The 57,671-nt window shown below is 42.0% G+C and carries 52 protein-coding genes and 2 pseudogenes (2 of these 54 cut by a window edge); 53 read left to right on the forward strand and 1 reads right to left on the reverse strand.

Features of this window, described 5'->3' with window-relative positions:
* The 16 genes from BM322_RS05740 to BM322_RS05815 form a co-directional block, all read left to right on the forward strand.
* A protein-coding gene (locus tag BM322_RS05740; RefSeq protein WP_075428952.1) for a glycosyltransferase family 2 protein crosses the window boundary here: on the forward strand, positions 1 to 1,393 show its 3' portion. 368 nt of this gene lie to the left of the window's left edge; 1,393 of the gene's 1,761 nt are visible here — the last part of the coding sequence; its start codon lies off the left edge, out of view; it ends in the stop codon at positions 1,391 to 1,393.
* 19 nt (positions 1,394 to 1,412) lie between these two features.
* Positions 1,413 to 2,303, forward strand: coding sequence for a phosphorylcholine transferase LicD (locus BM322_RS05745; RefSeq protein ID WP_075428953.1), 891 nt, complete (start codon positions 1,413 to 1,415; stop codon positions 2,301 to 2,303).
* 28 nt (positions 2,304 to 2,331) lie between these two features.
* Complete coding sequence (locus tag BM322_RS05750) at positions 2,332 to 3,360, forward strand: glycosyltransferase (RefSeq protein WP_075428954.1); 1,029 nt, start codon at positions 2,332 to 2,334, stop codon at positions 3,358 to 3,360.
* 1 nt (position 3,361) lies between these two features.
* The gene (locus tag BM322_RS05755) at positions 3,362 to 5,443 is read left to right on the forward strand and encodes a sulfatase-like hydrolase/transferase (RefSeq protein WP_075428955.1); all 2,082 of its coding nucleotides are present in this window, start codon (positions 3,362 to 3,364) and stop codon (positions 5,441 to 5,443) included.
* Between the two features lie 12 nt (positions 5,444 to 5,455).
* The gene (locus BM322_RS05760; RefSeq protein ID WP_075428956.1) at positions 5,456 to 7,132 is read left to right on the forward strand and encodes a phosphotransferase; all 1,677 of its coding nucleotides are present in this window, start codon (positions 5,456 to 5,458) and stop codon (positions 7,130 to 7,132) included.
* A 3-nt stretch (positions 7,133 to 7,135) separates the two neighbouring features.
* The gene (locus BM322_RS05765; protein ID WP_075428957.1) at positions 7,136 to 7,324 is read left to right on the forward strand and encodes a hypothetical protein; all 189 of its coding nucleotides are present in this window, start codon (positions 7,136 to 7,138) and stop codon (positions 7,322 to 7,324) included.
* Positions 7,321 to 8,700 carry a cytosine permease gene (locus tag BM322_RS05770; protein ID WP_075428958.1) on the forward strand — a complete coding sequence of 460 codons (1,380 nt, stop codon included), beginning with the start codon at positions 7,321 to 7,323 and terminating at the stop codon, positions 8,698 to 8,700. Before BM322_RS05765 ends, BM322_RS05770 begins: the two co-directional genes overlap by 4 nt.
* Before the next feature lie 104 nt (positions 8,701 to 8,804).
* Positions 8,805 to 11,333 (forward strand): hypothetical protein, encoded by a 2,529-nt coding sequence (locus BM322_RS05775; protein ID WP_075428959.1) that lies wholly within the window; start codon positions 8,805 to 8,807, stop codon positions 11,331 to 11,333.
* A 24-nt stretch (positions 11,334 to 11,357) separates the two neighbouring features.
* A complete protein-coding gene (locus tag BM322_RS05780) occupies positions 11,358 to 12,728 on the forward strand; it encodes a Gfo/Idh/MocA family oxidoreductase (protein WP_075428960.1) in 1,371 nt (456 codons plus the stop codon).
* The gene (locus BM322_RS05785) at positions 12,725 to 13,456 is read left to right on the forward strand and encodes a glycerophosphodiester phosphodiesterase family protein (RefSeq protein ID WP_075428961.1); all 732 of its coding nucleotides are present in this window, start codon (positions 12,725 to 12,727) and stop codon (positions 13,454 to 13,456) included. The genes BM322_RS05780 and BM322_RS05785 overlap by 4 nt, the downstream gene beginning before the upstream one ends.
* 146 nt (positions 13,457 to 13,602) lie before the next feature.
* Positions 13,603 to 14,079, forward strand: coding sequence for a CDP-glycerol glycerophosphotransferase family protein (locus tag BM322_RS05790; RefSeq protein WP_075428962.1), 477 nt, complete (start codon positions 13,603 to 13,605; stop codon positions 14,077 to 14,079).
* A 497-nt stretch (positions 14,080 to 14,576) separates the two neighbouring features.
* Positions 14,577 to 15,821, forward strand: a complete 1,245-nt coding sequence (locus BM322_RS05795; protein ID WP_075428963.1) for a CDP-glycerol glycerophosphotransferase family protein — start codon at positions 14,577 to 14,579, stop codon at positions 15,819 to 15,821.
* Positions 15,822 to 15,837: 16 nt separating this feature from the next.
* On the forward strand, positions 15,838 to 16,557 hold the full coding sequence (locus BM322_RS05800; RefSeq protein WP_075428964.1) for a 2-C-methyl-D-erythritol 4-phosphate cytidylyltransferase: 720 nt from the start codon (positions 15,838 to 15,840) through the stop codon (positions 16,555 to 16,557).
* 17 nt (positions 16,558 to 16,574) lie between these two features.
* Positions 16,575 to 17,624, forward strand: a complete 1,050-nt coding sequence (locus BM322_RS05805; RefSeq protein ID WP_075428965.1) for an NAD-dependent epimerase/dehydratase family protein — start codon at positions 16,575 to 16,577, stop codon at positions 17,622 to 17,624.
* Positions 17,625 to 17,635: 11 nt separating this feature from the next.
* On the forward strand, positions 17,636 to 18,688 hold the full coding sequence (locus BM322_RS05810) for an FkbM family methyltransferase (protein WP_075428966.1): 1,053 nt from the start codon (positions 17,636 to 17,638) through the stop codon (positions 18,686 to 18,688).
* A gap of 38 nt (positions 18,689 to 18,726) precedes the next feature.
* Positions 18,727 to 19,545 (forward strand): hypothetical protein, encoded by an 819-nt coding sequence (locus BM322_RS05815; RefSeq protein WP_075428967.1) that lies wholly within the window; start codon positions 18,727 to 18,729, stop codon positions 19,543 to 19,545.
* Between the two features lie 11 nt (positions 19,546 to 19,556).
* On the opposite strand, the gene BM322_RS05820 is transcribed toward BM322_RS05815, so the two are convergent.
* Positions 19,557 to 20,429: an IS30 family transposase gene (locus BM322_RS05820; RefSeq protein WP_318254549.1), complete on the reverse strand. Its 873-nt coding sequence runs from the start codon at positions 20,427 to 20,429 to the stop codon at positions 19,557 to 19,559.
* A 700-nt stretch (positions 20,430 to 21,129) separates the two neighbouring features.
* Here BM322_RS05820 and BM322_RS05830 point away from each other — a divergent pair.
* The 37 genes and pseudogenes from BM322_RS05830 to secA all read left to right on the forward strand — a co-directional run.
* Positions 21,130 to 22,713: a glycosyltransferase gene (locus tag BM322_RS05830; protein ID WP_075428969.1), complete on the forward strand. Its 1,584-nt coding sequence runs from the start codon at positions 21,130 to 21,132 to the stop codon at positions 22,711 to 22,713.
* A gap of 142 nt (positions 22,714 to 22,855) precedes the next feature.
* Positions 22,856 to 23,626 (forward strand): TylF/MycF/NovP-related O-methyltransferase, encoded by a 771-nt coding sequence (locus tag BM322_RS05835; RefSeq protein ID WP_075428970.1) that lies wholly within the window; start codon positions 22,856 to 22,858, stop codon positions 23,624 to 23,626.
* Positions 23,627 to 23,973: 347 nt separating this feature from the next.
* Positions 23,974 to 25,092: a glycosyltransferase family 32 protein gene (locus BM322_RS05840; protein ID WP_075428971.1), complete on the forward strand. Its 1,119-nt coding sequence runs from the start codon at positions 23,974 to 23,976 to the stop codon at positions 25,090 to 25,092.
* Positions 25,093 to 25,221: 129 nt separating this feature from the next.
* Positions 25,222 to 25,459, forward strand: a pseudogene (locus BM322_RS05845) (integrase core domain-containing protein); the annotation flags it as partial.
* Positions 25,460 to 25,780: 321 nt separating this feature from the next.
* Positions 25,781 to 26,080, forward strand: a pseudogene (locus tag BM322_RS05850) (glycosyltransferase); the annotation flags it as partial.
* 44 nt (positions 26,081 to 26,124) lie between these two features.
* Positions 26,125 to 27,177 (forward strand): PIG-L deacetylase family protein, encoded by a 1,053-nt coding sequence (locus tag BM322_RS05855; RefSeq protein ID WP_075428973.1) that lies wholly within the window; start codon positions 26,125 to 26,127, stop codon positions 27,175 to 27,177.
* A 64-nt stretch (positions 27,178 to 27,241) separates the two neighbouring features.
* Complete coding sequence (locus BM322_RS05860) at positions 27,242 to 28,351, forward strand: GNAT family N-acetyltransferase (RefSeq protein WP_075428974.1); 1,110 nt, start codon at positions 27,242 to 27,244, stop codon at positions 28,349 to 28,351.
* 4 nt (positions 28,352 to 28,355) lie between these two features.
* The gene (locus BM322_RS05865; protein WP_075428975.1) at positions 28,356 to 29,900 is read left to right on the forward strand and encodes a glycoside hydrolase family 99-like domain-containing protein; all 1,545 of its coding nucleotides are present in this window, start codon (positions 28,356 to 28,358) and stop codon (positions 29,898 to 29,900) included.
* Between the two features lie 103 nt (positions 29,901 to 30,003).
* The gene (locus BM322_RS05870) at positions 30,004 to 31,284 is read left to right on the forward strand and encodes a glycosyltransferase (RefSeq protein ID WP_082334399.1); all 1,281 of its coding nucleotides are present in this window, start codon (positions 30,004 to 30,006) and stop codon (positions 31,282 to 31,284) included.
* 72 nt (positions 31,285 to 31,356) lie between these two features.
* Positions 31,357 to 32,787 carry a glycosyltransferase family 9 protein gene (locus BM322_RS05875; RefSeq protein WP_075428977.1) on the forward strand — a complete coding sequence of 477 codons (1,431 nt, stop codon included), beginning with the start codon at positions 31,357 to 31,359 and terminating at the stop codon, positions 32,785 to 32,787.
* Positions 32,788 to 32,799: 12 nt separating this feature from the next.
* The gene (locus BM322_RS05880) at positions 32,800 to 34,545 is read left to right on the forward strand and encodes a hypothetical protein (protein WP_075428978.1); all 1,746 of its coding nucleotides are present in this window, start codon (positions 32,800 to 32,802) and stop codon (positions 34,543 to 34,545) included.
* 31 nt (positions 34,546 to 34,576) lie between these two features.
* The gene (locus tag BM322_RS05885; RefSeq protein WP_075428979.1) at positions 34,577 to 35,686 is read left to right on the forward strand and encodes an FkbM family methyltransferase; all 1,110 of its coding nucleotides are present in this window, start codon (positions 34,577 to 34,579) and stop codon (positions 35,684 to 35,686) included.
* Positions 35,687 to 35,712: 26 nt separating this feature from the next.
* Complete coding sequence (locus BM322_RS05890; RefSeq protein ID WP_075428980.1) at positions 35,713 to 37,197, forward strand: CDP-glycerol glycerophosphotransferase family protein; 1,485 nt, start codon at positions 35,713 to 35,715, stop codon at positions 37,195 to 37,197.
* Between the two features lie 18 nt (positions 37,198 to 37,215).
* Positions 37,216 to 38,571, forward strand: coding sequence for a glycosyltransferase (locus tag BM322_RS05895; RefSeq protein WP_075428981.1), 1,356 nt, complete (start codon positions 37,216 to 37,218; stop codon positions 38,569 to 38,571).
* The gene (locus BM322_RS05900; RefSeq protein ID WP_075428982.1) at positions 38,571 to 39,926 is read left to right on the forward strand and encodes a glycosyltransferase; all 1,356 of its coding nucleotides are present in this window, start codon (positions 38,571 to 38,573) and stop codon (positions 39,924 to 39,926) included. The genes BM322_RS05895 and BM322_RS05900 overlap by 1 nt, the downstream gene beginning before the upstream one ends.
* Positions 39,927 to 40,118: 192 nt before the next feature.
* A complete protein-coding gene (locus tag BM322_RS13685) occupies positions 40,119 to 42,356 on the forward strand; it encodes an adenylyltransferase/cytidyltransferase family protein (RefSeq protein WP_218154609.1) in 2,238 nt (745 codons plus the stop codon).
* An 87-nt stretch (positions 42,357 to 42,443) separates the two neighbouring features.
* Positions 42,444 to 42,614, forward strand: a complete 171-nt coding sequence (locus BM322_RS13560; RefSeq protein ID WP_177220826.1) for a hypothetical protein — start codon at positions 42,444 to 42,446, stop codon at positions 42,612 to 42,614.
* Complete coding sequence (locus BM322_RS05910; protein WP_075428983.1) at positions 42,611 to 43,018, forward strand: type II toxin-antitoxin system death-on-curing family toxin; 408 nt, start codon at positions 42,611 to 42,613, stop codon at positions 43,016 to 43,018. Before BM322_RS13560 ends, BM322_RS05910 begins: the two co-directional genes overlap by 4 nt.
* 99 nt (positions 43,019 to 43,117) lie before the next feature.
* Entirely contained in the window at positions 43,118 to 44,308 is a 1,191-nt protein-coding gene (locus tag BM322_RS05915) for a hypothetical protein (RefSeq protein ID WP_143102195.1), read from the forward strand.
* Positions 44,284 to 45,249 (forward strand): sugar phosphate isomerase/epimerase family protein, encoded by a 966-nt coding sequence (locus BM322_RS05920; RefSeq protein ID WP_218154610.1) that lies wholly within the window; start codon positions 44,284 to 44,286, stop codon positions 45,247 to 45,249. The genes BM322_RS05915 and BM322_RS05920 overlap by 25 nt, the downstream gene beginning before the upstream one ends.
* Before the next feature lie 77 nt (positions 45,250 to 45,326).
* Positions 45,327 to 45,911, forward strand: a complete 585-nt coding sequence (locus BM322_RS05925) for a hypothetical protein (protein WP_075428986.1) — start codon at positions 45,327 to 45,329, stop codon at positions 45,909 to 45,911.
* A gap of 4 nt (positions 45,912 to 45,915) precedes the next feature.
* Positions 45,916 to 46,785: a nucleotidyl transferase AbiEii/AbiGii toxin family protein gene (locus BM322_RS05930; RefSeq protein ID WP_218154611.1), complete on the forward strand. Its 870-nt coding sequence runs from the start codon at positions 45,916 to 45,918 to the stop codon at positions 46,783 to 46,785.
* A 16-nt stretch (positions 46,786 to 46,801) separates the two neighbouring features.
* The gene (locus BM322_RS05935; RefSeq protein WP_075428987.1) at positions 46,802 to 47,170 is read left to right on the forward strand and encodes a hypothetical protein; all 369 of its coding nucleotides are present in this window, start codon (positions 46,802 to 46,804) and stop codon (positions 47,168 to 47,170) included.
* Positions 47,155 to 47,331, forward strand: a complete 177-nt coding sequence (locus BM322_RS13565; RefSeq protein ID WP_177220827.1) for a hypothetical protein — start codon at positions 47,155 to 47,157, stop codon at positions 47,329 to 47,331. The genes BM322_RS05935 and BM322_RS13565 overlap by 16 nt, the downstream gene beginning before the upstream one ends.
* Positions 47,332 to 47,337: 6 nt before the next feature.
* A complete protein-coding gene (gene glf / locus BM322_RS05940) occupies positions 47,338 to 48,450 on the forward strand; it encodes a UDP-galactopyranose mutase (protein ID WP_075428988.1) in 1,113 nt (370 codons plus the stop codon).
* Positions 48,451 to 48,512: 62 nt separating this feature from the next.
* Positions 48,513 to 48,734 (forward strand): type II toxin-antitoxin system RelB family antitoxin, encoded by a 222-nt coding sequence (gene relB, locus BM322_RS05945; protein ID WP_075428989.1) that lies wholly within the window; start codon positions 48,513 to 48,515, stop codon positions 48,732 to 48,734.
* Entirely contained in the window at positions 48,731 to 49,000 is a 270-nt protein-coding gene (locus BM322_RS05950) for a type II toxin-antitoxin system RelE/ParE family toxin (RefSeq protein WP_075428990.1), read from the forward strand. The genes relB and BM322_RS05950 overlap by 4 nt, the downstream gene beginning before the upstream one ends.
* A 29-nt stretch (positions 49,001 to 49,029) precedes the next feature.
* Positions 49,030 to 49,974 (forward strand): hypothetical protein, encoded by a 945-nt coding sequence (locus BM322_RS05955; protein ID WP_075428991.1) that lies wholly within the window; start codon positions 49,030 to 49,032, stop codon positions 49,972 to 49,974.
* A gap of 10 nt (positions 49,975 to 49,984) precedes the next feature.
* Entirely contained in the window at positions 49,985 to 50,689 is a 705-nt protein-coding gene (locus BM322_RS05960) for a glycosyltransferase family protein (protein WP_075428992.1), read from the forward strand.
* Positions 50,690 to 50,789: 100 nt separating this feature from the next.
* Positions 50,790 to 52,508, forward strand: a complete 1,719-nt coding sequence (locus tag BM322_RS05965) for a hypothetical protein (RefSeq protein ID WP_075428993.1) — start codon at positions 50,790 to 50,792, stop codon at positions 52,506 to 52,508.
* A 138-nt stretch (positions 52,509 to 52,646) separates the two neighbouring features.
* Entirely contained in the window at positions 52,647 to 52,937 is a 291-nt protein-coding gene (locus BM322_RS05970; RefSeq protein WP_075428994.1) for a zinc-ribbon domain containing protein, read from the forward strand.
* A gap of 128 nt (positions 52,938 to 53,065) precedes the next feature.
* The gene (locus BM322_RS05975; RefSeq protein WP_075428995.1) at positions 53,066 to 53,851 is read left to right on the forward strand and encodes a basic amino acid ABC transporter substrate-binding protein; all 786 of its coding nucleotides are present in this window, start codon (positions 53,066 to 53,068) and stop codon (positions 53,849 to 53,851) included.
* Between the two features lie 177 nt (positions 53,852 to 54,028).
* Positions 54,029 to 54,694 carry an amino acid ABC transporter permease gene (locus BM322_RS05980; protein WP_075428996.1) on the forward strand — a complete coding sequence of 222 codons (666 nt, stop codon included), beginning with the start codon at positions 54,029 to 54,031 and terminating at the stop codon, positions 54,692 to 54,694.
* Entirely contained in the window at positions 54,681 to 55,400 is a 720-nt protein-coding gene (locus BM322_RS05985) for an amino acid ABC transporter ATP-binding protein (RefSeq protein ID WP_075428997.1), read from the forward strand. Before BM322_RS05980 ends, BM322_RS05985 begins: the two co-directional genes overlap by 14 nt.
* 132 nt (positions 55,401 to 55,532) lie before the next feature.
* Entirely contained in the window at positions 55,533 to 55,733 is a 201-nt protein-coding gene (locus BM322_RS05990; protein WP_075428998.1) for a cold shock domain-containing protein, read from the forward strand.
* 223 nt (positions 55,734 to 55,956) lie between these two features.
* Positions 55,957 to 56,505 carry a ribosome hibernation-promoting factor, HPF/YfiA family gene (hpf, locus tag BM322_RS05995; RefSeq protein ID WP_075428999.1) on the forward strand — a complete coding sequence of 183 codons (549 nt, stop codon included), beginning with the start codon at positions 55,957 to 55,959 and terminating at the stop codon, positions 56,503 to 56,505.
* 183 nt (positions 56,506 to 56,688) lie between these two features.
* Positions 56,689 to 57,671, forward strand: the start of a protein-coding gene (secA, locus tag BM322_RS06000; RefSeq protein ID WP_075429000.1) for a preprotein translocase subunit SecA. It continues 1,639 nt past the right edge of the window; 983 of the gene's 2,622 nt are visible here — the first part of the coding sequence; its start codon is at positions 56,689 to 56,691; the stop codon falls past the right edge of the window.

Consider the following 57,671-nt stretch of genomic DNA (forward strand, 5'->3'; position numbering starts at 1 on the left):
GCGCAGCTATGAGCCGTTGAAACAGCATGAGGATGAAGATAAGTTTACGCTGCTGCGTCCCTGCCAGCGCAGTCATGACTTTGCTCCAGGGCAGAAGACGATTGTAGGCGCTGAGATGGCTAAGCGTCCCGGGTTTCGTCTGGTTCAAGGGTGTCATTTTGCCTTTTGGGAAAACAATCCGAATCATCCCCAGATTGCCTGGACGGTTGCGCCTTATGTGCATACGGCACACTATCATTGGCGCAGTGATGAACAGTATATGGCTAAGATTGCAACCAGCTGGATCAATAATGTATCGAAGTATTCAGTCAATACGCCGACAGCCAGCTATCTGAAAGGATTTTATGAGAAGATTCGCCAGGGCGAGCGCATAGAGCCGGATAATCTGCTGAAAGATGGGGAGGTATTTGATCTGCGTCCCTATGTACAGGATATTTCTTTGCGGTATAGCCAGAATGTGCGGCCAGATGTACTGAAGAATCTGATGGCGGCAAGTGTTTTGGTGGCTGAGTCATACGTGGAGGAGAAAATCAAGGCACGTAAGAAAATTGTCACCGTGGTAATTCCGTATCTTGGTGACAGGCAGGCTTTACAGCAGACCTTGCACCTCGTAGAGGAACAGACGTATCCGTTCCTAGAGATATTTATCTGCAATCTGTCGGGAACTGAGGATATTGGTGTCAATCTGGCTGGTAATGCAGATGGTAATATCCATCTATTGAATGGGGAGAATCTCTTTGATACATTAGCTGCCAAGGCTGCTGGCGACTATGTGCAGTGGCTGTTGCCAGGGGATTCTATTCGCCCAGATAAGATTATGAAGATGGCAGTTTGCATGGAGACACAGGATTTTGACTATGCATTTACGATGGTAAATGGAGATGAGAGTTACGCAGATTGGTCGCCGTATACCGATATTCTCGTTGATGAGGAATTCTTGTCGGCAGATCGGGAAAGAGTGTGGAAAATTCTTTTGCGCGATGGCAAGAACCCGTCACGAGGGATTGCTGGAACATTGATCCGTCGGGGGATTATGGATAATTGCCATTGGTTCCGTGATTGTTTCCTGAGCAATCGTGTGTTGCAGATGACCATGTGGAAATTGCTCATGATGAGAAGACCTGAAGATGGACGTTATGGATTGGTCGGCATGATCCAGGAGAAGGAACTCTGCGCTGCGCCCGAGAAGAATATTGCGATTGAACGCTATGTCTGGCAGCAATTGGAGTGGGGAATCCTGCTTCTGCAGGAAGGCGATTCGCTGGGTGATGAAGGGAAAAGGATAGCCCAGCAGTCTATGAAGCGCAATCATGATATGGTTGCTGCACATAAGCAACAGGCTGATGAAGGGCTTTGGCAGCAATATGAGGCTATGCTGGCACAACTTCGTTAAGGACAGGATGTGACAGAGAATGGATTGGATTAAAGATATTGGCAAAGATGAAATACGGTCGGGCTTTTTAGTAACGACTGATCGCAAGAAAGTCTGGCAGGTAGAGATGAGTCTACTGGAAAAATTCCGGTCAATATGCAAAAAGCATGATCTTAAATGGTATGCGGGCTATGGAACTTTGCTCGGAGCAGTCCGCCACAAGGGCTTCATTCCCTGGGATGATGATATCGATGTATTGATGATGCGCCCCGATTATGAGCGCTTCAAAGCGATTGCTGCTCAGGAGCTGTCGGAACCGTTTTTTTTGCAGAATAGTTATACCGATAGCTTTTTGATGGCATTTTCCAAGATTCGCGACAGCAGGACGACAGGAATTGAGTTTATAGATGACCCCAATATGCATCAGGGAATATTCCTGGATATTTTCCCGTTAGATGACGTGCCGGATAAACAATCACAACGGCTGGACAGTATCAAACAAATCCAGTATGAGCTATGGGCTACAATTGTGTCTCCGCAACAGATTGATGCGTATGTAAGTGATGGTGGGAATTCCCGGGTAAGTGGGGAACTATTGCAGCGCCTTTGCCGGATGCCGGCAGCTGAGCGCATGGAACAGTTTGAAACATTTTGCAGCGATCACTTTGGCAAGTCAAGCCGGGTTAATTTCATCACGGAAGAATTGTTAGACATTACGCCGTCCTGGCAAAGAGATTGGTTTGCCGAAACCATGGAAGTCCCCTTTGAGCAGGGGAGCATTGTCATACCGAAGGAATACGATAAGATATTGACCGAAAGCTATGGCGATTATATGCAGTTCGTAAAAGGGAAAACAGATCATGAGGGGATAATCCTAAGCGCAGATATCCCCTATCGGCAGTATTTTCGGGAGGTACTCTTGAAACAGTAGATATCTTCTGTTAGAAAGGATTAGAGTTATGCCAATCGTATCGGTAATAGTACCGCTGTATAACAATAAACGCTTTGTGGGAGAGTGTATTACCAGTATATTGAATCAGACGCTGCAAGATATCGAGGTAATCCTGGTGGATGATGGCTCAACGGATGGAGGGCTGGCCTATTGCCAGCAACGATTCGGCCGAAATTCCAGAGTGCGGATGTATTCATTGGGAGAGAATCAAGGCCCCGGGCCAGCGCGTAACCGGGGCTTAGACTTGGCAACGGGCAAATACGTTGTGTTTGTTGATAGTGATGATCGGATCAAGCCAGATATGCTGGAGACTTTATACCACTTTGCTGAGACGAACAATGCGGATATCGTACATTCCAGGGGACGGTGGTTACTATCAGAAGATGGCGGCTATGAGGAGGCGTATATCGATGACAGTATAGTCATTGAGCAGCCACAGATGCTGACTGAATCACAGGAACAGCGGATGAGTCTGTTGGCATCCCGCGCCTTTTACGCGGCTTTGTGGACGAAATTGTTTTCCCTGCATTTCCTGCGGACGCATCATATCCGCTTTGAGGCAATTACCAATGATGAAGATTGGCTTTTCGTTTATCAATGTTTGAAATATGCTGAGCGGGTACTCCTTATCCCGCAAATATATTATGAGTATCGGGTCACTAATCATTCCATCTTGCGGGGAGATCATCCTAAAGCCAAGATTGCTGACTATATGCATACTTTGGCGGTACTGCTGAGTAAGGTTGGGGAAAAGGATGTCCGGACGATGTTTATTGCGGACATCCTGAAACTACTGCAGAATGGCAGTTGGGCAAAGACCGATATGAGCAAAGATGCGGATATTGTGCAGATGCTCGAGAGCGGAGGGGCATCGTTATCTGCACAAGATGCGTCTGCTGTGATATGTGTCTTGCTTTGCAAGCTGATTGAGCAGCGGCAAGATGTGGAGCGCCTCTGCCAAGCAGAGGCTGTAGGGAAACAGTTGTTGCTGGAAAATGAGAATATGAAAGCAGCTATCAGCGTGAGAAAGGTATAAGATGAGACAGAATGAGTTGTTTTATTCTTTGACAGAAGATGTAAAGGATAAGAAATTTGACGATGCGTATCTTTTAAAGTTGATAGAATTTTGGCAGGCTGATGATGATAAGACCGAGGGGAATATCTTTTATGCCAGCTATGCGCTAGCGCATGGAAATCATGAGGTGGCACTAGAGTATGCGGAAAAAGCATTGCAAAAGCGAAAAATCAATTTGCAGCTGTGGCGTATCTTACGCGATGCCTATTGGCAAAAGGGCGACAAGAAGAAAGCTATTTTTTTCGCTGGTCTGGCGTCGAAGTTTTACAATGAACCGGTCAATCTCCCCATACCGCGGGAAGAATTGCAGGCAATACTGGATGTCTTTTCTCTGGCAATGGGACATGGCGACTTTGCGCCAATAGCACAGGGGCGAATGCGTTTTACGCCAAATGGCATAGAGAAGAAACTGGCTATCTTCGCTGGTGAATATCTGCCGACGTTAAATGAGCAGAATGAATACCGGCTGTGGTCAGGCGCGTATACAGAGCAGGAGATGCTGGACTATAAGGGAAAATTGTTGGCAAAAATCAAAGATGATGAAGAAATAGCAGAAATCTGTGGTGCAGATTTTACCTTTGATTTGATGAAGGGAAAAACCATCAAGGAGAGTGAGACTATTCAGCTGGCAGGCTCAGCAGTGATTGTACCTATAATTGGTACGGTGGAGCATCAACAACTGAATTTCTTGACAGATACAGGCACGACTGCCGACTGGTTAGGGAAGTGGACAAGCAGCTTTTTTCGTTTAGAGCAGACAACAACCTTGTCCTCGGCAGAACCATTTGTATTGGGAGAGCCAGTTTTACTGGAGCATAGTCCCAGACGCAAAAAAGTGGTGTTGAATATACTGGTTGACGCATTATGCTGGCGGGCAGTTCAAGAACAAGACTATGAGCTGGTACCGAATATCCTGGCTTTTTTTGAAAAAGGGATTATCTTTTCAAATCATTATTCGGCGTCAGAATACACCTATCCATCGTTTGCTACGATTGAGACTGGAATGTATCCGCAGCATTCGCAATTGTTCAATGAAAAAGCAGCTGATGCATTGAACAGCGAATATATTACCCTGTCGGAACAGATGAAAAAACAAGGGTATTACTGTGTGAATATCATGGGGTGCGGCGAGGGCGTGTACGATGGTACGGCACGTGGCTATGATCGTTTGATTACGAATGCCTATGCCTTGCCTGCTTATGTAGGGGTGGAGCGAACCATCCATCAACTGGAAGCCTTTGGCGAATGTGACCAATTTCTCTTGCTGCATATGATGGATACGCATCCTTGGGCGGCACATACCTTCCAACTCCCGCTTACCACGCAGACGCATTTCGGATTGAGCGAGCGGTCCTTAAAGGAAGAACAAAAGAAAAACAGTGTCTATCTGCCGAATAGGCCGCTCTATCATCACTGGAATGCGCAGGGAATCCGTGATGTTGATATGGCATTGAAAAAGTTGTTTGATCATATCAATGCCAATTATGCAGAAGATGAGTACATCATTCAGCTGTATTCTGATCATGGTGTACCTATCTATGATGAAAAGAATTATATATTGAGTTCACATCAGACGGGAGCTGCTTTCATGCTGCGAGGTTCGGGGATTCCGGCGTTAGGGATGGTAGATGAATTGACCAGTGCGGTAGATATTTATCCTGTGCTGGCGCATTGTGCAGGTTTTGCTGTGCCAGAATATGTGGATGGCCAATTACCAGCAGCGCTAGGAGGAACGGCCAGGGAGTATACGATCAGCATGTCCATGTATCCGGGGATTCCCTGGATGATATGTGTACGCACCAAGGATTATGAGTGCCGGGCAGAATCACGCGAAGTATTGGATGAAGATGGTCGCACGGATCTTGCGGATCTGTCGCTGCATATATATCGGCGCAATAGTGAGCAGCCGGTGCAATCTGAGCGACTGGAAGCATATTTCAGGGATATCATCGAGTCATTCAGCCAGGATATCAATAATCATGGCCGGCAGTGGCCAGAGATGCGGGCAAAACGCTGGGAATGGTATGAAAAAGACAAGGCTTGAGAGGACAGGAAAATGATGACGGAAAAACAGTTTAATGAATTAATGACAACCTATCGGCAGCAGCAGATCGATGGGATTGTCGATGAAAAGGTCCGGCAACAGCTTGCGCCTTATCGTGTACAGAATGCAGTCATTATGGCAGCGGGGATGAGCTCACGATTTGCGCCATTGTCCTATGAAAAGCCTAAAGCACTTATACGCGTAAAAGGCGAAATACTCATAGAGCGTGAAATCCGTCAGCTGCATGAAGCCGGGATACGGGAAATCTATCTGGTAGTCGGTTATATGAAGGAAAAGTTCTTCTATTTGGCCGAGAAATATGGTGTTCATATTGTTGTCAATGAGGACTATTATCGCTATAACAATACATCGACTTTGATGCGGGTAGCTGAAAAGCTTGGAAATACCTATATTTGCTCATCGGATAATTATTTTACGGAGAACCCCTTTGAAGAGTATGTATATCGGCCTTATTATGCTGCTGTTTATGCAGAGGGACCGACAGATGAATACTGTTTGCGTGTAGATGAGACTGGACGTATCTGTCAGGTGGATATTGGTGGCGAGAATGCCTGGTATATGCTGGGGCATGTCTATTTTGACCGGACTTTCAGCAGGCGGTTTGTGGAGATATTGCGACGGGAATATGAGCGGCCGTCAGTAAAAGCAGAGCTGTGGGAGGATCTCTATAAAAATCATATTGATGAGCTGACACTCTATATCCGCAAGTACGATGCAGCAATCATTCATGAGTTTGATTCGCTGGATGAATTGCGTCAATTTGATGATCAATATATTTGCAATGCAGATTCGGAGGTGTTCCGTAATATCTGTCAGGTATTGGCATGTAGGGAGGATGAAATCCATACGATTGTCCCTATAAAATTTGGTATGACGAACTTATCTTTCCGTTTCTGTTGCCGGGGGGAAACTTATATTTATCGTCACCCTGGCCGTGGAACGTCCTTGTATATCAATCGGAAAAGTGAAGCAGCTTCTATGAAGATTGCCAAGGATTTGCAGCTGGATAATACGTATATATTTATGGATGCACAGAGTGGCTGGAAAATATCGCGTTACATCGAGCAGGCGCAAACCTTGGATTATCATAATTGGGAACAGGTCGAAAAGGCGTTGCAGCTGTTGTCAATTTTGCATGCAAGTGGTAGAACGACAGACTATTCCTTTGATATCTGGCAGGAAATCACACGTTTTCAGCAGGCACTCAAACAAAAGGGACAGGATGATTTTGCGGACATGCAGGAATTAGCAAAAGCAATCGAGGCGTTGCGGTCAATTTGTGATTTGCAGAAATATAGAAGTCTTTGTCATGCGGATAGCTATGCGGCTAATTTCCTCTTTGATAGTGAAGGACGGGCGGCTTTGATCGATTGGGAGTATTCTGGCATGGCTGATCCTGCGGTTGACTTGGGGACCTTCGTTACGTGCTCGGATTATTCCGAGGCAGAAGTAGAAAAGGTTTGGCAGCTGTATCAAGGACGGGAGCTTTTGCCTCAGGAGCGCCTGCATTATATGGCCTATCTAGCTGTATGTTCCTATTATTGGTTCCTATGGTCGCTCTATCAGGAGGCCAATGGCAAGAGCGTCGATCAATATATGTATATCTGGTATCGCAATGCAAAAACATATCAGAAAAGAGCGCTGGCTATATATCAAGAGGAGGGCTGATAGATGTCTGATGAAAAAGTGATCCAGAAGATATTACGCGAAGAAACGGAACGGCGTCTGTCGATCATGTCTGACCCTGCGTACCGGTTCCCCGAGGCACTTCCTGCTATAGATAAAGCTGGAATCTTGCTAGGGATAGCCGGTTCGCTATTGATGCTGGCAGCTTGTATGATGGGGTGGTTAGGCGAATGAATCAGCAGCATTATATCCAACAGGAAACCGTTACGGGTGTAGTACCTATTTTGAGGGACGAACGGAAATACTCGTTTGCAGACATATTTCTATCAACCAGTGGTTTTGCCATTGCAACCTGGTGTTATACGCAGGGGGCATATGTGGCTCAGTTTTTGGGCTTCAAACAGATGCTCATCAATATTTTCTGTGTGAATATCGTTTGGATCCTTATCGAATGTTTGCCAGTATTGTTTGCCGTGCATTATGGTATCGATCTTTGGATATGGCTACGGGCTGTCCTAGGACAGCGTGGCGTAGCTATCTTGTCCACGACGATCAGTCTGGCAAATTTTGGCTGGTATGCAGTGGCTGCCGGACTATTTGCCTCATCGATGATTCACTTGGCGGGGCTATTTGGACTGGTATTAGATGTATCAATCTGGAAACCAGTACTGGGGACACTGTGTGTCGTTTTAGGTACCTATATAGCGCTTGGTGGGCCGGAGATGATTCGCTGGGTCAGCCGGATGATGGTGGCAGCATTGCTACTGGTTGGTGTTATCGTGGTAGGCTTGTGTCTGACGGCGGTGCCGCTTGAGCAGCTCGTGCAAGTACAGGCTTTGTCGCCGGGGGATGAATCTTTTTTGACACGTTTTGTGACATCGGCAGAAGGCAATGTAGCTTTTGCTTTTTCCTGGTCGACGCAGGCGTTGGTGCTGCCTAGACTTGCCAAGACAGAACGCAGTGGCTATTGGGGCACGGCGATATCTTATGGACTCGTGGCGCCGTTCTTTGTTGCTGCTGGTGGTGTTATGGCAATGGCAATGTTTGTGGCAAATGGTACATATGAAAGCGATCCGACAACTATCTTGGCAGCACTATGTGGACCTGGTGCTGCACTCCTGAGTTTGCTGTTGGTGGCCTTTGCCAATATCGGTACACAGGGAACAGGCTCATATGTCAATTGCATGATTGTGAAGAGCGGATTTCCTACGGCAAGTTATCGTTTATTGGTGCTGGGGGCTATGGTTTATGTCAGCTTGTTGACGATCTGGGGCGGCGTTGAAGAGAATTTTGGTGCGTTTATTTCTTTGGCAGCCTATATCCAGGGGCCAATCATCGGGATGACCGTAGTGGATTATTTGCTGATCCGCAAACGGGAGATATCCTTGCCTGATGCGTATATGCTGCCGGGACATGATGCCTACCGGTATCCGGGTGGTATGAACTGGAAAGGCGTAGGTAGCGTCATCCTGTCCTTTGCTTTGGCGATGCTGTTTGTCTATAATCCATTTACCGGTGAGATACATGGCGATATTTTTTATTGGACAACGGGGAGTGGTTTTACGGCAATTTGCGGAGGCTTGTTATACTGGCTGGCAAATAAGCTGTAAAATAGTCTTTTGACTGATAAATAAAGGGAAGAATGGTTTGGATGTAGAATTTATTCTAAGTAGAAAATCAGGACGGAGAGGTAAGGTTTGAGGGGCATGTTATTATGATGGATCGCAGTACACAGCAAAAACTGATAAAGAATCTGATTAGCCTGAAAGAGGTATTTCAGCAGATTGAATGGACGGATGCGGTACAGCGTTTAGCTGTACAAGAAATACTACAGGCATTTGATGAACAGTGCAGGACAAATTTCTCTGCTAGCAGATATGCAGACTATCATGATACGGTCTCCGGATTGATCCATACCATTGACCGGACAGATTGGCAGACAATAAGTGCTGAGGAAAACAAAGAGTGTTGCCAGCTATGTCAGGATATTGTTTTTTATCTGGTAAAAATCCTGCGGGATGAACGGGAAATCAAAAAGGATATCGTTTTCTTGCCGTATAAGGCCTCGATGTGGGATAGCCTGGAAAGCGTATGGAGAGCGGCCAAAGAGGATGCGGAACACTGTAATACCTATGTCATCCCCATTCCTTATGCAGATCGTAATCCCGATAGAACCGTGGCGGCATGGCATTGCGAGGCGGACAAGTTTCCCGCAGATGTTCCAGTACTGGACTGGCATGATTATCCGTTGGAAAAGTTGAAGGCATGGTGTCCGGATGCCATATTCATCCATAATCCGTATGATGACTATAATGCCGTTACCTCAGTGGATGGACAGTATTATTCGCGCAATTTGAAAGAGGCAACGAAACATCTATACTATATTCCCTACTATAGTACGTCAGGCGGGATGGCTGAGAGTCAGGCGATGTGTCCAGCCTATGAGAATGTAGAGGCTATATTCGTCCAGGCGGAGCGGCTGAGAGGCTTTTTTGATCCCTCGGTCAGGGATAAGGTGAAACCATTGGGATCGCCCAAGTTTGACAAGGTCATCACGCTCTGCCAAAATCCGCCTGAGCCACCAGTTGGGTGGAAGGAGAAAATAAGGGGACGTAAGGTTTATTTTTACAATACCAGTCTCAATGGGATGCTGGCAGATGTTGAGGCCTTCTTAAAGAAGATGATGTATGTATTCAAGACGTTTGAAGGTCGCGATGATGCATGCATTCTTTGGCGTCCGCATCCATTGATGATGGCTACGCTGAAATCAATCCGTGCGGATGCGGTAGCTAGGTATGAGGCAGTAAAAGACTATTTCCTGTCGCATGATATCGGCATCTATGATGATACGCCGATGATTGAGACGGCGATTGCCTGGTCAGATGTCTATATCGGTGATACAGGAACCAGTGTTACGTCATTGTTTGGCGTGGCTGGCAAGCCAATCTTTGCTCTGGATAACCAGATTCATCAGCTGCCTGAGGCAAATGATTGGCTGGGTAAAGCATTCAATGCATTTGCTTCAATGGATGAGGATTGGATCATTACTTGGAATAATTGTCTGTTCCATTCGCCAAATCATGACCATCACTATGAATTTTATTGCCGCTTGTCGGAAGACCAGGATGGTGGGTACTATCAATTGGTTCATCCGGTGGGCAACAAGCTATATATATGTCCCGTGAGCACCAATGAAGTATTGGTGGTGCAAGATAAGAAAATCATCAAGCGGATAAAACTGCGTGATGACGAAAGCCATAGTGGACTTTTTTCAGGTTCGTGTTTTTTGCAGGATAAGATATTTCTTATCCCACTAAAGTATCCGGCTATCGTATGTCTGGATACGCGGGATGATTCTGTTGCATATATTGAAGGAACCAAGGGAGTAACTTCGGTTATGCTAAATGGGGATTGGTTTGTGGGCGGAAGCTGCGTATGGCAGGACAAGCTGGTGGTGTCGGCTGTAAGCAGTGCACAGCAAATTATCATCACACCTGAACCGCTATCAGTGGAAACGGTTGATTTATCACCGGGACGTGTCAGTGGCTTTTCCGCATTGATTCCCGAAGATGATAAAATCTGGATGTTGCCTGTTCGCGGGCAAGAGGTATGGTGCTGGAATCCGCTAGAGGGAACTGTGCAGAAGTATGAAGGATTTCCAGAAGGGTTTACCTGCTATCATCCTGGGATACATTATGAATGTGATTTACTGCCACTAGCATCGGCGGCGTTTTCATCAGATACTGTTTTTATTGTGCCTGGGTGGGGAAATATGTTTTTGCAGATCGATAAGGCAAACGGGAAGATTTCGGAATGGAAAAATACTTTCCGTCCCAGTCCGGAGGCGGCGAATGGCTATTTATATACCTGGGGAATAGGCTGCTTCCTTTGGCAGGGGTGGGATCAAATAACCAAGAGCTTGCCGAAGTTTATGTATGCTCCGACTAGAACGTTGTACCAGGTCGATTGGCAGCAAGAAAATTGGGAGGAAATTCCCATTTATTTTGATGATGGCAGTAAGGAATGTATGGCAATAGGCTTTGACCGGATGTCAAAGTGGTTTTTATATGGTTGTAGAGAAAATGCATTCAATTCGCTTAGGGATTTGCTGAATGGCAATATCCATGGCAAGGTATTTGATAAAGAAAAGCAACTTATGGCTTATGCAGATATCGCGGTAAATAATGATGGGACTGCTGGTGAGAAAATCTATTCCTATGTAAGACAGCAGATGGAAAGCTAAAAGAGAAAGAAGAGAGATGATACTATGGTCAAGGTAATCACATATGGCACGTTTGATTTATTCCATGAAGGCCATTACCGGCTGCTCAAACGTGCTAAGGCTTTGGGCGACTATCTGATTGTCGGTGTCACTACGGAGAGTTTTGATGAGGCAAGGGGAAAACTCAACGTGGTCGATTCCCTGATGACGCGCATCGAAAACGTCAAGAAAAGCGGCTTTGCCGATGAAGTCATCGTGGAGGACCATATCGGCCAGAAGGTTGAAGATATCCAAAAATATGGCGCGGATATCTTTGTGTTGGGATCGGATTGGACAGGGAAGTTCGACTATCTAAAGGACTTTTGTGAAGTCCGTTATCTTGAGCGTACCAAGGGTATATCGAGCACGATGAAGCGCACCCATAATCATAAAATCATTCGCATGGGGCTTATCGGCAGCGGCCGCATTGCGCGGCGCTTCGTGCCAGAGGCCAAATATGTCAGCGGCATGGAGCTCACGGGGGTATTCAACCCGCATATCGAGAGTGCTAAACGCTTCGCTGAAGAGATGGAGTGCGAGTTCTATACGGCCGATGAAGAGGAATTCTATGAGCATGTAGATGCCGTGGATATCTGTGTGCCACACCAATTTCATTACACCTATGCAAAAAACGCGCTGGAGCATGGCAAGCATGTGCTTTGTGAAAAGCCGATGACCCTGAAAAAGGCCGAGGCAGAGGAGCTGTTTGCGCTGGCAGAGGAGCGTGGCCTGGTGCTCATGGAGGCAATCAAGACCGCCTATACGCCAGGGTTCATCCGCCTGCTGTCAATGGTACAGAGCGGTATCATCGGTGAAATCCGCGATGTGGAGTCGTGTTTTACCCGCATCTTCCCGAAGGATTCAATGCGTGAGCTCACTAATGCTGAGCATGGCGGCAGCTTTACTGAGTATGGAAGCTATAATCTGCTGCCCATAATCAAACTGCTGGGCAAGGAATACCAAGATGTGCGCTTTGAATGCTTCAAGGCTGCCAATGGTGTCGATCTCTATACCAAGGCTTATTTTCGCTATCCGCACAGCATGGCCACGGCAAAAACGGGGCTGAAGGTGAAATCAGACGGTCACCTGCTGATCTCGGGTACGCGAGGCTATATCTTTGTGCCTGCGCCGTGGTGGAAGACGACGGAATTTGAGATCTGCTATGAGGATTTCACTCAAAACGAAAAGGTCTACACGAAATACTTGGGCGATGGCCTGCGCTATGAGCTCAGTGACTTCGTCTCAGCCATCAACGGCAATCCGCGTGGTGGGTTCAAGCTCACGCGCAATGAATCGATTGCTTTTGCCGACATCATGGAGAAATTCCTGGCCTGGCGCAAGGCTACACCTATCGAAGAAGGGACGGTTATCGTATGAAATTCTGGGCACACCGCGGCTGCAGCCAGCGCTATCCGGAAAACACGCTGACCGCTTTTGAAAGGGCCGCCGAACTTCATAAACATGGACTGACGGGCATCGAACTCGATGTCCAGCTGACAAAAGATCAGCAGATGGTCATATGCCATGATGAACGCGTCGACCGTACAACCGATGGTATCGGCAATATCCGTGACTTTACCCTGCAGGAACTATCCTATCTGCATATCGCCACGGGAACAGCAAAGGCAGAGCATATCCCTACAGCTGAGGAAGTGTTCGACCTCCTCACGCCGTATATCCAGGCAGGACTGCAGGTAAACATCGAGATAAAGAACAATGTCTATCACTATCCAGGCATCGAGGAAAAAATCGTCGAATTTATCCAGAAACGTGGGATTGAGGAGAACATTGTCTATTCGAGTTTCTATACGAAAACCTTGGAAATCGTACAAAAGCTCTCACCAAATGCCAAGCTAGGAGTACTGGATCTCAACGCTTCGGACTGTCTGTTCAAGCAGAAAAACTTCCCTGGCGCCGCCATCCATCCCTTCTGGCGGGCTATGGATCGGATACGCGAAGAATTGACCGGTCAAACCGTCCGTGCCTGGTTTACGGGCCATCTCTATCCCGAAAAGCCGACAGGAACGAAACTTGATTTGTCAAAGCTGGAAGATCAAGGCATAACAGATATCTTCATTAACGAACCAGAGGTGTATATACTGTAAACTTTGAAGTCGGTATTTATTGTCATTGGTGTATAAAAAGGCTCAGTTGCAGATAAGATGCAACCGAGCCTTTTCTTGTCATGCAGAAAAGAAGGAGAAAAAGGCTGGAAGTCGAATATAAATATTATATTGTAGGAAGAAGGATTTTGAAGCTATCGAAAGAGGACAGATATATACGTCGTCGCTTGCGGCAGGGCAGGAAACAGGCTAGAGAATTTTACTATTGCCGCAAGTATCCCATAAATCCCAAGAAGATAGTCTTTACCACTATCGAGGGGACGACGGGCTTTTCCTGCAATCCAAAGTATATTGCTTTAGAACTCTTGAAGCGTCGGCAGGATTTAGACCTTGTCTGGCTTGTGGATGATATGATAAAAGAATTTCCTGCTGGCATTCGCAAGGTAAAGAATACACTCAAGAATCGTGCCTATGAGCTTTCAACGGCAGCAGTCTGGGTGGATAATAGCCGCAAACAGCTCGAATGCCGGAAAAGGCCAGGGCAGTTCTATTTGCAAACCTGGCATGCAAGCATTGCCATAAAGCCGATAGGCCTTGAGCGTGGGGCTTCGTTCTCGAAGATTGCCCGAATGGTAACGGAACATGATTTACGCATGATTTGTTAACATCTCAGTGTGGCTAGAGGAGCATGTTGCGCACGGGATGTTTTATCATGAGAATAGGATATGTACTACAAAGTGATGGGAGTATGTATTATGGATGAATGCAAATATTTGGTATGGTGTGTTAATATTTTTAGTAGCAAATTAGTTAATATATGATGATAGTAGAAATGCAAGAGAGTGCATTATAAAATTGGTAAATAATAGCGGAATAATTGCTAACTTAGAAGAATGTAAAAGATGGTTTTAAATTCAAAAAACAAATTAGATGTAGTTAGAATACAGTTACAAACTTAAATCTCGCACAACTTAAACAAGTCGGTAGTGTTTGTGTTACGAGGCTGGGGGTACTTTTATCATACAAAGTGGAGATGGAGTATGTTTTTGTTTTTGGAAAGTTGATAATACTAGAATGACAGTTTATTATTTGCGAAGTTTGAGTAAGTGATGCTAAAATGTGTTGAATTTTAATAAGATACTGCACTAGAATGGAGTAAGATGTGATATCAGAAAATATCTATATTAAATACCGAAAAATAAAAAGTGTCGTAGAAAGTATCTTGTTTTATATATTTAGAGTATATTCAATTCGTGAGAATAGAATATGTATTGTTACATTTGAAGGTAAAGGCGGGTTTTGCTGTAATCCCAAATATATAATCGAGGAGTTACAGCGTAGAGAATGTGGTTATGAATATGTTTGGTTGGTTAATGATGAAAGGAAAAAATTCCCCTCTTATATAAAAAAGAAGAAAAATACGTTGTTGAATAGAGCGTTTTATCTTTCAACATCAAAATTGTGGATCGATAACTATCGTAAGCCGTTGGAAGTCCGTAAACGTGCAGATCAGGTTTATATTAATACATGGCATGGAAACGTAGGCTTTAAAGCTATTGGCATGTGGCGTGGAAGAGCTTTTTCTAAAATAGCATATCTTGTCAGTAAGCATGATTCAGATATGATTGATTATATGATATCCAGTTCGGATTGGACAACAGAGGCATTTGTAAAAGGTATGGTATATGAAGGAGAATTTCTAAAATATGGTCAAGCTAGGGAAGATATATTAGTTAATGACAGGCAGAGATTTAGGATATACATAAGAGATCTGTTTAAATTACCACAGACTATGCATATTGTTCTCTATGCCCCGACATATCGAGAAATAGGACAAAAAACGAGAAGACAGGTTTTGCTTGAAGATGCTTCATTAGATAAGGAGAATGTAATAAGGAAATTGCAAGAAAAATTTGGCGGGGAATGGATTATGTTTCAGAGACTTCATCCGCAATTAGCGTTGCAGCAAAAGAATATGGATGGGGCAGACAGTGAAAAAATTATCGATGTTAGCCAATATGATGATATGTATGAGCTGTTGGCAGCTAGCGATGTAGTTATTACAGATTTTTCAAGTATTGCTTTTGAAGCGGGGGCGATGAAATTACCTGTTTTTTTGTATATGGATGATTTAGACGAATATATTAATCAACGTGGTGGAATGAATTTTGTTATATCTGAGGATAAAACAATAACAACAAATCGTGAAATTGCTCCTGATGTTGATGCTAATCCTCCGTTTGCCATTGCAACTAATAATGGGGAGATGAATGATATTATTGATTGTTTCGAAAAACAAAAATATCAATATGAAATCGATAAAATGTGCTTAGATCTAGGTATGATAAATGATGGAAAGGCTTCAGAGAGAATTGCGGATTTTATTGAGAGTAGTATAATGACTTGATAAATGCGAGGTATTTATGAAAAATATAGCGCTAATTATTGCTGGTGGAAAGGGAACTCGAACAGGGCAAGATATTCCAAAGCAGTTTATAAATATTAACGATAAACCAATAATAATATATACTTTAGAAAGCTTTCAAAAACACCCAGAGATTGATGCTATCGAAGTAGTATGTTTGGAAGGTTGGCATGATATATTAAGAGCTTATGCAAAACAATATAATATAACAAAACTGAAATGGGTCGTATCTGGCGGAGAGACTGGACAGGAATCTATCCGTAACGGAATAGTCAACTTAAAGGATAAATTGGACAAAGAGGATGTTGTGATTATTCATGATGGTATTCGCCCAATGATAGATGAGGAAGTAATTTCTGATGTTTTGGTCGTGTGCCATAAGTATGGTAATGCGGTGTCATCATTACCATACAATGAACAGATTTTTATAAAAGATGACGAGATATCAACAACAAAATATATTCCAAGAGAGACATTGAGAAGAGTGGTTACTCCACAGGCATATAAATTCTGTAAGTTATATGATTGTTACCAAAAAGCATTTAAAGAGAAAATTGGCATCTATGGTTCTGCATATACTAATACTATGATGGCGGATTTAGGCGAAAAATTATATTTTGCCAAGGGATCAAACAAAAATATAAAAATAACAACTGTAGAAGATTTTGAATTATTTAAAGCGCTTCTTACTGTAAAAAGAAGTGAGTGGATGAAATAGAATGGAGATAATATAAAATGTTTTTCCATAATGAATTATATAAAATGGAAATAGAAAAAATAACAAATTACGGTATAGACTGGAATAAAATAACCGGGAAAAGCATCCTGATTACAGGGGCAAGTGGCTTACTGGGGACTGTGCTAATAGATGCGATTATGCTTAGAAATAAGTTGTATAATGAAGATATTAAAGTTTATGCTTTGAGTCGAAGCGAGGATAAGGCACGAGAACGATTTGCAGATTATTGGAATTCGCAATTTTTTTATTTTGTACAGTTTGATATCAATGAATCATTCAATATAGAGGTAGATATTGATTATATAATTCATGCTGCAAGCAATACCCATCCGCGCCTTTATGCTCAAGATCCTATTGGGTCTTTAATGACCAATATTGAGGGGACAAAAAACATATTGGAATTTGGTCGTGAAAAAAATGTAGCAAGAGTATTGTTTTTGTCTTCTGTAGAAATATACGGTAATGCGTTATACGAAACAGATATATTTGATGAAAAATACTGTGGATATTTAGATTGTAATACTTTGCGTGCAGCTTATCCAGAGGGGAAAAGAGCAGGAGAGGCTCTATGTCAAGCTTATCGTGAGCAATATGGAATGGATATTGTTATACCCAGATTGTCACGCGTTTATGGGCCTACTATGCGCTTGGATGATAGTAAGGCTCTGTCCCAATTTATCATAAATACTATTAACGGTGAGGATATAGTATTAAAAAGTGATGGTACGCAACGCTTTTCTTATATCTATGTTATGGATGCTGTGAGAGCATTGTTGCTTTTATTAGTTAGTGGTAATGACGGAGAAGCATACAATATTGCAGATACTTATGGAGTATTTCAGTTGAGAGAAATTGCAGAAATATTGGCTGAAATATCCAATAAAAATATTATTTTTGAATTACCTAATGCGGTGGAGAAAAAAGGATTCTCTAAGGCTCAAATTGCTGTTATGGATACAAGCAAAATACAAAGAATTGGATGGCAAGCTGATTGCGATATGAAAAATGGATTAAAGAAGACTGTGGATATCATGTGTGATAGATAGTGGAGGAAAAAATGGATAACTTTTATGGTGAAGAAGAAAATACTGTATCTCTAAAAAATGTATATAATCAGCTTCAGGACGATATATCAAGACAGATATATTTAAGTCGTTCGTTATATAGTTTAACTGATGAAAAAAAGTACATGAAAGAAATTGTACGAAATAGTGTATTGGGAAAGGTGCTACTCGAGAAAGTAGCTATGACAAAAAAAAAGGTTGCTTTATTTGGAGCAGGTACATGGGGAAAATCTATTGTAAATTTCTTCCCGGATATTAAAGTAGATTGCTTTATAGATAATAAAAAAAGTGGTCAAACGATAAATGGATTGAAAGTGTTTAGTTTTGATGATATGCGTCCAAAACTACATGAATATTATATTGTTATTTCTATTTTATTTAATTATCAATCAGTTGTTGCTCAATTTATGAATGAAGGAATATCTAAACAAAACTTACTTATTCTGGGGAAAATGGCAGAGGAATGTCAGTATTTTGATTTGGATGTGTTACAACATTGTCCTGAAGAAATATTTGTTGATTGTGGGGGGTTCCAGGGTGAGACTTCAGAGCAATTTATAAGATGGTGTGGCGGAGATTATCGAAAGATATATTTATTTGAACCAAATTCGGATTTAATGCATAAATGTAAAAATAATTTAGCTAAGATAACTACTCCTGATAAGATCAAGTATTATGAATGCGGTTTGTGGAATGAAGATACAATTCTTCGTTTAAAGAAAGGACAAGATATTGCAGGGGACAGGACAATACAAACTGATGTTGTCAGTGGGGAAGAAATACACGTAAAAAGTATTGATTCTGTGATAAGTAATAAAAGAGCTACTTTTATAAAAATGGATATAGAGGGTTCAGAGCTGCGAGCTTTGCAGGGGGCAGTGAATACGATAAAAAAAAGCAGGCCAAAGCTTGCTATAAGCGTATATCATAAGCGAAATGATATATGGGATATTCCAATTTTTTTACTAAGAATTCACCCTGATTATAAAATGTATTTACGTACGTATTCATTTTCTGGTAATGATACTGTTTTATATGCGGTATGAATATTAGCAGGTCGTAAAGATTGAGGAATTATTTATCAATGTTAAATATTAAGGATGCTGATGATTTAAAAAGAATAATAGCTTCTAGAGAGTGTGTGATTTATGGGGCGGGATATGTTGCACAACGTTTTTTTAAAACGTTGAGAAGGCAAGGGTTAGGCGAAAGAATTAAAGCATACGTGACTTCGTCAAATACAGTGACAAGTGTAGAAGGTTTTCCAGTTATAAGCCTGGACGGATTAAAAAAGTATTCAAACCCTTTGGTATTGATTGCAGTGCATGAGGCAATAGTTCCCCAAATAGAAATTGCTTTGCAAAAAAAAGGCTATAGAGAGTATATATGGATATACCCATTTTTGTATGAAGTTATGTTGGGAAAGCCTTATATAAGCGATGTTAGTTTGACAACAATATGGCGTGCGAGCAAAGATAGTATAGTGTTACCTGCAAGATATTTAGCAATTGAACAATATTATGGAAAAAATGATTATGGGTACGAAATATATAAAAAGTCAATCAAATTACTAGATTCAGCTGATGATGTGGTGGAAAAAAGGCTAAGAGAATTTTTGAAACTTATTATTAATTGGGAAAAGAAAGGTTATGATGAAAATAAACCAGTTAAAATATTGGGGAATGGGTTAATAGTTGATGGTGCGCATCGTATTTCATTAGCGTTATATCATCGGTTATCGAATGTAAAATGTGAGATATATCCAGAAACGGTTCCATATAAAGAAATACATAATCCAGCGGCTATTCCTCTGATTGCGAATATACATTTATTGAAGTTTACTCAGTCAGAACAAAATGCTCTTGAGGAAAAAAATAAGTATTTAAGTTATATTTATTATTAGGTGACGGATTGTCAAGCTAAGTGCAACACTTCATCAAAATGGACCTCATATGGTGTTCTGTAGTTAAGACATTTCCTTGGGCGCAAATTCATCATAGCAACTTTTCTCTGTATGTAGTCATCAGGAATTTCTGTTATGTCCTTGCCCTTTGGGAAATATTCTCTAAGCAGGCCGTTAGTATTCTCGTTGGAATCCCCTTTGCCACGGCTGGTGAGGTTGCGGAAAATAGAATGGCAGGCCATCTTTAGGTATTCGGTCGCATCTGCATAGCGGGCAAATTCTTTGCTCTTGTCAGGCGTTACCGACAGGACTTTGGCACCAAGAAGCAGGTCAACCATTGCCCTGCTGACTGCCTGAGCATTTTTCTTGTCAGCCTTGCCGCACATAAGGTAGCGACTTTTTCGGTCGACAAGGGTTACAAGGCAGGCTTTTCCTTGCTTGTCCACAACGGTATCCGCTTCCCGGTGGCCTATTTTTGAGCGGTTTTCGGCTCCTGCTGGGCGTTCTGTAATATCGTGGCTGATCTGGATTTTACCACGCTTCTCCTCAATGGAGCGCTTTTTCCTGCGCTTGCCATGGTGCCTCAACTTTTTTACGACGCTTGCCGTGGAGGCTTTGGGAGCGTTCAACCATCCACTGTATATCGCACGATAGATGGTTGTGGTGCTAATTACGCACCTGCCATATTCGGCTCTCAGCCATCCGGCAATTTCTTCTGGATACCACTGACATTCAAGCAGCCTATGCTTCACATGTTCCAAAAGCCGGGCGTGTTCCAGTCTGTTATGTGGCTTGCAATATGCACGGCGTGCCTGATACTGGTGTTGTGCCACTACTGGCATATACTTATTGGCAACAGAGTTTCGGCGAAGCTCACGGGATATAGTTCACTTATTGCGCTCCATACTTTTGGCTATAGCAGTTATGGAATAGCCCTTGGCCTTAAGAAATAGTAGATTTTCTCTCTCATATTCAGTATATATCATCACCTGTTTGATATAGAAGTTGGAGAGCCGGTTCAAAGAAATATATCAGTAAAAGTGAGTAAACTGATTAAGAATCTGCATAGTGGTTGCTTGCCAGCAGTTTATTATTTTTCGTTGTGCGATTATCTAGGACATAATAAATATAATGGAGCGATATATAAGAAAACTTATATGCATTTCACGACCTTTAAGTTTGCCGAACAAAGGTGGAATAGGTTTAAAGATAGGATCTACCAATTCGAGAATAAAGGATTCTTTCAAGATTATAATGTGAAGATTACCAGGGATTACTGTTTGATGGATGGTTTGCATAGATTGATACTGGCAAAATATTATAATGTAGATGCGTTGAGTTGTGATGTGTATGATTGTGATGCAAGCTATTTCAGCAATAATATTTTCAGTCAGGATGTACTGATACAAAAAAAGATTTCGAAAAGTATTATACTCGAGATGAAATTGGTGAAATAATGCGAGCTTATATAATGTTGGAAAAGTAACAGAAAAGATAAACGGGATAGCGATAATTAGTCAGGCCGTTGGTGAGATGCAATTTTAGAATTTTTGCTGTGACTAGGTAAGTGAGGGGCGTTGGAGTATGGAGATAAGTGTAATCATTCCAGTATACAATGTAGAGAAATATCTGAATCAATGTCTGGAAACTGTAGCTGGTCAATCATATCGTGATTTTGAAGTGTTGATGATAAATGATGGTTCAACAGATAGATCTGAGCAAGTATGTCAAGACTGGGCTGCTAGGGATAAACGATTCAAGTTATATTCAAAAGAAAATGAAGGCCTATCACTCACAAGAAACTATGGCATAAGAAAAGCTGAGGGCAAATATATTGCTTTTGTAGATGCAGATGATTGGCTGGATAGGGATTATTTGAAACTGCTATATGAGAAGATTATAACTGAAGATGCTGATATAGTGGAATGTGATGTATATCGAGTTAATAATAATACGGGGAAGAAAACTGTAAAAGTTTGCTGGGGAGCTGTTGGAAAGGAGTATAATAAAGAAGAACGGATAAAGAGAGGGTATACTGCTATTTGGCGATGTCTATATAAAAAAACATTATGGATAGACAATCAGATAGAATTCCCAGATTGTCACAGCCAAGCACGTGGAGTGTATGCATTGCTTGTGGCTCTTGCCAATAAGGTTGTATGTGTGAGAAAGCCTCTTTATTATTATAGAAAGTTCAGGGAAAATTCTCTTTCCGCAAAGCCTAGGTGGAATGCGGTTGATTTTAATGCAGAAGGCATTCAGGCTTATAGATGTTTGATAGATGGTTTCAAAAAGAGAGGACTGTTTTCTAAATACAGAGATACATTACGAAGGATGTTACATATAAAATCATCTGAAAGTTTGGCCGGATTGTATCCGCTTAGAGGAAAAGATGATTTCTTGGAACTGCGTAATAACTACAGAACTTTTTTGAGAGAATTATTTCCTCATAATAGAGAGATTTCTTATATTACTTTTGGAGGATATAATCTTAATGTCATTTTGCGCGATATGGATCAGCTGAATGATCCTTATTTACGGTTTAATTTTTCTAGTATTATTAGTGTTATGCATCCTGTTGATGGATTAGATATCTCACATAAAAATAAGTATAGACAAATTATGGTGAGACGGGATATTGCATCGTCGTTTTGGAATATAATAAAAGAAGAAAAAATAGAATATTTAATTCTGGATTTTATGGAAGAGCGTTTTGATATATTGGAAGTTGATGGTGGTTATTTGACCAAGACAGATGCCTTTGATGATGCGGTCGTATCTGTGAAAGGGAGAGTTATATCAAGATTTAGTGAAGAATGTGATGTGTTGTGGAAAAAAGAATGTTTAAATTTTATAAATAGGCTAAGATGCTATATACCAAGTGAGCATATTATTCTTGTAAAAAGCTATCTTAGTGAAAGACATGGAGATTTAACAGGATGTGTTGATTTTGAGGACAAGAATGAGATTGTAAAAATCAATAAAAAATTAAAGTACTATTATGATTTCTTCGAATGTAACTGTGAAAAATGCAAGTCTGTAGATACATCAAGACTGAAAAACTATTTTACCGATGATGGCTATGAATATGGGGCTGTTCCTTCACATTTGAATGAAGTAGTGAACAGAAATATAGCTGATTTAATATCACAAAAAATATGTGAATAGAGGGGAGAAAGAGTATGGCTAAGATTTTGATATTTGGGGCCGGTCGCAATGGAAAGATTTTTGAAAAATATATTAAGGAATATACATCACATATAATAATTGGTTGGATAGACAATAAAATGATAATTTAGAAAACGGGTTGGTGAAACGACCAGAAGAGATACAAAAATTCGAATATGATAAAATCGTTGTATCAGTAGCTTCAAAAATAGCTAGGAAGGAGATAAGGAAGCAGTTATGTGAACTGCATGTGCCAAGAGAAAAATGTATTTTCCTGCTTGAGGATGAAGAACTTAAAACAAAAGTATTTTCTAACCATAACCGTTATGATGAATCTGATATAAGAGTAAATTGGGTAAAAGCTTTTTCGAAATATGTTTATAAGGAAAATATAAAGGGAAGCGTAGCTGAAGCTGGAGTCAACAGAGGAGAATTTGCATATTATATAAACAAGTATTTTTACGATAGGAGATGTTATTTATTTGATACGTTTGAAGGCTTCTCAGAAAAAGACTTGGATGTAGAGCGTGCAATTGGAAATGAGTCTTTTCTAAGAGGTGAGTTTAATAAAAGTGATGGCTTCTTATGTACGAATATAAATACTGTGAAAAAGCGAATGGAAAATATAAATCTTTGTGAGTTTTGTGTTGGATACTTCCCTGAAAGCGCAGCAGATGTTGATGATATTTTTTGTTTTGTGAATCTTGACATGGATTTGTATCAGCCTATGTTAGAGGGATTGCGATTCTTCTATCCTAAAATGTCAAGTGGCGGTGTGATTTTGTTGCATGATTATTTTCATCAAGAGTTGCCGGGCGTAAACAAAGCGGTAAAAGATTACGAACAAGAAACAGGAGGGTTATTACGTAAGTTTCCTATTGGTGATCATTGCAGTATAGCTGTTATTAAATAGAAGCAACTTTCAGACTCCCTATTAAGGCAACGTAGAGAGTTTATGAAACTGTTGAATATTACAGTGGCTGTGAACATACCAATATGTTCTACATAGGTAACTTCTATAAAGCCTTATAAATTATGCTTAGCTAAAAATGTCGGCGAAGCTGAGGAAAAAATTGAGAATAGCATTCGAGTCATGAATAGTCAGCTGATATGTTGATAAAACCATGATGGATGATGTATCTTCTGTACGTAATTACAGAATTAGGTTATCTCAATACTGTTAGTATGTGGGATATATTTGTGACTGATATAATGCTAACAAATTCGAAAAAATTACATTGAGGCGGGGAGAGGAAAAGAATGTACTTGGGATTGACAAGTAGTCACGAATTGTCTGACAGAAGAGTGCCTATTGTATTTTGGGGATCGGGCATGGTTTATCAGAATTTTTGTGAGATGATTAATCTTGATAATGATATAATTGGCGTTGTGGATAATTATACCGCCAGCTGGGGTAGGAGAATATTTTACCGTGGCAGGAGTTTGGAAATTATGTCACCGCAAGAAGCGATTCGACGTGGTGGTCGTAAAGCTGAATGGATATTGACAACAGGAGTCAATGCAACAATGGAGATTCTGCTTCAGCTTAGTAAAATAGCTGAACTGAAAGATACTGTATGTTACACAGCTTATAGCATCATGGCGGTATACTCCTACGAAGGACATAAAATCCCTAGTACATTTCGATTGGAAGAAAAGCAAATTATTCCCCATATCATACATTATTGTTGGTTTGGGGGAAGGCCCTTGCCTGAATTATATCAAAACTGCATAGACAGTTGGAACAAGAACTGTCCTGGTTGGGAAATCAGAAGGTGGGATGAAAATAATTATGATATCAGCAAACATCATTACATGAAGCAAGCAGCTGAACAGGGATGTTGGGCATTTGTGTCTGATTATGCACGTAAGGATGTTGTTTATCAGTATGGCGGAATTTATTTAGATGCAGATGTAGAGGTGTTGCGTCCCTTGGATGAATTGTGCTACCAGAAGGGATTTTGTGCCTTTGTACGTAATCAAATTGCTACTGGACTTGGATTCGGAGGACAGGCTTACAATAGCGTAATTAAAGAATGGATGGATGTATACGATACGGAGTCGTTCATGATGAAAAAGCGAACAGAGATGAAGATATGTATGGATTATGAAACAGAAATTCTGGAACGACATGGTTTGATTCGAAATGGTGATTTGCAGTACCTTCAAGGTATGACGGTGTACCCAGGCGAGTTGTTTATAGATGAAGGTGTATGCTGTGGCTATGAATACGTGAGTGATAAGACGTTTATTATTCATAGAAATGGAGGATCTTGGTTTGGAGAAAGGAAGGGAGCCATGCGGGCATTGGCAAGATTGCATGCACGATTGCATGAGAGTAGTTTTATTTATCTTGATGGAGATTCTTTAACGCAATAAGCCTATACTACTTAAATGTAAATTGGAGCTGATTTACAGTAATTTATGGATGATTTTTCGGATGTTACGTGAAGAAAAAGAAATTATTTACTTATTGAATGGTTTATGATAGAGCGGAATCATCTTATCTGCAGCATGAGCCGTAGAGGCAACTGCTGGGACAACGCCCCGATGGAAAGCTTTTTGGGTACGATGAAGCAGGAGTGGCTGAATGATCAGCATTTTCGTATGCGAGCAGAAGCAAAGTCCGCAATCTTCGAGTACATTTGGATTTTTTTACAACCGGAAACGACTGCATTCCAGCATCAGCTATACGACACCAGAACGTTATTACGTAGCAAGATGCAAGCAAGTTTTAGTAGTGTAATAGGGATTGCAAATTGTAAATCTTTTATGGCCACCAGGAGCCTAAATGGTTTGAATGCAGCGAAAAATCAAGCATTTTTATAAAATCGAGAGAATCCTTTCGTTTTGGGTGCCTAACCACGCGGGGAATGGTCATTATACCTATTATGCGTGATGTAATAAAGGTATATCCAAAAGCAAAACTGAAGCTAGTAGGAAGCAAGGATCGTGAGTATGAGTATAATCTCCTTGTGGATAATATTAGGCGATATAATTTAGAGAGTAACATAGAAATATGTGGATATCATAAAATAGTAGATGATTTTTATAAAATTGCAGATGTTTTTTGTTTACATCATCATATGAAAGTTTTTCGCAAGTAATCATAGAAAGTAAACAATGGGGATTGCCTATGGTTATGTATGAGATTCCTTGGCTGGAACTTACAAGATCTGGGAGAGGTTATATGGCAGTTTCACAAGGTGATACTGTTGCAGCAGCTAATGCAATAATAAAACTATTAGATGATGTTGAATACCGAAAAAAGATGGGAGAAGAAGCTAGAAAAAGTGTGGAAGAATTTTTGGAATTTGATGTGTATAATGCATGGCGTGAAATTTTTGGCGATATTTATGGTGGGTGATTATCAGAGTAGGATGATATGTATTTGTTATGAGGGAGGTTCTGATGGCAGCTTTACCTATATGTTTTAATAAGGAAGATAGGATAGCAATTATTGCACCACACCCAGATGATGAATGTATTGGAGTAGGTGGGGTGATGTTAAAATATCCTTCGCAATGTGATTTATTTATTGTGACAGATGGCAGGCAGGGGAATATATTAGTAGAGCCGGATGTCGAAGCGCGTATACGACGAGAGCAGTTTGAAGAAGAAATGAAGTTGGTCAAAGTTAATACCTATTATTGGTTAGGTTATCAAGATGGAGCTTTGATGTCGTATTCAAATAATATCCTTGCGGATATAGATTTTTCTTGTTATACAAAGATTTTTATTCCATGGGGGGATGATAATCATTCAGATCATGCAGCTGTGTGGTCCTTGGCAATTGAATGTCTTCAAAAGAAGGCTGTGAAAGCTGAAGTTTATCAGTACGAGGTTCATGTTCCCTTTCATGACGTATCTCATTATGTGGATATCACAGAGATGATAGAAAAAAAAATTGAATTAATTAATTGCCATAAAGACCAAGTTAATGCGGTGCCATATTCGGAGATAGCAAGAGCATTGGGGAAGTATCGTGCATGTCAAGGCAATGAGATTAATTCATATTGGGAAACTTTCCTTAAAGTTGATCTTCAAGGTGATAGCAATTGCAATAGTGTTTGTGAGAGAGAAAAAACACTTCAAAAATATCAATCTTTTTATCGGCTGTTGTTACGGTGGCTAAAAATACATCAGTATGGGAAGAAAGTCACTGATTGTTTATTGGATAATCAGTGGAGAAAAATAACAATTTATGGGTTTTCTTCCTTGGGAAGGTTATTTTATGAAGAGTTAGATTTTAAAAAGATTGAATTGATAAATATTTTAGATTCAAGAGATATACAAGATAACATAGAAGGAATTCCAATATTAAAACCGGAAAAGGGTGATACTTGTGTTGATGCAGTAATTGTGACAGCTATTACATCGTATAATGAAATAGAGGAAAAGTTAAAAGAGATGGGATATTCAAATATTGTTTCTTTACAATATGTACTGGAAAAATGTGTTTAATCATAGAATAATAATTATTTATATCAATTTTATAAGATGTATATATACTGGAGTGTGACTGGCCTTGGTTGCATCTTTTATATCAGATGATTTGGTTTATAATAGGTTTGATTTGTTCTTTGAGGATATAAAAGAACTAACTTATAATTATAATGGAATTCTTTATAAAATAATTTGCCATTGTACTGATAAGAGTGCTTCATTAAATATATGGGGAAAAGTGTTTCCTCAACCTGTTATAGAGCAATGCATAAGAGATGTCTTTCGTTTATATCCTCAAATAATATATATATGTGTAGTTAGAGCTGGTAATAACTATAAAGATTTATTGTATAGGAGTAATAACATATTTATTTTTATGCCGACATCTAGCGATTTATTAATGCAAAGATTAAAAAAAAAGCATCGATATAATCTTCGAAGGGAAAGAAGACTATTAGAGGAAGCAATTGGTGTGATAACTACAGAAATATGTTCAAGAGATTATATTTCTGACAAGCTTGTAGAACAGTATTTTGAGTGGAAAAAAAAGACACATGAAGTTGAATATGGATTATCAGCTAAGGAGTATTTAACAACATATCATGTGACACACGCTATGTTGCTGCTAGCTTCGTCTAAATTGGTAGGGGTGGTGTTTTATTGCAAAATAAATTCCACAGTGTATTTAGAGAATTTCGCTTATGATTATAATTTTAAGAAGTATTCAATTGGTGGTGTGCAATATCAATTGTTTTTAGAAAAAATGATTGATACAGGAGTCGGAATCGTTTTTCTTGGCGGAGGTGGCTATGAATATAAAAAGTATTTCGGATCAATTGATTGCAATACATATAGTGGAAAACTTTATAGTCCATATGGGATTAGTTTAATAAATCGGTGGATGGAAAAAGAAGCAATAAAAAATGTTGCAATTTATGGATTTGGTGCCATGGGAAAAGCTTTTTTATCGCTTGGTGAAAATTTAAATATAAATATATGCTATGCTATTGATGCAAAACAAATCGAAGACGAATATATTAAAGTTTACAATCCACAAGATATTTTACCCAAAGTAGATGCGATTTTTATTGCAATGAAAAAGCATGATGAAAATGTTGAAAAACTATTGAAGTCGAAATTTAATCATGTGTATTATGTTGATGATTTTGCTAAATTGGTTTGTGAGGAGTAAGTAAATGAAAGTACTTGCATTGTATTTGCCGCAGTTTCATAAAGTTAAGGAAAATGATGAATGGTGGGGAGAGGGGTTTACCGAGTGGACAACAGTAAAGTCGGCTGAGAAGCTTTTCGACAATCACGAGCAGCCAAGGGTGCCATTAAATAATAATTATTATGATTTGTTAGATATGGATACGATGTGTTGGCAAGCAGATCTAATGCATAAATATAATATAGATGGCATGTGTTTTTATCATTATTATTTTAAAAAAGGGAAAAAAATATTGGAGAAACCGGCCGAAAATTTATTGCGATGGAAACAGATTGATATGCCTTTTTGTTTTTCGTGGGCAAACGAGTCTTGGGTTAGAACTTGGAGTAGACTATCAAGCGGTGAAGGAAATATTTGGACGATAAAACATGATAAAAATAAAGACAATATTAGCGATGATGGTGTTTTGCTAGAACAAAATTATGGTAATGTATCTGATTGGGATGAACATTACCATTATTTAGTTAAATTTTTTCGGGATGATAGATATATAAAATATATGGGAATGCCTGTTTTTATAATTTATAAGCCCAATAATATTCCGTGTCTATTTGATATGTTGAAACGATGGGATTATTTAGCACAACTTGATGGATTTCCCGGTATATACACTATAGGAACAAATGTAAATGATCCTAAAAAGTATGGATTGAAGGGAAATTACATTCAGGAACCCAATGATACAACTGCTCGATTTGATTCAATGCTCTATTCCAACAAAGATAATATAATGCAGAGTCTAGATTATCAAGACGTATGGAATAATCTTATATATAAAGAAGTTCCTACAGGAACTTCTTTGGGGGGGTTTGTTGGGTATGATGATACACCTAGGCATGGAAAGCAAGGATGTGTTATTCGATATCGTAATCCATATATTTTTTATGAAGGAATGAAAAAATTGATAAATAAGGCAAATCGAATACAGGCCCCCTTCATATTTATAAATGCATGGAACGAGTGGGGCGAAGGAATGTATTTAGAGCCTGATGAAAAATATGGAACGCAATTTTTGGAAGCATTTCATCAAGCCAGAAAGGATAGTAATAGATTAAGATTTAGTAGGGACTCTTTGAAAGAAGATGACGGTGATAGTTTGTCTGTATTACGTAAGGAAAATGAATCTCTTAATTATTTGATAGCTAAATATCGTGGCTTTTGGAAAGTTTTAGATACATGGATGACTTCAATGGAAAATGGAGAATCACCTGTTGATATCTTGAAAAAAATGGGTTACAAAAAAATTGCTATTTATGGTTATGGAATGCTTGGCAAACACCTTGTTTTTCAAATGAAGGAAAAAGGGATGAGAGTCGATTATGTTATAGAAAGACAGAAAGGAAAAGAAACAAATGGGATTCCTTTATTTGTTTTGGATGACGACTTGCCGTTTGTAGATGTTATCATAGTAAGTGTTTTATATGATTATGCTAATATAAAGAACTGCATAAAAAAGAAACTGAATGTAGAGATAATGTCAATCGAAGAATTATTAGATAAAAGTAAGTAGACTTACTATCGTAAATGTAGGTGTGATTAGGTAAGATAAATATACTTTTTATATATTATAGTAATTATGATTATGCTGCATATTAAAGAATGTAGAATAGTTGATGTTGGAGAGTAAAATGCTAGACTTAAGTATTCTTATTCCTGTATATAATGTGGAAAATTTTCTGGAACGATGTGTCAATTCAATACTTCATCAAACTATTAATAATTTTGAGATTGTTCTCGTCGATGATGGTTCTACCGATAAATCTGGTAAAATATGTGATTGGTTGGCAAAGAAAGATAAAAGAATAAAAGTTATTCATAAAGAAAATGGTGGCTTAGCGAGTGCAAGAATTGCTGGAATAAAAAATAGCGCTGGAAAGTATATAGGGTTTGTTGACAGCGACGATTATGTGGATCCAACGATGTTTGAGCAATTGTTAAAACCAACACGTGACTGCGGACATGTTGACATCAGCATTGGTGGACATGTTGTTGACCAGATGGATGGTAGAATTACTATTCCGTGCAAAGCGCACGAGAGTCAAGTGTGGATTGATGGAATATCAGCAATGGCTGAAATGTTTAAAGGGGATAAATTTGTTTGGAGTCTTTGTGACAAAATCTATAATAGAGATTTATTTACTGATGATGTTTTAGCATGTTGGCCCAATTCACATGGAGAGGATACATTTGTTAATTCTGTAGTTATGCCTAAAGCAAAAAAAATTATTTTTCAGCCTATATATGGATATCATTATTGTATGCATTCGGAAAGTATGATGCATACAAACTTTAATCCAAGTAAATTAGCAACCGTGTATATTGTAGCTGGTATTATGGAGAAGTATCAAGATTATCCATCACTCATAACAGCTTTGAGTAATCAGTTGTTTGGATATTTGCTTACTTATTTAAAAAATATGCAGGATGAAGCGCCGAAATATGATGTAGAATTAGATAAATGTCGAACTATTGCTCAAAAATGGCTAATTAATAATAATAGTCTTGATTTATTTAAAAGACATATTTTGGAAGTTTTATTGTTGGATCACGTTGGGTTTTTAAATTGGCAACAAAGCGAAAGAAAAAAACTTGAAACGAATTACTATTGCGGGCAAAAAAAATTATATATATATGGAACAGGTATTTATGGAAGGAGAACAGCAGAGTATTTAGAAAAAAATAAAATAAAGATCGATGGTTTTGTCGTGAGTGATTATGAACATAAAAAGATAATTGAGAATATAAATTATCCAGTTTACGTGATTGATCAAATAAATACAGATGCAAATATATTGCTTGGATTAGGTATTGAAAATACCATTACTGTTATAGAAAGATTGAGAGGTAAATATAAAAATATTTATCCAATGTGTGTTTTTTTGTTGTGCTGTTAAATGATTACTAGATACGATTGGAATTTTTCATTATCTGTTGGATGATGTTTTTACTTAAAAGGAATATTACCTATGTGGAAATATAGATTGCCGTATGAGAAAATAGAATATGGCTCTAATATCATAATATATGGAGCTGGGCTGATTGGAAGAGAGTATGTTGGACAAATTTATGAATTGAATTATGCAAACATTATAGCTGTTGTTGATAAAATGTGGACTAATTACAAATCTGAAAGCATACAGGTAGTTGGTATAGAAAAAATTAGAAAACTGAAGTTTGATAAAATTATAATAGCGATAAAATCAAAAGATATCCGTGATGAAGTGGTAAGACAATTGCATAACGAATATGATATTTCTATTGATAAGATTATAGCTGATCCGCCTGTTATATATGAGACGAATAGTGATATTATATATTATAAGTCACCGTGTGATTCATCTTGCGGTGACCAAGCTGTGACTGTAGCCGTACTTTTGGGTAAAGGAATTGGTGATGCAATTATATCTAAACGCTTTATATGCGAGCTGGCCAATGTGTGCGATGAAAATATTTCGATAGATTTATATGTGGATGAACATATACTTGAGTTTTGTAAAGTCTTATTTAGTGATGCTGGTTATATAAAGAATATTTACGCGCGAGGAACGATTCCATTCGATAGTCTTGCTTACAATTATGATTTAGCGATATATCCAGCGTATATCCTATATGTCTATAATGTAAATTATATTAGCATGTTGAGAAAGAATGAAAAATTTGCAGAAAAAATTAGTTTTATGTTGCAGCAGCTAAAAAAACAAGATTATAATAATAGTCATTATATAGAAAATAGTATTTTGTTTGCTCGTTGCAAAAAGAAGGGGGTAAATGCATATACTTATTATAGTTTTGATGGATTGTTTGATATAAAGGACACCTATGTTCATATCCCTATGTGTGAGAAGTATAAAACACGATTTGAGGAAATAAATCTTCCTGAAAAGTTTATCACAATAAATTTTGGGTGGGGATATAATGAACATGAAAAAGAAAAGAATTATATTCCAAATAAGGTTTGGCCAATAAAGAGGTACGAAGAATTTATTGGCTTCTTTAAGAAAAAATATCCTGATATTTCTATTGTTCAGTTAGGACTAAGAGATAGTTATAGAATTAAAGGTGTAAATCAATATATATTTGATGAAAATATCGAGGTTGTCAAATATATTTTACAGGCATCACGTTTACATGTAGATTGTGAAGGCGGTTTAGTACATATTGCTACGCAATTGGGGACGAAGTGCGCGGTGCTTTTTGGACCTACGCCAGCGCACTATTTTGGATATCCACAAAATATCAATATTGTTTCTGATGTATGTAGTGATTGCTATTACTTAGATGAGGATTATTCTGTGTGTTATCGTCTCTTGGAAAAGCCTGAATGTATGTGGGGGATTACAGCAACTCAGGTTATGGATGCGATAGATGGGTATTTGTCGAGCGTTCTGGATAAATAGGAGGATGTTTTGATGATAAGCTTATCGCAGGCGGCAAGAAAGTCAATAGACGAAACGCTGATTAAATACGGTCCGTATACTCGTTTTGTGATATATCCTTTCGGAGAAGGTGGAAAAATATTAAAAGGAATATTAAATTATGAGTATAATATTCAGGAAACAGCGATAATAGACAATTATCTGGCACTAAATAATCCAGTTATTAAAGATATATCATATTTAAAAAATAATCATGATGTAATAGTATTGATTTCTAGCTATAGAACAGATAATTTTATCGATATACGGCAGCCAATTTACGAATTTGTTTCACTAGATAGATGCGTCGAGGTTTTCAGTGAATATATGCTAGGAAATAATTATTATGTGGATTTGTTAAGATTTACACAAGTGCATTGTGCTTATAGTGACTTGGTGCGGGTGGGAGATAAAAGACGTGGTTTTGTTTTAGCTGATGACTTGCAAAAGGGAAGAATATATTCTTTTGAGACTATTGATGGATCTGATAGGGATAACCAGTGGATTTCCTCCTATGACTTTAAGATTTATCGATACAATAACGTGGATGCGTATTCTATGCTAATAAATGCTGTAATAGAAAATAATGATGCCAACTATGTTGATGATATGATTTTAAAAATAGATATGAAAGGATGTGAATGTGAATTTTTAGCTAAGGTATCAAGTGATAGATTAGCTTACTTCAGACAAATTGTGGTTGTGTTTTATAACGTAAACACAATGGACGAAAATAAGAGAAATCACATATTAAATTCCTTATCAAAATTATTTTCGACGCATAGAGTTATTCACATACATGGAAATAATGAGGGGAACTATATATCGTTATATAATCATATTTTCCCTGATGTGTGGGAAGTCACATATATGAGAAAAGATTTAGTTGGTGGTATAAAAGAGCCTGTTAGTCTACCGTTGGGTATCGATTGTCCACGGTGCGAATATAAAAAGGATTTGTTGTTAGGAAATTGGAATGAACCTTTGGTAAACGATAATAATAAAACTGATTTATTTGAATGGTTTATAAAAAGATATTACGGTATAAAAGACAAAGTTTATGTTATAGGAGATTCACATGTAGGTTTCTTTTCTGGTAACGATTCGGAAGTTTTTATATACAAAAATGGTATAGGTGTTGGAAAGCCATGTATAGATCCATTTAGAACGATTCATATTGGTCCGGCTTTGGCATATAATTTAAACAAATTAGGGACTAATACAAAAGCGAGAGAGAAAATCGACTATATCATAAATAATGATATTATACCATATGGTAGTAAAATTATTTGTGTGTTCGGAGAAATCGATATTCGAGTTCATGTGTTTAAACATGTGAAAAATAAAGGAATTAGTTATGAGGATGTTATTGATAAGATTATAGATAATTATATCGTGTTTTTAAGAATGCTAAAAAAGAATTATGATGTGTTTATATGGTGCCCTGTAGCACAACAAAGTGATAATTATGCTATGGATGAAAAATTTCCTCGCTGCGGAACTATGGTAGAAAGAAATATTGCAACAGAGTATTTCATTAATCAACTCTGTTCTAGGTGTGAAGAAATTGCTGGAATAAGGTGTGTGTCGATTTTTCACTCGCTTATCGATGAAAAATATAGAACAAAACTTGAGTTTTATAAAGATAAAGTTCATTTGTCGCAGAAGGCATGGAAATTAGCTGAAGATAAATTTGAACCGCTGGGGATTACTTGTAAAAGAAACTTAATCTGTAACTAAACAAGGTCGTTGATGGGAGTGTTGATTTAAAATGATAAATGTTTCATTGTGTCATATATTTCCGTTTTCTAGGGTTCCTAAAGGAGTTCCCGTAATAATTTGGGGAAAGGGAAATGTTGGGAGTCAATACTATAATGAGCTAATAGCATCGAAGTACACTAAAGATATACAGTGGGTAGATTCTAATGATGTTAAAGACTTGAGGTGCTTTACACTAAAGAGTAAAGATAAGTATATAGTAGTCGCGATGGCATCAGAAAATGATAGAAATGAAGTGGTGAATAAATTACTTCATGCGGGGATAGATGATTCGAAGGTTATTTCTGACCAACCACAATTTATGCTGATTAATCCATCGAATAAAACAGGATATGTTTCATTTAAGCTAAGCATATTCAGCGAAGAGATCCGATATGCAATTAATCGTTTTCATGAATTGCTCAAGTTGAAGAATGCTAAGGGATATAAGTATCTTCGCGTTGGAAATTCTAATGACGGTGGATATGTCATGTTAGACGATTTGACTGGAGGTATAGCTTATTCCTTTGGAATAAGTAATGATGTTTCGTGGGACGCAAGCATGGTACTACATGGCTACGAAGTATACATGTATGATCACACAATTAGCAATTTACCCAGGGAAATTGATGGTTTTAAATTTTTTCGAGAAGGAATCGCAGGAAAAGAAGAAAATGACGAGTTGAAGTTTTTAACTACTTTTTTGGAAAGAAATCATCATGATAAAACAGAGAATATGATTTTGAAAATAGATGTTGAAGGTGCAGAGTGGGATGTGTTGAATCAGATAGATGAAGATGTTCTCAAACAATTTTCTCAAATATTGTTTGAGTTTCATGGCCTGATGAATTTTGATGAATTATCAAAATATGTAAAGGTAATCGAAAAGATAAATCGGACCCATCAAGCGGTTCATTATCATATAAATAATTATAGTAAGGTTATATGGATAAATGATCATCCATTTGCTAATACGATTGAAGTGACGTTTGTGAATAGAGAGAAATATATATTTGAAGATAACATGATTATGTTGCCACGTGATGAGGATGCTCCTAATTGGCGAGATTATCCTGAAATTGAAATCGGCAATTGGAATGATACGGAATATTATGGCACTTGATGTTTGATGGTCTATGGAGGAAAATGATGCTTAAGCAGCAGTGGAGTGAATTTTATAAAGACATAGATAACAAAAAAGTGGTTGTTTTTGGTGTTGGACAACTTTGCAAATCATTTCTAAATGGATATGGTTCTAAATTAATGATTGCAAAATTTGTAGATAATTCCCCTGCGAAGATTAATCATGATATCTTGGATATTTATCCTGAGTTTAAGAGACTGCAAATTCAAGATACAGTTATTCATTCCTTTGAAGATGCTAAATGCGATGCAGAAGTTTCTAGATGTATTTTGCTTATTGCTACAAAATATGATGATGAGATTCTGAAATGTATAGATGTTAATATGTTTGATGATGTATATTCTATTGCAAAAATGAATCGAAATTTGGTATGTAAAAAAGATAAATTTAGCTTGTTGCCTGTATGTAATAATAAAGTGGTTGTGTTCATTGGAATACAGGGAGGGCATGGTAAGGCGATAACACGTCAATTGTTGCAACTGAATAAAGATTTAGATATCGTATGGGTGGTTGAAGATGTCAATCTAGAATATCCGTCATATGTCAGAGTGGTGAAACATCGTGATTTGGATTTATATTACTATGAAGTGATGACTGCTAAAGTTTGGATTGTAGATATGACGGTTGAACCAGATATCCCTAAAAAAGAAGACCAGATTTATTTACAAGTAAAACATTGGTCTAGTATAACTTTGAAAAAATTTAGTTGCGAAGATGTAAAATGGAGTTCTTTGCCTGGCGCAATCGAGAATCAAAAAAAAGAAGCAGCGAGAACCGATTATATCCTTTCAGGAAGTCAGTTTGATGAGGATTCGTGCAGACGAGGATTTTTGTATGAAGGAAAGTTCATTAGAGTAGGTTCACCACGTAGTGATATGTTGTTTGATAGCAATGTTCGACAAGAAACGAGAAGAGAATTAGGGATTTCACCAACGGAAAATATACTACTATATGCACCAACTTTTCGTGTTGCGAAAGGTGATGCATCTATTTATCAATATACTGATCAAGGAATCGACTTTGAGATGTTGCATGAAACTTTAATACATAAATTCCGTGGCGAATGGACTATTTTTTTACGGTTACATCCTGCGGTGGCTGACTACGCAAGCAATATAATTTTACCAGAATACGTAAGGAATGTGTCAATGTATGATGACAGTCAGGAGTTAGTGGCTTGCTCTGATGCGTTGATTTCGGATTATTCTAGTATTATTTTTGAGGCAGCTTATGTTTATAAGCCGATATTTCTCTTTGCGCCTGATTTAGATGAGTATTTGAAGAATGAGCGGCAGTTACTTTTGGATTATAGAACACTTCCCTTTTCGATAGCTGAAAATAATAAGGAATTAGAGGATAATATAGCTTGTTTTGATGAAAAACTCTATAGGGAAAACGTCAAGAATTTATTTGATACATACGAAATACATGAGGATGGGCATGCTAGTGAGCGGGCCGCAGCATTTATTGTCGATTTAATGGGTGGATAGAAGGAGAAGATAATATTGATGGTTTCTATAATAATGCCAGCATTAAATGTTGCGCCGTTTGTTGAGGATTGTATAAATAGCGTATTAACACAGTCTTTTTCGGATTTAGAAATATTAGTAATAGATGCGGGTTCGACTGATGGTACTAAGACAATCGTGGAAAGATTATCTTTGCAAGATAAAAGAATTCGAATGGTATCATCTCCTGTTCGCAGTTACGGTTATCAAATGAATTTGGGGGTAAAAAATGCACGGGGAAAGTTTATTTTTATTTTAGAATCCGATGATATGATGGTCGAAAATTCGCTGGAATTTTTAGTCGACTATATGACGCATGATGAAGAATTAGATTTTGTAAAAGGTTACCCGATTGCTTTTTATGACATAAGGGGGGGAGTACGATATGATATACCTTGGCCTTACTTTTCTGTAAATGATAATATTTTAGGAACTGTTTTTGATCCTTCAGAAAATCCTAAAATGCTGTCGCGTGATGTATATTTATGGTTAGGCTTATATCGTAGGGAGTTTCTAGAAAATATTTGTTTTAATGAAACATCTGGTGCGGCTTTCCAGGATCAAGGATTTTTATTGCAAACACTTAGCTCATCTAAACGGGCGATGTATGTTGATATTCCTGTATATCGTTATCGGCAGAATAACCCTGGATCCTCAATTTACAATCCAAAAGGGTTCTCGTATATTTTGCAAGAATATGGTTTAAATGAAAGATTTTTGCCGAATTTGTCAAGTGACTGGAAGCATTTTTTCTATTTGCGGATGTTGCAGCAGACATTAGCACGCTTTCAAGTGATGGGGCTATCTGGGACGTTTTGGGATGAGGCTGGTGCTGCCTTGCAAGAGATAAAAGCGCGGCTCAGTGATGCGATAGAAAAGGGATTGCTACAGGTAAATCGTTTTAATGAAGAGCAACGTATATTTTGGGATGACTTCCAGCAGGATATCAGGCAGCCGTTTTTGCATTTTGCAGGTCAGTATGCAGAAAAAAAACGTGATTTTGCAGAGATTGCCGAGTGGGCACGGGGACACAAGGTGGTTGTCTATGGTGCCGGGAACTGGGGGAGATTTATACAGGCGTTTCTGTTGATTCATCATTTGGGAGACTTGCAATGTTTTGCGGATCAGTCGGAGAAGTTGCAAGGAACAGAAGTACAAGGGACCGTAGTTTTCTCTCCAGAGGAGGCATTGCGGTTGTATGTAGATGCACATTATCTTATTGCAAATTCCAGACATCGCGAAGAGATACGTGAGTATCTTATGCGAGGCGGGGTTCCTGAAGAGCATATACTTTCTCCTCAAATTACGATTGATACTATGATGTTTTTAGCAGATTTTACCAAGGAGGAAAGTTGATGCCTCAAATATCTATCATAATGCCTTGTTTGAATGTGGCAGAATATATGGAAGAGTGCCTGGCAAGTGTATGTGCACAGACATTGAAGGATATTGAGATTCTGGTGGTTGATGCTGGATCTACGGATGGGACGCTGGCGATTGTCCAAAAATTTCAAGACCGTGATTCGCGTGTCCGGTTGATTTCGTCGGAAAAACGCAGCTATGGGTATCAGATGAATCTTGGTATTTCTCAGGCTGTAGGCGAATATATTGGTGTGGTTGAGACCGATGATTATATTGAGCCGAATATGATGGAGGTTTTGTACCGGCAGATTGTTGGTACGGATGCTGATTATATAAAGGCTAAGGCGCGGGCATTTTATGATGATGGTATTCATCAGACCGATTTTGTGTTAAGACCGTTCGATACTGAACAGACACAGGAGGTAAAGGTTGTCAATCCATCACAGCGTCCTGCTTTGTTTGTAAGTGATAATTTCCTTTGGAATGGTTTGTATCGTAGGGACTTCTTGCAGCGATTCCGTTTCAATGAGACATCAGGTGCAGCGTTTCAGGATGTTGGCGTCTTGTATCAGATGATCCATGCAGCACAAAAGGGAATATATCTGGACAAGGTGGTGTATCATTACCGGCAGAGCAATGGTGGGGCATCTTCGTTTAGTCGTAAGGGGCTGAACTTTGTTAGGACAGAGTATGAGGCTCTTTTGGATGTTGTACGGGAGGTGTCTGAGCCTTGGCGACGAATCTATTATGCGAAGATGGCATGGCATACAATCAATCGATTTCATTTCATGTCCTTTGGTACTTTTTGGGAGGAGTCTGAGCAGAGTGCTGCATGGCTGCAGAAAACGTTGCGTGCGGCCTTGCAAGATGGATGTTTTGGCAAGGAGGACTTGCAGCCTTGGGATTGGGAAGAACTGCAGATTTTCCTGCAGGACTATCATAAACTGTATGAAGTTTGTCGGGAACGGTTGCTGAAACAGACAAGTATCGTCCGAGATGCCTTTGCAAAGCTAAAACGTGATCCTGTTATTATCTTCGGCTGCGGAGCAATTGGCAGGCAGATTCCTGGCCGCTTACGTGGATGTCATATCGATTTTGTGGGCTATTGTGATAATGATGAGGCCAAGCAGGGAACATCAGTAGAAAAACTGCCGGTATATTCGTTGACCGAAGCACAACAGCGATATCCGCAGGCAGTTTTCTGGGTAGCGAATAAATATCATGCAGATAGTATTATTTGCCAGTTAAAGGAAAATGGTGTAGATGATGCTAATATTTATGAAGAGAAAGAACCGTTGGTAATAAACCATTATACATTGCAGATGTTGTTGCAGGAAGACGGTTTATGATAATTTTGAATACACATAAGAAAAACTCCCGCTTTTGGCGGGAGTTGGTATTATATATGTTGATTTTTTCAGGGATTCTATCAAATTAAAAGTCCCACCGAGTTGCGCATAGTTTAGAGGCGTGGTGGGTTCTGTTGTCTTTAGTATATAATATATATGTGTCAGTGTCAAGGAGATATGAATGGAGTGTGTATGAATTTGGATGCTATAGAAGTCAATGAAATAGTTAAAGGCTTGCCGATGGGGCTACTTCGCTGGTATCCATTTAGAAAAGGATGTAAGACCTTATTGCTAGGCAGTACTGATATTGTGATTGCTGATATGTTGAGTAATCTTTTTCAAATGGAGGTAGTTATTGCAGGGATTGAGCAGTTAGAAGAGGTAGAGGGGTCTTTTGATTACGCAGTGTCGATAGGTTCCTTGGAGCAAGTGGCTGAGCCGGTGGATGTTTTAGCGAAACTTCAGCAGTTGCTGGTTAGGGACGGTGTCCTTTTGCTGGGGATGAATAATCGGCTGGGGCTGCGATATTTCTGTGGTGATCGTGATCTGTACACAGATAGGTCATTTGATAGTGTAGAGGGATATCGCCAGGGTAAGTCTCCCTTGGGAAGGATGTATGCTCGTAGTGAGATAGAGTCGATGCTATCTGCTACTGGCTGGTCACAGCGGAAGTTCTACTCTGTTTTGCCGAATTTAGCTGAGCCGGTCTTCCTTTTTGCTGATGGGCAGCTACCGAAGGAGGATATGGCGAATCGGCTTTTTCCTAGTTATCATTATCCGTCATCTGTATTCTTGCAGGAGGAGTCTTTGTATGGAACTTTGGCTGATAATGGGCTGTTTCATACGATGGCGAATGCTTTTCTGATTGAGTGTTCCAATTTGGGAGCTTTTGCCGATGCACTTTATGTGACTACTTCTCTAGAACGGGGCAGGAAAAATGCCATGGTGACGGTTATTCATGATGATGGTACAGTCAGCAAAGATGCTATTTATCTGGAGGGGAAGGCACGACTGAGATGCTTAGCGGAGCATATGCAGACGTTGCAGGAATGTGGTGTGCCTGTGGTGGCAGGCCGTTTAGACGACGATGGACGCTATGTCATGCCGTATATAGAGTCCGTGACAGGTCAGGTCTATTTAAAAGAACTACTGAAGAAGGACAAAGAGAAGTTCTTGCAGACTATGGACGATTTCCGGGATGCGATACTGGCATCTTCGCCAATTCATCGGGGGGAGTTTGTCGATGCCCGAGGCGAAAAGGGTGAGACAGATCTCTTTGATGAGGCTTTTCTGGATATGGTGCCATTGAACAGTTTCTATTTGAATGGGAAATTTGTTTTCTTTGATCAGGAATTTTCAGAGGGAAATTATCCGGTAAATGTTGTCTTGACGCGTATGATTGCGACTTTGTATGCGGGAAATCCAGAGTTGCATCAGATTCTTCCGGCAGATGAACTGTATGATAGATATGGACTGCTAGCGGAAAAACAGAGATGGCTAGAGATGGAGTGGGCCTTCTTGCGGAAATTGCGACAAGAGGAACCTTTGCAAGAATATCATCAAAAGGTACGTCGTGATAATGGCATAATGGCTGCTAACCGTGCGCAGATGAATTATCCGGCTGGAAAATACCAGAAGCTGTTCGTGGATATATTCCAGGATGCAGATGCTAAGAAGTTGGTTCTTTTTGGCAGTGGCAGATATGCGCGAGCGTTTATGGATCTTTATCGTGTACGCTATCCGGTGTATGCTATTGTCGATAATAATGAACCTGCATGGGGGACAGAGATTCATGGCGTAAAAGTTCAGTCACCGGAAATCCTGGAAAAGATGCAGCCGGGCGAGTATAAAGTCCTGATTTGCATCAAGAATTTCATGCCTGTTATGGAGCAGCTGGATAATCTGCGTGTTGTAGACTATAGTATCTTTGATCCAGGCAAGAGTTATGTGATTCCCAAAGCACCAATGACCGACATGGAGGAGAAAGATCCTCAGAAGAACAAGAAGTATCGTGTCGGCTACGTGGCTGGCGTATTTGACCTCTTTCATATTGGCCACCTCAATATGTTCCGTCGGGCGAAGGAGCAGTGTGATTATCTGATTGTCGGTGTGGTGTCTGACCGTCAAGTGCGAGAGTACAAGAAGGTAGAGCCTTTTGTACCGTTCGAGGAGCGTTTGGAGATGGTGCGGGCTTGCCAATATGTAGATGAAGCGCATGAGATTCCCTTCGAGCATCCGGATACGAATATGGCTTGGAAACTTTATCACTTTGATGTACAATTCTCCGGCAGTGATTATGAGCACGATCCCGTGTGGCTGAAGAAGAAGGCATGGCTGGAGGAACGAGGCAGCACGATGGTGTTCTTCCCGTATACGCAGAGTACGTCGTCGACAAAGCTTAAGAAATTGATTACGGAACGGTTGATATAATACATTTTTATGTCGATGGTACGTTGATAACCGAATATTGAAACTGATAGGTGGTGATGTTATAATGTCGTCAAGGAGGTGCTGACGATGGATAAAAACATGACAGTAACGCATACCAAAACTAATCTTGGTACACAATCGACACGTATTGTGCTAACGTCTCAGAATAATGCTCAGGTTAAAGAATTATGGGCGCAACTGTCGCAGCAAGTTATGAAAAAAAATGAGAATCTTTACAAAAGGTTGGCCAATAAATGAGTATAGAACTCCTTATACAACCGCTTCTAGAGAATATATTACAGTTTCATGATGACCTGGAGAAAACGGACATACCTTTGAGTAAAGGGGTTAGGGATATGTCTTTGTTGGAGTCGGCGATTAATGAGCCGTTTAAAACTTTTGGTGGTGAAGATTTATATCCAGGTATTTGTTTAAAAGCAGCTAGGCTATGCTTTGGTATTGCAACCAACCATGCGTTTATAGATGGCAATAAGCGAGTAGCTGTTCATGCTATGGAAACTTTTCTTCTCGCAAATAATAGATTTCTGGAATGCACTGAAGACGAAATGGAAGAGGCCATTCTGGGGGTTGCAGAGGGCAAAATAGCGTATCAGGATTTATCGCAATGGATAGAATCCCATATAGCCGCTGATTTCAAATGAGAAGTCAGCGGTTTTTTAGAATAATTTTAGGCAGGTGTGAGTATGAGAATAGTTTGTTCTCCTGTGGGGATTGTTGAGCATAGGCGACCACGTGGTGGATTGGAGAGGCTTTGTCAGAGCGGCTTTTCTGAGACGGTGCTGGATTTTGGGATGTTTGCTGGTGGTTTTGCTGGAAAAAAACGGCGGGCTGAGGCTGAGACTCATTGGCAGGAGTGGGCGGATCGGTATGTCGAGGAGGCCAAGCGACAGGGAGTGTTACTTGGCTTGGCTTTTGCTCCGCATTTTGAGTCCGAGCAGAAGATTCCGGATTCGGAAGAACTTGAGATAAGACTGGCAGAGATTTGTATCCAAAAGTCTGCTCAGTATAGTATTGACATGCTAGTGGTGCGTAGTTTGGTTGGTGGTAGTTATGCAGAGAATTTTGCGAAGAACCGTGAATACTTTCTGCGACTGGGGCGAATGGCACAATCGGCAAAAGTCCGCTTGCTCGTTGTGAATAGTTATAGGAATATAAACGGTCATTTGGTACGTGGGTTCTGTGGTGAGCCAGCGCAGGCGGTGGCATTCGTTGATGAAATCAATGCGGCGTTAGGGGCAGAGGTGTTGGGCTTTTGTCTTGATGCGGGGGTGTGTAACCTCATAGGAATCAATATGTATGATTTCGTGACTGCTTTGGGGGCATGCTTGCAGGCGGTTATCCTGCGGGAAAACGATGGCGTTCATGACGATTCGCTGCTGCCGTTTTCGTCGGCGCATGGCGGCGGTTCGCGCATGGATTGGCTGAATCTTATCCGTGGTTTGCGGGCAGTGCACTTTTCTGGTGTTGCGGTACTGGATTTCCGGACGACGCTTACGGCTTTGTCAGGACTGCTGCGCCCTGCGATGCTATCCTTTGCGCATAAGGTGACAGAGTATCTGACCTGGCAGGTGCAGATGGAGGAATGTTTGCGGCGTTATCCCAGTCGGGTATTGTTTGGTGCAGGGAATATGTGCCGGGCTTATATGAAATGCTATGGCGAGGATTTTCCACCCCTTTATACTTGTGATAATAATCCGCAGGTCTGGGGGAAAGAGTTCTGTGGGCTTTCGGTGCATGCGCCGGAGGATTTACGGAGCCTGCCGGAGGATTGCGCGATATTTATCTGCAATGTATATTATGAAGAAATCGAGCGACAGCTGCGGGATATGGGACTGAAGAATCCCATTGAGCGGTTTAATGATGAGTTTATGCCGTCGTTTCATTTTGAGCGGCTGGAGTCGGATGGATGGAAAGAGCAGGTGAAGGGATGACGGTACAGGGAATCGGCGTACAGACGAAAGAGGCAATCGATGATGCCTGTCCGGAAAATGGTTTCCGGCTTTTGCGGGAGGCGGGGTTTTCGCATGTGGATTTCAGTTTGAATGGCTATATGCGGAATACGGATATCTACAAAATGAAGAACAGCCATTTCTTTGACAAGTCAATGGCGGAGATCGAGGCGTTTTTCCAGCCGCATAAGCAGGCGGCTGCGAAGATGGGCATCACGATTGGGCAGATGCATATGCCCTATCCTGCCTATGTGCCGCAGGGGAAAGAGGAACTCAACCGTTATCTATGGGAGGAAATGGCGCCCAAGAGTATGCAGCTTTGCAAGTTCTTTGACTGTCCGTATATCGTAATCCATGGGTTCAAGCTTACGTATTTCCTTGGTGCTGAGGAGGCTGAGTGGGCGGAGACGGAGCGGTTCATTCATTATCTGGCACCGATGGCCAAGGAGATGGGAATAACGGTCTGTATCGAGAATCTTTATGATAACTTGAATGGCCATATCGTTGAGGGACCGTGCTGTAATGTGGATAAGGCTGTCGAGCGGATTGACCGCATCAATGAGCAGTATGGTGCTGAGGTGCTGGGCTTCTGTTTTGATACGGGTCATGCGAACCTGGTAGGCCTTGATTTTGAGTATTTTCTTACGCGGCTTGGTCATCGGCTGAAGGTACTGCATATCCATGATAACGATGGGCGGCAGGATCTGCACCAGATTCCCTTTACGTTCACGCGGACGCGGGAAAATGCATCGTCCACGGATTGGGAAGGTTTTATCCGTGGCTTGCAGAATATTGACTATCAAGGTGTATTGAGTTTTGAAACGGCACCGGTGTTGACGGCATTTCCAGATGTGATGAAAGCGGATGCCTTGAAGTTTATTCATAAGATTGGACAGTATTTTGCTACACGAATTTCTGTTTAACTCGTTTAGAGTATTTGAAGATATCTTGATTTCCTCCACTAACTATCATATAATTATAGTTAGTGGAGGAAAGTGATATGATTAGAACGACATATGATTTATTAGATTCTTTTTCTGGTTATGCCAATCCTGATATGAAAATCAAGCGAATGGTTCAGGAGGGGAATCTTTTTCGTTTGCGAAGAGGATTATATGTAACAACTACTAAAATTTCCTCATATCTAGTAGCAGGTGTTATATATGGGCCGTCGTATATCTCGTTTGAAACTGCGCTTTCAAGATATGGTTTGATTCCGGAGCGTGTTTACGCTTGTACTTCTGCTACTTTTCGGAAGAATCGTTCCAAGATATATAAAAATGATTTGGGCGTTTTTACATATCGTGATATTCCTGCGGCTGCTTTTCCGCTTGGGGTTAAGTGTGAGAGGGAGAATGATATGTTTTATGCAATTGCATCGCCAGAAAAGGCATTATGCGATATGCTGTATGTTCAGAAACCCGTATATAGTCAAAAGGCATTGAGGGAATTGTTGTTTGCTGATTTGCGTATTGATGAGGCAGCTTTTGCGCAGCTAAATCGACAAGAGCTACAGCAGCTGGTGCCACGCTATAGACGGCGCACTTTGAATTTGCTAGGGGAATTATTGGACAAGGGGCGGTGAGCTGGTGGATACGTTATTGAATGACTATATGAAGTTCTATGAACCACAGACGGCGGATGACTATAGGAATGCGTTGAAGGAGATTGTCCAGGAGATTGCGTTATATGGATTGAGCCACAGTGATTTTTTTCAAAAAGCGGCTTTTTATGGTGGGACGTCGTTGCGGATCTTTTACGGGCTGGATCGTTTTTCTGAAGATATGGATTTTTCCCTAACTGAGCCGAATGCGGACTTTTCGTTGGAGAAATATTTTTCCTATGTGGAGGAAGCTTTGGCAAGTCATGGCCTGGAAATGTCGGTTTCTAAAAAGATAAAGGCCAATCAAACCGACGTTCAGTCGGCATTTATCAAGGACGAAAACATAATCCAATTGATTACGATATGGGATAAAGAGGAGCGTGGATTTCCAGGGATTGCACCACATGAGGTAATAAAAATCAAGATGGAGATTGATACGAATCCTCCTGCGGGCGCTTCGTATGATATCAAGTACGGCCTGCGCCCTGTTCCTTACATGGTTCGATTGTATGATGAACCGTCGTTGTTTGCCGGTAAATTACATGCTGTGCTTTGTCGAAATTGGCGAAACAGGGTAAAAGGGCGAGACATTTATGACTTTGTCTGGTATATTACGAATAGGACAAAGGTCAATCTGTTCCATTTACAAAAGCGCCTGGAGCAGACTGGACACTGGAATAAGGAAGATACTTTGACCATTCAGGACTTGAGGAATATGTTGGCTGAGAGATTTGATTCGATCGATTATGAACAGGCAAAGCAGGATGTGAGGAGTTTTATCAAAACGGAAGAAAAATTGCAGCTTTGGGGAACAGATTTTTTTAGAGCTTTATCAAGCCAAGTAGAAGCGATATAGTTAAGGTGGTTGGGATATGGAAAATGGGCGTCAGCGGTTAATCGAGGCCTATCGGAATGCGTTCCGCTTATGGCAACAAAGGCGTTTGATTGAGGCGGAAAAGTTGCTGGATGAGTTTTGGCAGCAAAGTAGCATGAAATCTTTGCGTGGGATGCTACTTATGGCGTATATCCTGCGCGACCGGCAGAAGTATGTGTCGGAAGTCGAGGTGCTGGAGGAGCTATTGGAGCGTTTTGCGGATTCGGGTGAGGCAAAACTTTTGGCTGATGCCTGGAGTTTGCGAAGGTCAATTTTGAGCGGCTGGGAATGCCGATGGAGCGTATTGAGTTTAGAGGATTATCGAGGGATTATCTCGAATAATATAATGATATGGACATCGCCGTGAAGATTGCAGGCGACTCGGAATTGCTCTCATTGCTGCGGGCAAATCTTCGTCGGATGATGCAGGCGTCGCCGCTTATGGATGGCGATGCGTACATGCGGGAAATGGAGGATTTGTATCAGCAGGCCTTAGAGGATGATAAGAAAAGTTTAGCAGAGGAGTAAAGGATTGTGGCAAAATACGATTATTTGATTGTAGGCTCGGGATTGTTTGGCGCAGTATTTGCGCATGAAATGACGAAGCGGGGCAAGAAGTGTCTGGTGCTGGAGAAGCGTGAGGCAGTTGGTGGTAATATCCGCTGCGAGGAACGCGAGGGCATCAATGTGCATGTGTATGGCGCGCATATCTTCCATACGAATAATAAGGAAGTATGGCAGTATGTGAATCAGTTTGCGGACTTCAATCAGTATGTGAATTCGCCGGTGGCTAATTTCCGTGGGGAGCTTTACAATCTGCCGTTCAATATGAATACGTTCCATGCCATGTGGGGCGTGACGACGCCGGCTGAGGCAGCGGCCAAGATTGCTGAGCAGCGGGCTGAGATAGAGGGCGAGCCGCGGAATCTCGAGGAGCAGGCCATCTCGCTGGTGGGCCGTGATATCTATGAGAAGCTGATCCAGGGCTATACGGAAAAGCAGTGGGGACGCAAATGTACGGAACTTCCGGCGTTTATCATCAAGCGACTGCCAGTCCGCTATACGTATGATAATAATTATTTTAATGCGCTCTATCAGGGCATTCCTATCGGCGGCTATAACAAGATTGTTGCTGGTTTACTGGAAGGTATCGAGGTGCGGACGGGGGTAGATTATAATGCTTCGCGTGCTGAGTATGAAGGCGTGGCCTGTAAGGTGGTCTATACAGGAGCACTTGATGAATATTTTGCCTATAAGCTTGGGCGGCTGGAGTATCGTGGCCTGAAGTTTGAGACAGAGCGGCTGGCGCAGGAGAATTATCAGGGTGTGGCGGTCATGAATTATACGGCGGCAGAAGTCCCGTATACCCGCATCATCGAGCATAAGCACTTTGAGTTCGGCACGCAGCCGGTGACCTATGTGACGCGCGAATATCCGCAGGAATGGAAGCCCGGCGAGGAAGCCTATTATCCGGTCAATGATGAGCGGAATCAGCAGCTTTATGCAAAGTATGCAGAGCTGGCGGCGAAGGAAGATAATCTGATTCTCGGTGGCAGGCTGGCAATGTATAAGTATTATGATATGGATAAAGTCATTGAGACGGCATTGGCGGCAGTAAAAAGCGAAGTTGTCAGTGGTGAATTGTAATACGCAAAATGTTGACGTTGTTTTTTCTACATAGTACAATGTACTAAAGGGGGGCGATGATCATGGCATTTTCTATTCGATTGACTGATGAAGAACGTATGTTGGCAGAAAGTTATGCTAAATTACAGGCAATTTCTTTAGGGGAAGCTTTTAAGCGAGCGCTGTTTGAGAAAATACAGGATGAATATGACGTAACTGTGGCAAAAGAGGCTTATGATGAGTATGTGTCAGATGGATGCAAGAGTCGTCCCATCGGGGAATTGTGGAAGGAACTGGATGCATGACTTATCAAGTAGCAACTACAGCACGCTTTGATAAGGAGTTCAAGAAGCTGGATAAATATACCCAACGAATCTTAAAGGCTTGGATTGAAAATAATTTGGTAGCTTGTGAAAATCCCCGTGTACATGGCAAAGGCTTGACCGTGAATTTAAGTGGATTGTGGCGGTATCGGATAGGGGATTACCGTATGATTTGTGATATTCAGGATGAAAAACTTGTAATTCTTGCCTTGACGGTTGGGCACAGGCGGGAAATCTATCAAAAATAAAGGCTAGGACGGATTGATGGGGGATTGTGATGGCGGAGAAGATAAAGCCGGAACTTTTGGGATTTTTGCAGGCGGGGGATTTGCCGCTGCGAATTCTGGTGGTGGAGAGTCTCTATTACTTGCCGGCGCTTAGGCAGATGATGCCGCAGGCGGAGATTCTGGCGGTGGCGGCTGAATCTGATGCGATGGATGGCTATGAGGGGCTGGATGTGAAGTTTTCCTGCGTGGATTATCTCAATGAACGCCTGCCGTTTGCTGCGGAGAGCCTCGATTACATCATTTCGGACCTAACGTTGGAGCAGGCGGGCAATCCGCAGGATATTGCGGCGGGTTTTTCGACGTTTTTGAAGCAGACAGGGTCTTTTCTGACGAGTTTCCGCAATATCCGTCATTGGTCGGTGCTTGAAGAGCTGATGGATGGCCATTATTATCATGTGGTGGCGCGGCTTTATGCGAAGTCAGAGTTTGAGCGTTTGCTCTATGCTTCGTATTACAAGAATGTGACCGTGCGGCCGCAGCGGCGCGAGGCCGATAACGATATCGTGGACAAGCTTGTGGCGGCGGGCTTTGAGAATATCCATGCGGATATCGATACGGAGTTCTGGCTGGTGAAGGCTGATCGCTCGATGCCAGAGATGGCGCTGTTAAAGTCTATGTATACGAAGGAGCAGCGCAAACAGCTGTCGGATTATCTGCATCGCATCGAATATGGTGTGGATTTAGAGGGGCAATGCCGCTTGTTTTGGGCGTTTTATGAAGAGACGGGATTGTTTGCCGATTATACGGCAAATTTCGTGAAACAGGCAGTGTTCCATCCGGAAAGGTTCTATCGGAATCTTGTCCGCTATTCGGGGCGGGAACTCGATGAAATCGTGGCGATGCTGGAGAGTGCGCGGGAAAATGTGACTTCGGTGCAGGAACTGCGCTGGATCGAGGAGCTGGAGCAGGAATTGCAGGCGCAGCCGGGAAGATGAGGGATATTTGATGGATTTGACGATAAACAAAGCGCTTGACGATAGTAAGGTAGCCTTTATTACCTGCGTCAATAGCGAGGATTGGTACAGCGAATGCCGCCTTTACTTGGAGAGTCTCAAGATTCCGGCGGGGATGACCGCCGAGTTCATCCCCGTGCGAGGCGCAGCTTCGATGTGTGCGGGCTATAACATCGGCATGCATCAGTCCGATGCGAAATATAAGGTCTATCTTCATCAGGATACCTTGGTGGTCAATAAGGATCTGGTGGCAGATTTGCGGCAGCTGTTCCGGGATGATTCGGTTGGTGCTGTGGGGGTGATTGGCTGCCGGAGCCTGCCGCGAAGCGGTGTCTGGTGGGATGGCCTGCGGACTTATGGCCGCGTGCTGCATGCCTGCGAACCCGAGAGCGTCGTGGATTCCCATTGCCGGGAGCCGGAGGGGGCCTGCCAGGAGGTGGAGGCTGTTGATGGCCTGTTCATCGCAACTCAGTATGATATTCCCTGGCGGGAAGACCTCTTTACGGGGTTCCATCTCTACGACACGTCGCTGTGCAAGGAAATGCAGCGCCGGGGACTCAAGGTGGTTGTCCCCAATCAGGAAAAAGATTTCTGGTGCATCCATTGTCCGAAGGAAAAGCCACTGGCCATGGAGTATAAAGGCTATCAGAAGATATTCGTAAAAGAATATGGTCAGGAACTGCACCCAGAGGTGTGAGGTTGAACCTGAAATTCCTGCAGCTTAGCAGGAGTTTCAGGTTTTTTGTAGAATGATAAGAAATATGCGAGATTACGAGACGGAGTAGGAGTCCTTGTTCATGAACCACGATGTACTGAATTGGCTGAGTTTAGCAGATAAATTTGCGGCGGATGGCGACCCGAAGGGGATGCGTGCCTGCGCGCGAGAGCTTTGGGAGCTTGACGCGGAGAGCATGGATGGCGCGGCTGTCATGGCCGAAGCTGCATTGTACTCGGGGGAGCGCGAAGAGGCACATACTTTGGTTGATGAGATCCTGGCACGCAAGCCGAATCACTTGCGTGGGCGTCTCGTAAAAGCAGGCCTTGCGGCGCTGGAGTTCCGGCTTGATGAGGAGCTGCCGCTGCTGCGGGCGATTGTTGCCGAAACGGAGCGCAAGCGCCAGGCTCTTGACCCCGATGATGCCTACTACGGTGTGCTGCAGCATATCCTTGATAAAGCACGTGGATGGCTTGCCGATGGAGAATATCTGGCAGCAGCACCGGACAAGGCGGCGGCGGAGCTCTTGGCCCGCAGCGAGCTGTTGGAAGATCCTTTGGCTAAGGCCGATTCCTACAGCAAGTATCTGTTCATGCGCAACTATCGGAATCAGTCACTGCATGAGAGCCGCCAGGCAGCTGAGCAATATGAGCCGCTGCTGGGAATCACGGCCTATGCCCATGACGATGTGAAGAAGCTGCCTGATAAGAAACTGCGCATCGGCTATCTGTCTCCGGATTTTCGCGAGCATGCCGTGGCGTCATTTTTGGAGCCGCTGCTCCGGTATTATGATGACAGCCGTTTTTCGGTCTATTGCTACTCGACGGGACGGGCGGATAATGTGACGAAGAAGCTGCGCACCTGCCATGTGCATTGGCGGGAACTGCGCGGCCGCAGCCCGCGGACGGCGGCCCGGCTGATTGCTGAGGAAAAGATCGATATCCTTGTCGATCTGTCAGGGCACACGCAGGGGAGCTGCCTGCCCATCATGGCTTATCGCCCTGCACCTGTGCAGGTGGCTGGTATCGGCTATATGAATACGACGGGCCTGTCGGCTATCGACTACTTTTTGTCGGATGAGGTCTGCCTGCCGACTGGTGAGACAACGGCATCTGGATTTACCGAAAAGATCCTGCGGCTGCCGCATTCGCATCTTTGCTATGCGCCGGGATTCGTGCGCGAGATACCAGCGGCTGGTATGGAGGCGCCGTGTTTGCGCAATGGCTATGTGACTTTTGGCAGTTTCAATAATTTTGCCAAGGTGACTGATGAGACATTGCTTTTGTGGCGGGGAATCCTCGACCAGGTGCGGGATTCACGGCTCGTCATCAAGGGCAAGATCTGCAGCATTCCGTCGGGACAGGCTATTGTCAAGGAGCGGTTGATGCGGCTAGGTATCAGCCTGGCTCGTGTGGAACTGCGGCCGTATAGCCCGGATTACCTGGAGCAGTACCGCGATATCGATATTGCTCTTGATACGATGCCCTATAACGGCGGTCTTACGACCTGTGAGGCGCTCTATATGGGCGTGCCAGTCGTGAGCATCCGTGGGCGCAGCCATGGTGCACGGTTTGGTGCGTCAATCCTCACGAATGCTGGCGTCAAGGAGCTCGTAGTCGAAAACGATATCAACTACGTGCGCCGGGCTGTGCAGCTTGGCAATGCGCCGGAACTCATCGGTGCGTATCACTCGGGACTGCGGGCAAATCTGCTCAAATCACCGCTCATGGACCGCAAAAACTATATGAAAGAGCTGGAAACTGGTTATTGTCAAATATGGAAGAATTTTTGCACAAATTAAACAATATCAAAAAAACTTGCATTTTTGACAGTACTTCAGTATAATACAGTTTGGGACGTTCTTTTCTTAGCGTTTTTAACACGAGGAGAAGTGGGGATCCAAATATCATTCATTTTTTTCTAGTAAGGGGATTATCTTATGGCTTTCGAAGACAAGACACTGGTATGCAAAGATTGTGGCAAGGAGTTCACGTTCACCGCTGGTGAGCAGGAATTCTATGCTGAGAAAGGTTTCGAGAACGAGCCGGCACGTTGCCGTGACTGCCGTGACAAGCGCCGTCGTACCCGCGAGGGTGGCGAGCAGCGCCAGATGTTCAAGGTAGTTTGCGCTGAGTGCGGCAAGGAGACGGAAGTTCCGTTTGAGCCGAAAAATGATCGTCCGGTTTACTGCCGTGACTGCTTCAATAAAAAACGAGCAGAGAGAGACTAATCTCTTGCAGTTTGCTCAGCGTGTGCTATAATAATAAATGTGCGTGGGCAATGGAGCTCAAGCTTTACGCTTGGGCTCCATTTTGTTTAACTGTAAACGCAACAAAGTTTGAGAAAGTAGGGATCTTCATGAAAATGAAAAAAGTATTGGCATTGGTCGCAGCTTGTGCCTTCGCTGTGTTCGCTCTGGCAGGCTGTGGCGGCAGCCAGAATGCTTCCTCGGGCAGTGGCTCGGGCGCCAAGGTACTCAAGGTTGGTTCGTCAATCGACTTTGCACCGTTCGAGTTCCAGGATGAGGGCCAGAAGGAGTATCAGGGCTTTGATATGGATCTTATCCGTGCCATCGGCAAGGAGATGGGCTATGAGGTCGAGATCCAGAACCTCGGTTTCGATGGCCTGATTCCGGCACTGCAGGGCAAGAACATCGATGTCATCATTTCCGGTATGACGATCAATGATGAGCGTAAGCAGAATGTCCTGTTCTCGGATCCGTATTATCAGTCCGGCCTGACGATGGTTGTCCGCAGCGATGAGCAGAACATCAAGAAGTTCCAGGATCTCAAGGGCAAGAAGGTTGCTGTCCAGATGGGCACGACGAGTGCTGCTGAGGTCGCCAAGATCGAAGGCGTTGAGGTCAAGACCCTCAATACGCCGGCTGACTGCTTCATGGAGCTAAAGGCTGGTGGCGTCGATGCAGTCGTAAATGACCGTCCGGTCAATGACTACTACATCACGAAGAGCGGTGCTACGGGCGTCAAGGCTCTGGAGGAGAAACTGACGGCTGAAGACTATGGTATCGCTGTTGGCAAGGACAACAAAGAGCTGCAGGAAAAGATCAATGCGGCCTTCAAGAAACTCAAAGAGAACGGCGAGTATGACAAGATCTTCGCTAAATGGTTCGGCGAGAAAAAATAATCAATAAACCTGCATAAAAAAACATCAGCCTGTCATGGCTGATGTTTTTTGTTTTCGCTGATTACTCAAGGTATATTCATTGTTGACACCGACTGGACATTGAAATATAATAGGCTTTAGGATGATAAAATAGTGAATAAATATTAGAAAAATAGCAAAGGAATCAGGTGAAGATTTATGGAATTCAATTTCCAGCTGGTACAGGACTCGCTGCCGCTGTTATTGTTAGGCGCAGGTATCACCATCAAGATTACGGCGTTATCGGTTATCGTCGGTATCATCATCGGCTTGTTCATGGGCATTGCCCGTATCGTGAATATCCGCATTTTCCGCATCATCGCGGCCATTTATGTTGATTTTTTCCGCGGCACGCCGTTATTGGTACAGATTTTCCTCGTCTACTTTGCGTTGCCGCTGCTGACTGGTCAGCGCAGCGACCCGTATGTGGCAGCCATCAGCGCCTGCGGACTGAACTCGGGTGCCTATGTCACCGAGATTTTCCGTTCGGGCATCCAGTCCATCGACAAGGGGCAGATGGAGGCCGGCCGCTCTCTCGGCATGACCTGGACGCAGACCATGCGCTATATCATCATTCCGCAGGCGTTCAAGCGCGTTATCCCGCAGCTTGGCAATGAGTTCATCGCCCTGCTGAAGGATTCGTCGCTGGTCTCGGTCATCGGCTTTGAGGAGCTCACGCGCCGTGGGCAGCTGATCATCGCCAAGACTTATGCGTCGGTGGAAATCTGGACCTGTGTTGCCATTATCTATCTGATCATGACGCTGTCGATTTCCCGTTTCGTGGCTTATCTGGAGTGGAGGTTCAAGACTGATGATAAACATTAAGGATCTATATAAATCGTATGGAAAAGTCGATGTCTTGAAGGGAATCGACCTTGATATCAAGGAGAAGGAAGTCGTTGTCATCATCGGGCCGTCAGGATCGGGCAAGAGCACACTATTGCGCTGCATGAATTACCTCGAGGAGCCGACGAAGGGCACGGTCTGTGTCGATGGCATCGTACTCGATGGCGAGGCTAATATCAACAAGGTGCGCGAGGAAGTCGGCATGGTGTTCCAGCGGTTCAATCTGTTCCCGCATATGACGGTGCTGCAGAATATCATGCTGGCACCGATGAAGGTCCGCCATATGGCCGAAGACGAGGCGAAGAAAGAGGCTGTACGCCTGCTGACGCGCGTCGGTTTGGCCGATAAGGCTGACAACTATCCGACACAGCTCTCGGGCGGCCAGCAGCAGCGTGTGGCCATTGCCCGGGCACTGGCCATGAAGCCGAAGGTCATGCTGTTCGATGAGCCGACTTCGGCTCTTGACCCCGAGATGGTCGGCGAGGTTCTCGATGTCATGCGCAACCTGGCCGAAGAGGGCATGACGATGGTCATCGTCACTCATGAGATGGGCTTTGCGCGCGAGGTTGGTGACCGCCTGCTGTTTGTCGATCAGGGCAAGATCCTTGAGCAGGGTGCGCCGAAGGATGTCTTTGAGCATCCGCAGCAGGAGCGTACGAAGCTGTTCCTGTCGAAAGTCTTGTAACTTAAGGTTTGGCGCAGTATTAAAGATTTGTCAGAAAAAAATAGAAATATTGACAGTTGGATTTCTAACAATTATAATTGATATTGACCACTATTGTTGTGGTGTGGTATTTTTTCACTAGGAGGAATCTCAATGGTTGGCAAAGTTAAATGGTTCAGTGCTGAAAAAGGTTATGGCTTCATCGCTCGCGAGGACGGTGACGATGTATTCGTACATTTCTCGGCAATCAAGGATGAAGGGTTCAAGACCCTGAATGAAGGTCAGGCTGTAGAGTTTGACATCGTCGAAGGCGCTCGTGGCCCGCAGGCTTCGAATGTCGTAAAGACGGCTTGATACGATAGTATACCTTAGCCCCGGTTCGGCTGAATCGGGGCTTTTTTTTATGCAAACGGCCATGCGTTCCCTCATTGAAATTTCAGATTTTTTTCTTAGGATGAAAGAAGGGTTTTGCTAGTTATTGGCGAATACTAAGGGTATAAACCTACCGGGAGGCAGGATTATACGAAAAGAGCCGTGGCATCTGCCATGGTCCATCATAAGAAAGGGGATGTGTCGTATGGCAACATTCACTGTAAGAGGCAAGAACATCGAGATCACTCCTTCCCTGCGTGAGTACGTGGAAAAACGCGTCGGCAAAGTAACGAAGTACTTTGACAACGTCGGTGAGATTTCCGTACTGCTCACGGTATCGAAGGGCCGTCACATCGTTGAGGTCACGGTACCGGTGCAAGGTGGTATCCTGCTTCGCGGCGAGGAAGCCACGATGGACATGTACACGTCGATTGATCTGGTCGTAGAGAAACTGGAGCGTCAGATCCACAAGCAGAAAACGAAACTGGCTCGTCGTTTCCGTGGTGGCGGATTCAAGGCTGAGGCGCTGCAGGCGCCAGCTGTTCCAGACAAACAGGATGACACAGATGAGGAGTACAAGGTCGTCAAGACGAAACGTTTTATCGTCAAACCGATGGACACCCAGGAAGCTATCATGCAGATGAATCTGCTGAATCACAATTTCTTCGTCTTCCGCGATTCGGAGACAGAGGATGTCAATGTGGTCTATAAACGTACTGATGGCAACTACGGACTGATCGAGTCGGGAAATTGACCGGTCAAGACAAATAAATAGCGAAAAGAAGGCCTTCCCTGCAGGGAAGGCTTTTATGATGCTCAGATCGCTATAAATATAATAGGAAAAGAGTTGCATGAATTGACTTATCCAAGGCAGTTTGTTAATATTGTAAGGTAAGACTACTTGTAGAAGCTATATTGGTAATAGGAGTGATTTTGTTTGCTGGGATTTCTTAAAAGATTCTTGGGTGACAATAACGATAAAGAGATAGCACGTTATCGCGAGGTCGTCGAGAAAATCAATGCCCTCGAGCCGCAGATGCAGAATCTGACGGATGACAAGCTGACGGGCTATACGAATAAGTTCCGGGAGCGTCTGGAAAATGGCGAGACCCTCGACGATATCCTGCCAGAGGCATTTGCCGTAGTTCGTGAGGGTTCGCGCCGTGTGCTCGGCATGCGCCATTTCGATGTCCAGATGATCGGCGGCATGTGCCTGCATGAGGGCCGCATCGCTGAGATGCGCACCGGTGAAGGTAAGACGCTGGTTGCGACGCTGCCCGTGTACCTCAATGCACTGACGGGCAAGGGCGTGCATGTGATTACGGTCAACGATTACCTGGCTCGCCGCGACAGCGAGGAGATGGGCAAGCTCTACCGTTACCTCGGCTTGACGGTCGGCCTTGTCGTCCATGATATGGATTTCCCTGAGCGCAAATACGCTTATGGCTGTGATGTCACGTTCGGTACGAACAACGAGTTCGGTTTCGACTATCTGCGCGACAACATGGTCATCTCCCAGGATCAGATGGTCCAGCGTGAGCTGCACTATGCCATCGTCGATGAGGTGGACTCGATCCTCATCGATGAGGCGCGTACGCCGCTGATCATCTCGGGCCCAGGGGCGAAATCCACCGATATGTATGCTGTCATGGCCAAGGCTGTGGCTGGCCTCAAGGAAGGCACGGACTATACGGTCGATGAGAAGCAGAAGACTGTAGCCGCTGCTGACAGCACGGTGCCCAAGATCGAGAAAATGCTTGGTATCACGAATCTCTATGCGCCGGAGAACATCGAGCTCTCGCATTGCTTTACGGCAGCACTGCGTGCCAAGGCGCTGATGAAGCGCGACCGTGACTACGTCGTGCGTGGCGATGAGGTCATCATCGTCGATGAGTTCACGGGCCGTCTGATGGAAGGCCG

Origin of the sequence: Selenomonas sp. GACV-9 (genome assembly GCA_900116485.1) — a bacterium.
Classification (GTDB): Bacteria; Bacillota; Negativicutes; order Selenomonadales; family Selenomonadaceae; genus Selenomonas_A; species Selenomonas_A ruminantium_G.

Excerpts from the sequence above, each read along its gene's own strand:
- BM322_RS05900 (WP_075428982.1), top strand. The coding sequence starts at position 38,571 with ATGCCTCAAATATCTATCATAATGCCTTGTTTGAATGTGGCAGAATAT.
- BM322_RS05990 (WP_075428998.1), top strand. The coding sequence starts at position 55,533 with ATGGTTGGCAAAGTTAAATGGTTCAGTGCTGAAAAAGGTTATGGCTTC.
- BM322_RS05765 (WP_075428957.1), top strand. The coding sequence starts at position 7,136 with ATGTCTGATGAAAAAGTGATCCAGAAGATATTACGCGAAGAAACGGAA.
- BM322_RS05910 (WP_075428983.1), top strand. The coding sequence starts at position 42,611 with ATGAGTATAGAACTCCTTATACAACCGCTTCTAGAGAATATATTACAG.
- BM322_RS13565 (WP_177220827.1), top strand. The coding sequence starts at position 47,155 with ATGGACATCGCCGTGAAGATTGCAGGCGACTCGGAATTGCTCTCATTG.
- BM322_RS05830 (WP_075428969.1), top strand. The coding sequence starts at position 21,130 with ATGGAGATAAGTGTAATCATTCCAGTATACAATGTAGAGAAATATCTG.
- hpf (WP_075428999.1), top strand. The coding sequence starts at position 55,957 with ATGGCAACATTCACTGTAAGAGGCAAGAACATCGAGATCACTCCTTCC.
- BM322_RS05980 (WP_075428996.1), top strand. The coding sequence starts at position 54,029 with ATGGAATTCAATTTCCAGCTGGTACAGGACTCGCTGCCGCTGTTATTG.
- BM322_RS05925 (WP_075428986.1), top strand. The coding sequence starts at position 45,327 with ATGATTAGAACGACATATGATTTATTAGATTCTTTTTCTGGTTATGCC.
- BM322_RS05855 (WP_075428973.1), top strand. The coding sequence starts at position 26,125 with ATGGCAGCTTTACCTATATGTTTTAATAAGGAAGATAGGATAGCAATT.
- BM322_RS05785 (WP_075428961.1), top strand. The coding sequence starts at position 12,725 with ATGAAATTCTGGGCACACCGCGGCTGCAGCCAGCGCTATCCGGAAAAC.
- BM322_RS13560 (WP_177220826.1), top strand. The coding sequence starts at position 42,444 with ATGGATAAAAACATGACAGTAACGCATACCAAAACTAATCTTGGTACA.
- BM322_RS05780 (WP_075428960.1), top strand. The coding sequence starts at position 11,358 with ATGGTCAAGGTAATCACATATGGCACGTTTGATTTATTCCATGAAGGC.
- BM322_RS05970 (WP_075428994.1), top strand. The coding sequence starts at position 52,647 with ATGGCTTTCGAAGACAAGACACTGGTATGCAAAGATTGTGGCAAGGAG.
- BM322_RS05975 (WP_075428995.1), top strand. The coding sequence starts at position 53,066 with ATGAAAATGAAAAAAGTATTGGCATTGGTCGCAGCTTGTGCCTTCGCT.
- BM322_RS05890 (WP_075428980.1), top strand. The coding sequence starts at position 35,713 with ATGCTTAAGCAGCAGTGGAGTGAATTTTATAAAGACATAGATAACAAA.
- BM322_RS05965 (WP_075428993.1), top strand. The coding sequence starts at position 50,790 with ATGAACCACGATGTACTGAATTGGCTGAGTTTAGCAGATAAATTTGCG.
- BM322_RS05760 (WP_075428956.1), top strand. The coding sequence starts at position 5,456 with ATGATGACGGAAAAACAGTTTAATGAATTAATGACAACCTATCGGCAG.
- BM322_RS05865 (WP_075428975.1), top strand. The coding sequence starts at position 28,356 with ATGAAAGTACTTGCATTGTATTTGCCGCAGTTTCATAAAGTTAAGGAA.
- BM322_RS05955 (WP_075428991.1), top strand. The coding sequence starts at position 49,030 with ATGGCGGAGAAGATAAAGCCGGAACTTTTGGGATTTTTGCAGGCGGGG.
- BM322_RS05755 (WP_075428955.1), top strand. The coding sequence starts at position 3,362 with ATGAGACAGAATGAGTTGTTTTATTCTTTGACAGAAGATGTAAAGGAT.
- BM322_RS05935 (WP_075428987.1), top strand. The coding sequence starts at position 46,802 with ATGGAAAATGGGCGTCAGCGGTTAATCGAGGCCTATCGGAATGCGTTC.
- BM322_RS05895 (WP_075428981.1), top strand. The coding sequence starts at position 37,216 with ATGGTTTCTATAATAATGCCAGCATTAAATGTTGCGCCGTTTGTTGAG.
- BM322_RS05840 (WP_075428971.1), top strand. The coding sequence starts at position 23,974 with ATGTACTTGGGATTGACAAGTAGTCACGAATTGTCTGACAGAAGAGTG.
- BM322_RS05950 (WP_075428990.1), top strand. The coding sequence starts at position 48,731 with ATGACTTATCAAGTAGCAACTACAGCACGCTTTGATAAGGAGTTCAAG.
- BM322_RS05775 (WP_075428959.1), top strand. The coding sequence starts at position 8,805 with ATGATGGATCGCAGTACACAGCAAAAACTGATAAAGAATCTGATTAGC.
- BM322_RS05885 (WP_075428979.1), top strand. The coding sequence starts at position 34,577 with ATGATAAATGTTTCATTGTGTCATATATTTCCGTTTTCTAGGGTTCCT.
- relB (WP_075428989.1), top strand. The coding sequence starts at position 48,513 with ATGGCATTTTCTATTCGATTGACTGATGAAGAACGTATGTTGGCAGAA.
- BM322_RS13685 (WP_218154609.1), top strand. The coding sequence starts at position 40,119 with ATGAATTTGGATGCTATAGAAGTCAATGAAATAGTTAAAGGCTTGCCG.
- BM322_RS05960 (WP_075428992.1), top strand. The coding sequence starts at position 49,985 with ATGGATTTGACGATAAACAAAGCGCTTGACGATAGTAAGGTAGCCTTT.
- BM322_RS05985 (WP_075428997.1), top strand. The coding sequence starts at position 54,681 with ATGATAAACATTAAGGATCTATATAAATCGTATGGAAAAGTCGATGTC.
- BM322_RS05750 (WP_075428954.1), top strand. The coding sequence starts at position 2,332 with ATGCCAATCGTATCGGTAATAGTACCGCTGTATAACAATAAACGCTTT.
- BM322_RS05880 (WP_075428978.1), top strand. The coding sequence starts at position 32,800 with ATGATAAGCTTATCGCAGGCGGCAAGAAAGTCAATAGACGAAACGCTG.
- BM322_RS05810 (WP_075428966.1), top strand. The coding sequence starts at position 17,636 with ATGGATAACTTTTATGGTGAAGAAGAAAATACTGTATCTCTAAAAAAT.
- BM322_RS05805 (WP_075428965.1), top strand. The coding sequence starts at position 16,575 with ATGTTTTTCCATAATGAATTATATAAAATGGAAATAGAAAAAATAACA.
- BM322_RS05870 (WP_082334399.1), top strand. The coding sequence starts at position 30,004 with ATGTTGGAGAGTAAAATGCTAGACTTAAGTATTCTTATTCCTGTATAT.
- BM322_RS05745 (WP_075428953.1), top strand. The coding sequence starts at position 1,413 with ATGGATTGGATTAAAGATATTGGCAAAGATGAAATACGGTCGGGCTTT.
- BM322_RS05875 (WP_075428977.1), top strand. The coding sequence starts at position 31,357 with ATGTGGAAATATAGATTGCCGTATGAGAAAATAGAATATGGCTCTAAT.
- BM322_RS05800 (WP_075428964.1), top strand. The coding sequence starts at position 15,838 with ATGAAAAATATAGCGCTAATTATTGCTGGTGGAAAGGGAACTCGAACA.
- BM322_RS05770 (WP_075428958.1), top strand. The coding sequence starts at position 7,321 with ATGAATCAGCAGCATTATATCCAACAGGAAACCGTTACGGGTGTAGTA.
- BM322_RS05920 (WP_218154610.1), top strand. The coding sequence starts at position 44,284 with ATGGAAAGAGCAGGTGAAGGGATGACGGTACAGGGAATCGGCGTACAG.
- BM322_RS05815 (WP_075428967.1), top strand. The coding sequence starts at position 18,727 with ATGTTAAATATTAAGGATGCTGATGATTTAAAAAGAATAATAGCTTCT.